Annotated in this window: 45 protein-coding genes and 1 pseudogene; 20 read left to right on the top strand and 26 right to left on the bottom strand. The window is 71.3% G+C overall.

Translation table 11 applies throughout. The features are described 5' to 3' along the window. Window positions 1-58 precede the first annotated feature (58 nt). On the bottom strand, window positions 59-727 hold the full coding sequence (locus ACGF3A_RS41165) for a class I SAM-dependent methyltransferase (protein WP_393736001.1): 669 nt from the start codon (window positions 725-727) through the stop codon (window positions 59-61). Window positions 728-814: 87 nt separating this feature from the next. Here ACGF3A_RS41165 and ACGF3A_RS41160 point away from each other — a divergent pair, with 87 nt between their 5' ends. Continuing rightward, a complete protein-coding gene (locus ACGF3A_RS41160) occupies window positions 815-1717 on the top strand; it encodes an aminoglycoside phosphotransferase family protein (RefSeq protein WP_393735895.1) in 903 nt (300 codons plus the stop codon). 31 nt (window positions 1718-1748) lie between these two features. On the opposite strand, the gene ACGF3A_RS41155 is transcribed toward ACGF3A_RS41160, so the two are convergent. The 12 genes from ACGF3A_RS41155 to ngcE all read right to left on the bottom strand — a co-directional run bounded on the left by ACGF3A_RS41155 (window position 1749) and on the right by ngcE (window position 17351). After that, entirely contained in the window at window positions 1749-3239 is a 1491-nt protein-coding gene (locus ACGF3A_RS41155) for an ArnT family glycosyltransferase (protein WP_393735893.1), read from the bottom strand. Between the two features lie 401 nt (window positions 3240-3640). After that, on the bottom strand, window positions 3641-5569 hold the full coding sequence (gene dxs / locus ACGF3A_RS41150) for a 1-deoxy-D-xylulose-5-phosphate synthase (protein ID WP_393735891.1): 1929 nt from the start codon (window positions 5567-5569) through the stop codon (window positions 3641-3643). A gap of 153 nt (window positions 5570-5722) precedes the next feature. Next, window positions 5723-7030 carry a sugar ABC transporter permease gene (locus ACGF3A_RS41145; RefSeq protein ID WP_393735889.1) on the bottom strand — a complete coding sequence of 436 codons (1308 nt, stop codon included), beginning with the start codon at window positions 7028-7030 and terminating at the stop codon, window positions 5723-5725. Next, entirely contained in the window at window positions 7027-7839 is an 813-nt protein-coding gene (locus tag ACGF3A_RS41140) for an ATP-binding cassette domain-containing protein (RefSeq protein WP_393735887.1), read from the bottom strand. Before ACGF3A_RS41140 ends, ACGF3A_RS41145 begins: the two co-directional genes overlap by 4 nt. A gap of 37 nt (window positions 7840-7876) precedes the next feature. Further along, complete coding sequence (locus ACGF3A_RS41135; protein WP_393735885.1) at window positions 7877-9001, bottom strand: substrate-binding domain-containing protein; 1125 nt, start codon at window positions 8999-9001, stop codon at window positions 7877-7879. 166 nt (window positions 9002-9167) lie between these two features. Next, window positions 9168-10367 (bottom strand): ROK family protein, encoded by a 1200-nt coding sequence (locus ACGF3A_RS41130; protein WP_393735999.1) that lies wholly within the window; start codon window positions 10365-10367, stop codon window positions 9168-9170. 197 nt (window positions 10368-10564) lie between these two features. Next, window positions 10565-11452, bottom strand: coding sequence for a carbohydrate ABC transporter permease (locus tag ACGF3A_RS41125; RefSeq protein WP_393735883.1), 888 nt, complete (start codon window positions 11450-11452; stop codon window positions 10565-10567). After that, window positions 11452-12399: a carbohydrate ABC transporter permease gene (locus ACGF3A_RS41120; protein ID WP_393735996.1), complete on the bottom strand. Its 948-nt coding sequence runs from the start codon at window positions 12397-12399 to the stop codon at window positions 11452-11454. Before ACGF3A_RS41120 ends, ACGF3A_RS41125 begins: the two co-directional genes overlap by 1 nt. A gap of 57 nt (window positions 12400-12456) precedes the next feature. Beyond that, entirely contained in the window at window positions 12457-13674 is a 1218-nt protein-coding gene (locus ACGF3A_RS41115) for an extracellular solute-binding protein (protein WP_393735881.1), read from the bottom strand. Window positions 13675-13901: 227 nt separating this feature from the next. Continuing rightward, window positions 13902-14810, bottom strand: coding sequence for a carbohydrate ABC transporter permease (locus ACGF3A_RS41110; RefSeq protein ID WP_393735879.1), 909 nt, complete (start codon window positions 14808-14810; stop codon window positions 13902-13904). Window positions 14811-14833: 23 nt separating this feature from the next. After that, the gene (locus tag ACGF3A_RS41105; protein WP_393735994.1) at window positions 14834-15754 is read right to left on the bottom strand and encodes a carbohydrate ABC transporter permease; all 921 of its coding nucleotides are present in this window, start codon (window positions 15752-15754) and stop codon (window positions 14834-14836) included. Window positions 15755-15923: 169 nt separating this feature from the next. After that, window positions 15924-17351 (bottom strand): N-acetylglucosamine/diacetylchitobiose ABC transporter substrate-binding protein, encoded by a 1428-nt coding sequence (gene ngcE, locus ACGF3A_RS41100; protein WP_393735877.1) that lies wholly within the window; start codon window positions 17349-17351, stop codon window positions 15924-15926. 385 nt (window positions 17352-17736) lie between these two features. Here ngcE and ACGF3A_RS41095 point away from each other — a divergent pair, with 385 nt between their 5' ends. The 5 genes from ACGF3A_RS41095 to ACGF3A_RS41075 all read left to right on the top strand — a co-directional run bounded on the left by ACGF3A_RS41095 (window position 17737) and on the right by ACGF3A_RS41075 (window position 24188). Beyond that, window positions 17737-21147 (top strand): GH92 family glycosyl hydrolase, encoded by a 3411-nt coding sequence (locus ACGF3A_RS41095; protein WP_393735875.1) that lies wholly within the window; start codon window positions 17737-17739, stop codon window positions 21145-21147. A gap of 134 nt (window positions 21148-21281) precedes the next feature. Further along, window positions 21282-21914: a hypothetical protein gene (locus tag ACGF3A_RS41090; RefSeq protein WP_393735873.1), complete on the top strand. Its 633-nt coding sequence runs from the start codon at window positions 21282-21284 to the stop codon at window positions 21912-21914. A gap of 167 nt (window positions 21915-22081) precedes the next feature. After that, window positions 22082-22432, top strand: coding sequence for a hypothetical protein (locus ACGF3A_RS41085; protein WP_393735871.1), 351 nt, complete (start codon window positions 22082-22084; stop codon window positions 22430-22432). Further along, complete coding sequence (locus ACGF3A_RS41080) at window positions 22401-23000, top strand: hypothetical protein (protein ID WP_393735869.1); 600 nt, start codon at window positions 22401-22403, stop codon at window positions 22998-23000. The genes ACGF3A_RS41085 and ACGF3A_RS41080 overlap by 32 nt, the downstream gene beginning before the upstream one ends. Before the next feature lie 57 nt (window positions 23001-23057). Then, window positions 23058-24188 carry a D-glucuronyl C5-epimerase family protein gene (locus tag ACGF3A_RS41075; RefSeq protein WP_393735867.1) on the top strand — a complete coding sequence of 377 codons (1131 nt, stop codon included), beginning with the start codon at window positions 23058-23060 and terminating at the stop codon, window positions 24186-24188. Between the two features lie 50 nt (window positions 24189-24238). Here the strand turns inward: ACGF3A_RS41075 and ACGF3A_RS41070 are convergent, their stop codons facing one another. Continuing rightward, on the bottom strand, window positions 24239-26602 hold the full coding sequence (locus ACGF3A_RS41070) for an ATP-binding protein (protein ID WP_393735865.1): 2364 nt from the start codon (window positions 26600-26602) through the stop codon (window positions 24239-24241). 242 nt (window positions 26603-26844) lie between these two features. On the opposite strand from ACGF3A_RS41070, the gene ACGF3A_RS41065 reads away from it, so the two are divergent. Further along, window positions 26845-28065 carry a cytochrome P450 gene (locus tag ACGF3A_RS41065; protein WP_393735863.1) on the top strand — a complete coding sequence of 407 codons (1221 nt, stop codon included), beginning with the start codon at window positions 26845-26847 and terminating at the stop codon, window positions 28063-28065. Window positions 28066-28220: 155 nt separating this feature from the next. Here the strand turns inward: ACGF3A_RS41065 and acnA are convergent, their stop codons facing one another. From acnA to ACGF3A_RS41050, 3 genes are all read right to left on the bottom strand, one after another. Beyond that, entirely contained in the window at window positions 28221-30941 is a 2721-nt protein-coding gene (acnA, locus tag ACGF3A_RS41060) for an aconitate hydratase AcnA (protein ID WP_393735861.1), read from the bottom strand. A 189-nt stretch (window positions 30942-31130) separates the two neighbouring features. After that, window positions 31131-31292, bottom strand: a complete 162-nt coding sequence (locus ACGF3A_RS41055) for a hypothetical protein (RefSeq protein ID WP_393735859.1) — start codon at window positions 31290-31292, stop codon at window positions 31131-31133. A 227-nt stretch (window positions 31293-31519) separates the two neighbouring features. Next, window positions 31520-32758, bottom strand: a complete 1239-nt coding sequence (locus ACGF3A_RS41050; RefSeq protein WP_393735857.1) for an MFS transporter — start codon at window positions 32756-32758, stop codon at window positions 31520-31522. Between the two features lie 101 nt (window positions 32759-32859). On the opposite strand from ACGF3A_RS41050, the gene ACGF3A_RS41045 reads away from it, so the two are divergent. After that, window positions 32860-33786, top strand: coding sequence for a LysR family transcriptional regulator (locus tag ACGF3A_RS41045; RefSeq protein WP_393735855.1), 927 nt, complete (start codon window positions 32860-32862; stop codon window positions 33784-33786). Window positions 33787-33793: 7 nt separating this feature from the next. Here the strand turns inward: ACGF3A_RS41045 and ACGF3A_RS41040 are convergent, their stop codons facing one another. Further along, a complete protein-coding gene (locus ACGF3A_RS41040; protein ID WP_393735853.1) occupies window positions 33794-36298 on the bottom strand; it encodes a lanthionine synthetase LanC family protein in 2505 nt (834 codons plus the stop codon). 210 nt (window positions 36299-36508) lie between these two features. Between ACGF3A_RS41040 and ACGF3A_RS41035 the strand changes: the two genes are divergently transcribed. Together ACGF3A_RS41035 and ACGF3A_RS41030 are read left to right on the top strand one after the other, a co-directional pair. Further along, window positions 36509-36697 carry a hypothetical protein gene (locus ACGF3A_RS41035; RefSeq protein WP_393735851.1) on the top strand — a complete coding sequence of 63 codons (189 nt, stop codon included), beginning with the start codon at window positions 36509-36511 and terminating at the stop codon, window positions 36695-36697. Window positions 36698-36826: 129 nt separating this feature from the next. Continuing rightward, the gene (locus ACGF3A_RS41030) at window positions 36827-38356 is read left to right on the top strand and encodes a helix-turn-helix domain-containing protein (protein ID WP_393735849.1); all 1530 of its coding nucleotides are present in this window, start codon (window positions 36827-36829) and stop codon (window positions 38354-38356) included. 171 nt (window positions 38357-38527) lie between these two features. Here the strand turns inward: ACGF3A_RS41030 and ACGF3A_RS41025 are convergent, their stop codons facing one another. Then, on the bottom strand, window positions 38528-39685 hold the full coding sequence (locus tag ACGF3A_RS41025) for a cytochrome P450 (protein WP_393735847.1): 1158 nt from the start codon (window positions 39683-39685) through the stop codon (window positions 38528-38530). Window positions 39686-39853: 168 nt separating this feature from the next. Beyond that, the gene (locus ACGF3A_RS41020) at window positions 39854-40297 is read right to left on the bottom strand and encodes a VOC family protein (RefSeq protein WP_393735845.1); all 444 of its coding nucleotides are present in this window, start codon (window positions 40295-40297) and stop codon (window positions 39854-39856) included. A 90-nt stretch (window positions 40298-40387) separates the two neighbouring features. On the opposite strand from ACGF3A_RS41020, the gene ACGF3A_RS41015 reads away from it, so the two are divergent. Next, a complete protein-coding gene (locus ACGF3A_RS41015) occupies window positions 40388-41398 on the top strand; it encodes an AraC family transcriptional regulator (RefSeq protein ID WP_393735843.1) in 1011 nt (336 codons plus the stop codon). 258 nt (window positions 41399-41656) lie between these two features. Here ACGF3A_RS41015 and ACGF3A_RS41010 read toward each other — a convergent pair whose 3' ends face one another. Further along, the gene (locus ACGF3A_RS41010; protein ID WP_393735841.1) at window positions 41657-44614 is read right to left on the bottom strand and encodes an FAD-binding and (Fe-S)-binding domain-containing protein; all 2958 of its coding nucleotides are present in this window, start codon (window positions 44612-44614) and stop codon (window positions 41657-41659) included. Further along, window positions 44611-45807, bottom strand: coding sequence for a pyridoxal-phosphate-dependent aminotransferase family protein (locus ACGF3A_RS41005; RefSeq protein ID WP_393735839.1), 1197 nt, complete (start codon window positions 45805-45807; stop codon window positions 44611-44613). The genes ACGF3A_RS41010 and ACGF3A_RS41005 overlap by 4 nt, the downstream gene beginning before the upstream one ends. 122 nt (window positions 45808-45929) lie before the next feature. Here ACGF3A_RS41005 and ACGF3A_RS41000 point away from each other — a divergent pair, with 122 nt between their 5' ends. Together ACGF3A_RS41000 and ACGF3A_RS40995 are read left to right on the top strand one after the other, a co-directional pair. Continuing rightward, window positions 45930-46712: an IclR family transcriptional regulator gene (locus ACGF3A_RS41000; RefSeq protein ID WP_393735837.1), complete on the top strand. Its 783-nt coding sequence runs from the start codon at window positions 45930-45932 to the stop codon at window positions 46710-46712. A 105-nt stretch (window positions 46713-46817) separates the two neighbouring features. Then, window positions 46818-48170 carry an SLC13 family permease gene (locus ACGF3A_RS40995; protein WP_393735835.1) on the top strand — a complete coding sequence of 451 codons (1353 nt, stop codon included), beginning with the start codon at window positions 46818-46820 and terminating at the stop codon, window positions 48168-48170. Window positions 48171-48174: 4 nt separating this feature from the next. Here the strand turns inward: ACGF3A_RS40995 and ACGF3A_RS40990 are convergent, their stop codons facing one another. After that, entirely contained in the window at window positions 48175-48588 is a 414-nt protein-coding gene (locus ACGF3A_RS40990) for a MerR family transcriptional regulator (RefSeq protein ID WP_393735833.1), read from the bottom strand. A 62-nt stretch (window positions 48589-48650) separates the two neighbouring features. Here ACGF3A_RS40990 and ACGF3A_RS40985 point away from each other — a divergent pair. Further along, window positions 48651-50021 (top strand): annotated as a pseudogene (locus tag ACGF3A_RS40985) (DHA2 family efflux MFS transporter permease subunit); the annotation flags it as partial. On the opposite strand, the gene ACGF3A_RS40980 reads toward ACGF3A_RS40985, so the two are convergent. After that, entirely contained in the window at window positions 49987-51231 is a 1245-nt protein-coding gene (locus ACGF3A_RS40980; RefSeq protein WP_393735831.1) for an MFS transporter, read from the bottom strand. The pseudogene ACGF3A_RS40985 and the gene ACGF3A_RS40980 overlap by 35 nt on opposite strands. Window positions 51232-51336: 105 nt before the next feature. Here ACGF3A_RS40980 and ACGF3A_RS40975 point away from each other — a divergent pair, with 105 nt between their 5' ends. From ACGF3A_RS40975 to ACGF3A_RS40965, 3 genes are all read left to right on the top strand, one after another. After that, window positions 51337-51912: a CGNR zinc finger domain-containing protein gene (locus ACGF3A_RS40975; RefSeq protein WP_393735829.1), complete on the top strand. Its 576-nt coding sequence runs from the start codon at window positions 51337-51339 to the stop codon at window positions 51910-51912. Between the two features lie 175 nt (window positions 51913-52087). Further along, the gene (locus ACGF3A_RS40970) at window positions 52088-52525 is read left to right on the top strand and encodes a hypothetical protein (protein ID WP_393735827.1); all 438 of its coding nucleotides are present in this window, start codon (window positions 52088-52090) and stop codon (window positions 52523-52525) included. Window positions 52526-52530: 5 nt separating this feature from the next. Next, the gene (locus ACGF3A_RS40965; RefSeq protein WP_393735825.1) at window positions 52531-52977 is read left to right on the top strand and encodes a hypothetical protein; all 447 of its coding nucleotides are present in this window, start codon (window positions 52531-52533) and stop codon (window positions 52975-52977) included. A 34-nt stretch (window positions 52978-53011) separates the two neighbouring features. Here ACGF3A_RS40965 and ACGF3A_RS40960 read toward each other — a convergent pair whose 3' ends face one another. Together ACGF3A_RS40960 and ACGF3A_RS40955 are read right to left on the bottom strand one after the other, a co-directional pair. Then, the gene (locus ACGF3A_RS40960; protein ID WP_393735992.1) at window positions 53012-53407 is read right to left on the bottom strand and encodes a RidA family protein; all 396 of its coding nucleotides are present in this window, start codon (window positions 53405-53407) and stop codon (window positions 53012-53014) included. A gap of 62 nt (window positions 53408-53469) precedes the next feature. Continuing rightward, window positions 53470-54633, bottom strand: coding sequence for an acyl-CoA dehydrogenase family protein (locus ACGF3A_RS40955; RefSeq protein ID WP_393735823.1), 1164 nt, complete (start codon window positions 54631-54633; stop codon window positions 53470-53472). A gap of 143 nt (window positions 54634-54776) precedes the next feature. Between ACGF3A_RS40955 and ACGF3A_RS40950 the strand changes: the two genes are divergently transcribed. From ACGF3A_RS40950 to ACGF3A_RS40940, 3 genes are read left to right on the top strand one after another with little or no spacing between them, the layout of a single operon-like run. Then, window positions 54777-56438 (top strand): AMP-binding protein, encoded by a 1662-nt coding sequence (locus ACGF3A_RS40950; RefSeq protein ID WP_393735821.1) that lies wholly within the window; start codon window positions 54777-54779, stop codon window positions 56436-56438. 5 nt (window positions 56439-56443) lie between these two features. Next, the gene (locus ACGF3A_RS40945; RefSeq protein WP_393735819.1) at window positions 56444-57286 is read left to right on the top strand and encodes a PaaX family transcriptional regulator C-terminal domain-containing protein; all 843 of its coding nucleotides are present in this window, start codon (window positions 56444-56446) and stop codon (window positions 57284-57286) included. A 16-nt stretch (window positions 57287-57302) separates the two neighbouring features. Next, on the top strand, window positions 57303-57500 hold the full coding sequence (locus ACGF3A_RS40940; protein ID WP_393735817.1) for a DUF3099 domain-containing protein: 198 nt from the start codon (window positions 57303-57305) through the stop codon (window positions 57498-57500). Window positions 57501-57671: the final 171 nt, after the last annotated feature.

Here is a 57671-nt window from a genome sequence, read left to right as displayed (position 1 = left end):
ACAACGTTGTCGAGGGGTGTCCAAGGAGAGAGATCAGCTTTTACCCTCTGATGACCCGTCAGCGACGGAAGAGCGCCGCCCAGAGGAAGGGTTCGCCGAAGCGGGGCGACTCCGGCGGCTCGTCCTTCATGCGGCGCAGCTCGATCTCCTCCATGCCGTCGAAGATCCAGCGCAGTTCGTCCGCGGTGTACGCGAGCCCGCCGTGCGGTGCGGGGTCCCGGTAGTGCGCGGCGTCGGGCAGCTCCGAGCCCATGCCGCCCACCGCGAAGCACGCGAGGCCGAAGTGGCCGCCGGGCGCCAGCACCCGGTCGAGCAGGGCGAGATGGCCGACGCGGCGGTGCGGCGGCAGGTGGTGGAAGCAGCCGGAGTCGTACACGAGGTCGTACGGACCCTCGACCGCACCCGGCGCGAACGCGTCCCCGCACCGGAATTGGATCTCGGCCCCGGAGGCGCGCGCCCGCTCCTCCGCCCAGCGGATCGCCTCGGGCGACAGGTCGACCGCGTCGACGCGCCAGCCCCGGGACGCCAGATGGAGCGCGTTACGTCCGGGCCCGCAGCCCAGGTCGAGCGCACGGCCCGGAGTCAGCGTCCCGTCCTCGACGTATCCCGCGAGGCTCTCGTCCGGCTTCGCGGCGAAGAACGGGACGTCGCGGGAGCGGTTCTCGTAGAACCCGTCCCACCAGTGCGCGGCGTTCGTCGGGGCGTACAGGTCGTCGAGCAGGCTCATGACGTCCTCGACCGTACGGATGCTCCGGTTCCGTTCCACCGCTCCCCCTCGCCTCGTGGTCCTCACGTCAGCGCGTAAGGTACCCGGATGTTCGCAGTGCCGGAGGTGTTCGCGCGGGACACCGTCGCGCGCGAGGGAGAGGCCGGGGCCGGCTGGCTGGCGGGGCTGCCGGGGATCGTGGAGGAGCTGCTCGCGCGCTGGGAGTGCGCGGTGGACGGCGAGGTCACGCACGGGGCCGTCGGCGTCGTCGTGCCGGTGCGGCGTACGGGCGGGGACGCCGCCGTGCTCAAGGTCTCCTTCCCGCACCCCGGCAACGTCCACGAGCCCGACGCGTTCGCCGTCTGGGGCGGTCGCGGTGCCGTCCTGCTCCACGCGCGCGACGACGACCGGTTCGCGATGCTCCTCGAACGCGCCCACCCCACGCAGCTCGCCGACTCCGGCGACCCGGACGGCATGGTGACGGTCGCGGGGCGGCTCAGCCGCCGGCTGGCCGTTCCCGCGCCGCCGTCCCTGCCCCGGCTCAGCGACCGCGCTGACGCGTGGGAGGAGGAGCTGCGCGCGGACGCCGCCGCGTTCCCGGACGCCGTGCCGCGCCGGGCGCGGGAGGCCGCGCTCGCGACCGTACGGGAGCTGGGGCGGGACCAGCCGGAGACCCTCGTCCACGGCGATCTGCACGCCCGCAACATTCTGCGTGCCGACCGTGAGCCCTGGCTCGCCGTCGATCCCAAGGGGTACGCGGGCGACCCGGCGTACGACGGCGGCACCCTGCTCAAGTCCCAGGCCCTGCGGTTCCTCGACGCCGACGACCTGGCCGGAGAGCTCCACCACGTCCTGGCCCTCTTCGCCGACGCGGCCGGACTGGACCTCGAACGCACCCGGCGCTGGGCCCAGTTCCACGCGGTCCAGACGGCGTACTGGAGCCACCGCCACGCGCCCCGCCTCGCGGATTTCGCCGCGCACCTCGGCGACGTGCTGCTCCGGACCCCGTGACGTTGGCCGGATCTCGACGGGCGTGCGCCCCCTACCGCTCCTCGCGGAGGTAGATGACCGCGCCGTCCACCGTCGCGACCCGCGTGTAGTGGCGGTCGACATAGCCCCGCAGCGTCGGCATGCGGGGGATGGCGTACGGGGCGTCACGGGAGTCGTCGACGATGAGCGTGGGCCGGGTCTGCCTCAGCTCGCGCAGGAAGTACGGCCACGCCCCGTCCATCGCGTACTGCTCGCCCGTACGGATGCCGTCCCGGCCGCCGCTGAAGTTGGAGAGGAACCCGGCGGTCAGGTACCGGGAGGCCGGTTTGCGGGCGGCGAACCAGTAGCCCTCGGGGTGCATGCTCCACAGCAGCACCCGCTCCTCCGGCACGGTCCGCTCCCCCACCTCCTGGGCGAGCCGCTGGGCGTGGTCCAGCTCGCCCCGCTTGTACGCGAAGCCCCAGCCGATGAAGGCGGCGGCGAACACGGACGTCACGGTCAGCGCCACCGTCGCCTGCCGGGCCCGCAGCTCGCGCAGCGCGGCGGCGGCGAGGAGCGCGAGGGGCGGGATGAGCTGGAGGAAGTAGTGGCCGTAGAACTGGAAGCCGACGGCGACCGCGAGCCCGGAGGCGGCGAGCCAGACCCACTGGTCCGCGACGTCGCGCAGCCGCTCGCGGCGGCGGCGCAGCACGTGCCCGAGCGCGATCAGCAGCGGCAGGGCGGCCGCGCAGAGGATGCTGAGGCTGCCGAGCGCCCGCCCCATGGCGTGCAGCCCGGCCCCGTCCGCCGAGACGTACGCCCCGGAGCCGGTGGCCATCCAGTACGCGAAGCGCGCGGGCCCGAAGGCGAGCGCGACGCCCAGCACCGGCAGCGCGGTCCCGGCCGTCAGCCGGATCAGCGGGAGCCAGCCCGCGCGGGTGCGCCACAGCAGGAAGAGCACCGGCAGCAGTACGGCGCCGCCGGTCTGCTTCGTCAGGATGGCGGCCGCGACGGCGAGCCCGGCCCGGCCCCACCGGGCGCGGTCGGCGCACCACATCGCGGCGACCGTCCAGGGCAGCATGAAGACCTCGAACGTCGCCGCCTGAGTGTCCTCGGGGTTGATCCCGATGGAGAGCAGGACGTAGACGACCCCCGCCATCCAGCCCGCGCGGTCGCCCCAGCGGCGGCGCGCGAGCGAGGCGGCGAAGACCGCGCCGACGGCCACGGCGACGATCGCGGCCACTCGCAGGGGCCAGAGCGAGTCGTCGCCGAAGAGCGCGAAGGCGCCCTGGTAGAGCCAGGGCATGAAGGGCGGCTTGCGGTCGACGACGTCGTGGTAGAGCGTGCCGCCGTCGGCGAGCTGCCGGGCCTGGGTGGCGAGGAAGCCCTCGTCCGGGTTCCACAGCGGCCGGGCGAAGGAGGGGATGCGGGTGAGGGCGCTCAGCGCGACGAGCAGTGGCGCCAGCCACAGCCAGTACCTGCGGTCCGCCCCCGCCAGACCTTGCCGAGCCGCTGTGGCGCCGACCGGTCCGGCGATACGGGTACGGACTGAGGGCAGCGGCATGCCCCTAACCTAACGGTCCGTGCCCCTTTGCCCTCCGGGGGGCCGCACGTTCAGGACAAGCCCTTGCCCTCACCACGCGGCTCCGCCGCGTGGGCGCGACCGGTCCAAGACTTTTGGGCTTGCTCGTTAAGGGGCGCGGGGAACTGCGCGCCCAGCCACTACGCGGCCGCACCCCGCGAAGCACAGCCCGGGGCACCCCGGGCGCGGCCCTTGCACGCGGGACACCCGGCGAAGTGGGCTGCGCTTGCCAACCCTGCGCCTTGCGCAGACTTCCCAAGCGCAGTGGGGTCGAGGGAGAAGCGCAGACGCCCCAAGCTCCGCAGGAGGCGGAGGGAGAAGCGCGGGTGCCCCGCCAGACGCGCGGGGCACCCTCTGCTCGGCCCCCGCAGAGGGGGCACCCTCTAGTCGTGGGCGACTTGTTCGGTTACGGCTCCCTCGGTGGAACCGTCGAGCTTGGCGACGAGCCCCGTGACCTGACGGGCGATGTCCGGCGCGGTAAGGCCGATCTCGGCCATGATCTCCTTGCGGGAGGCGTGGTCGAGGAAGCGCTCGGGGATGCCGAAGTCACGCAGCGGCACGTCCACGCCCGCGTCCCGCAGGGCCTGCGCGACGGCGGAGCCGACGCCGCCCGCGCGGCTGTTGTCCTCGACGGTGACGACGACCCGGTGCTGCTCGGCCAGCGGGGCCAGCGACTCGTCGACCGGCTTGACCCAGCGCGGGTCGACGACCGTGGCCGAGATGCCCTGCTTGTCGAGGAGGTCGGCGATCTCCAGGCACATGGGCGCCAGCGCCCCGACGGAGACGATCAGCACGTCCGGCACGCGCACCCCGGCGTCGGGGCGGGGGCGGCGCAGCACGTCCATGCCGCCGACCTTGCCGACGGCCGGTACGGCGGGGCCGACGGCGCCCTTGGAGTAGCGCACGACGGTCGGCGCGTCGTCGACCTCGACGGCCTCGCGGAGCTGGGCCCGTACCTGGTCGGCGTCGCGCGGCGCGGCGAGGCGGAGCCCCGGCACGCACTGGAGGATCGACATGTCCCACATGCCGTTGTGCGAGGCCCCGTCGGAGCCCGTGACCCCGGCGCGGTCCAGCACGAAGGTGACGCCGCACTTGTGCAGGGCCACGTCCATGAGGAGCTGGTCGAAGGCACGGTTCAGGAACGTCGCGTAGACGGCGAAGACGGGGTGCACCCCGCCCGTGGCGAGGCCCGCCGCGGAGACCGCGCCGTGCTGCTCGGCGATCCCCACGTCGTAGACCCGGTCGGGGAACTCCTGCGCGAAGGCGTGCAGCCCGACGGGCCGCATCATCGCCGCGGTGATCGCGACGATGTCGTCCCGCTCGCGGCCGAGCTTGACCATCTCCTCGCCGAAGACGGAAGTCCAGTCGGCGCCGCCGGACTTGACCGGGAGGCCGGTGTCCGGGTGGATGACGGGGACGGCGTGGAACTGGTCGGCCTCGTCCTGCCGCGCGGGCTGGTAGCCGCGGCCCTTCTCGGTGAGGCAGTGGACGAGGACCGGGCCGCCGAAGCGCTTGGCGCGCTGCAGGGCCGATTCGACGGCCGCGATGTCGTGGCCGTCGATCGGGCCCACGTACTTCAGGCCGAGGTCCTCGAACATGCCCTGCGGCGCGATGAAGTCCTTGAGGCCCTTCTTCGCGCCGTGCAGCGTCTCGTAGAGCGGCTTGCCGACGACGGGGGTGCGGTTGAGCACCTCCTTGCCACGGGCGAGGAAGCGCTCGTAGCCGTCGGTGGTGCGCAGGGTCGCCAGGTGGTTGGCGAGGCCGCCGATCGTCGGCTCGTACGAGCGTTCGTTGTCGTTGACGACGATGACGAGGGGGCGGTCCTTGGCCGCGGCGATGTTGTTCAGCGCCTCCCAGGCCATACCGCCCGTGAGCGCGCCGTCACCGATGACGGCCACGACGTGGTCGTCCTTGCCGCGGACCTCGTTGGCCTTGGCCAGGCCGTCGGCCCAGCCGAGGACCGTGGAGGCGTGGGAGTTCTCGATGATGTCGTGGTCGGACTCGGCGCGCGAGGGGTAGCCGGAGAGGCCACCCTTCGCGCGCAGCGCCGAGAAGTCCTTGCGGCCGGTGAGCAGCTTGTGCACGTACGCCTGGTGCCCGGTGTCCCAGAGCACCTTGTCCCTGGGGGACTCGAAGACTCGGTGCAGGGCGATGGTCAGCTCGACCACACCCAGGTTGGGGCCGAGGTGTCCGCCGGTCTTGGAGACCGCCCCGACGAGGAAGGAGCGGATCTCCTCCGCCAGCGTCTCAAGCTGCTCCGGGCCGAGCCGGTCCAGATCGCGCGGTCCCCTGATGCGGGTCAGCAACGCCACCCGTACCTCCTTGCTTCGAGCGTGATCGAGCAGTGCCGATTCCGTCGAGTCTAATGTTCCGCTCGCGGAGGCATTCATCGGCTGGTGCTATCTCAGTCACACGAATGGCCCCTTGCCACAGGTGTACGACGTGTGTGAGATACGTCGCCCGGCCTACGCCCTGCCCGCCGTCTTCTGGGTCCTGCGCGAGACCGAGTCGATGACGACCGCCGCCAGCAGCACCGCGCCGGTGATCATGTCACGGATGGCGGAGCCGGTGCCCAGCAGCGCCATGCCGGAGTTGATCGACTGGATCACGAGCGCGCCCAGCAGCGCGGACCAGGTCTTGCCGCGCCCGCCGAAGAGGCTCGTACCGCCGATGACGGCGGCGGCGATGCAGTTCATCAGCAGGCTGCCCGCGCCGGACGACTGGTTGGCGGCGTTGATCTGCGAGGCGTAGAACATGCCGCCGACCGCCGCCATCGTCCCCGCGATGGAGAAGACGGTGATACGGATCATGGGCACGTTGATCCCGGCCCGGCCCGCGGCCTCGCTGCTGCCGCCGACCGCGAAGACCTTCCGCCCGTACGTGGTGCGGCGCAGCACGAAGTCCGTGAGGACCACGATGCCGAGGAAGATCACCACGGCGAGCGGCAGGCCCTTGTAGGAGTTGAAGACCATGGCCGCCGCGTACGCCGGGACCGCCAGCGCGACCGTGCGCAGCACGATCTCGCTGATCGGGCGGCTGGGGACCTGGGCCGCCTTGCGGCGCCGCGCGTCCAGCAGGGAGAAGCCGAGGAAGGCGAGGACGCCGACCGTGGCCAGGCCCATCGAGGCGGCCTTGTCCTCGAAGTAGTAGTTGGTGAGCTTGGCGACGATGCCGTCGTCGTCCAGGTTGATGGTGCCGCTGGGGCCCAGGATCTGGAGCATCAGGCCGTTCCAGCCGAGCAGCCCGGCCAGGGTGACCACGAAGGCGGGGACGCCTATCTTCGCGAAGAAGAAGCCGTGCAGGGCGCCCGCCGCCATGCCCGTGAGGATCGCGAGGAGGAGCGCGAGTCCCTCGTCCATCCCCTTGTTGATGTTGAGTACGGCGAGGACGGCGGCCGACATGCCGCTGACGGAGCCGACCGACAGGTCGATCTCGCCGAGGATCAGCACGAAGACGATGCCGACCGCGATCAGCCCCGTACCGGTGCTGAGGATGAACAGGTCGCTGAGGTTGTTCGCGCTGAGGAACGCCGAGTCCTGGACCTGGAAGACGATCGCGATGATGATCAGGCCGACGACGACGGGCATCGAGCCCAGCTCGCCGGTGCGGAGCCTGCGGGCGAACTCGCCCAGGTACCCCTTGAACCCCTGCTGGCGCACCAGCAGCCGGGGGTCGACGACGGTGACGGCACCGCTGGCCTTCGCCGGGGCCTCCGTGCCTTCCGCGCCTTCCGCGCCCTCGGTGGCCGTGGTGGCCTCTTCGCCGGTGGTCACTTCTCCACCTCCGGGTTCGCGTCGTTCGCGTCCTCGATCCGGGACGTACGACGGGTGACAGCGTTGTCGGTCGCTCCGGTGATGGCGGAGACGATCTCTTCCTGGGAGGTGGCGGCCACCTCGAACGTGCCGTTGTTCCGGCCCAGCCGGAGCACCGCCACACGGTCGCTGACGGCCTTGACCTCGGCCATGTTGTGGCTGATGAGGATCACCCCGAGGCCGCGCTCGCGCAGCCGCTCCACCAGGTCCAGGACCTGCGCGGTCTGCTCCACGCCGAGCGCGGCGGTCGGCTCGTCGAGGATGACGACCTTGGGCTCGCCGAGCAGCGAGCGGGCGATGGCCACGGTCTGCCGCTGCCCTCCGGAGAGGGCGGCGACGGGGATACGGACGCTGGGGATCCGGATCGACAGCGTCGAGAGGAGCTCCAGCGCGCGGCGCTCCATCTCGACCTCGTCGAGGATGGTGCCCCGGCGCAGCTCGGCCCCGAGGAAGAGGTTCCCGACGACGTCCAGGTTGTCGCAGAGCGCCAGGTCCTGGTAGACGGTGGCGATCCCGAGCGACTGGGCGTCGTGCGGGCGGTGGATCTGGGCCGGTTTGCCATCCCACTCGATGGTGCCCTCGTCGGCCGGGCCGACCCCGGCGATGGCCTTGACGAGGGTGGACTTGCCGGCGCCGTTGTCGCCGACGAGCGCGACGACCTCACCGGGATGGATCTCCAGCTCGACGTCCGTGAGTGCCTGGACGGCGCCGAACCGCTTGGAGATCCCGCGCAACGCCAGCACGGGCGACGCGGTGGACACGTGAATCAACTCCCCTGTTCCAGCAGTACCGTGGCCTGCTGCCCGGCTACTTCTTCAGACCCGCGTCTTCGCAGGACGACTTGAACTTGCCGGTGCAGATCTCGTCGTACGTGAAGAAGCCCGCCTTGCCGACGTACTTCTTGACGTCGTCCTTGGTCAGCGGCAGCGGCGTGACGATCTTCGAGGGCACGCCCTTCTCGGACTCGCTGTCCGTCTTCGACGTGCCGACCTTGCCGGCGTCCTCGCCGCGCGCCAGGGCCACGGCGAACTCGGCGGCGGCCGAGGTCTCGGGGACGTACGGCTTGTAGACGCTCATGTACTGCTCGCCCGACAGCAGCCGCTGGACGGCGTTGAGTTCGGCGTCCTGGCCGGTGACCGGGGGCATGTCGCCCTTGGCGAAGCCCGCGCCCTTGAGCGCGGTGATGATGCCGCCCGCCATGCCGTCGTTGGCGGAGTAGACGCCGTCGACCTTCTTCTTGCCGAGCGCGGAGAGGGCGCCCTTCATGTTCTCGTTGGCGTTCTCCGGCTTCCACTCCTTGGTGTCGTACTCCTTGCCGACCTTGACCTTGCCGTCGAGTACGGAGTGGGCGCCTTCCTTGTACATCTTGGCGTTCGGGTCGGTGACCGAGCCGTTCATCATGACGACCTGCGGCTTGCCCTTGACGCCCTTCTCCTCCAGCGCCTTCAGCAGCGACTTGCCCTGGATCTTGCCGACGCGCGGATTGTCGACGGAGGTGTACGCCTTGATCGGGCCCTCGGCGAGGCGGTCGTAGGCGACGACGGGGATGTCACGGTCGTCGGCCTTCTTCACCGAGCTGGAGATCGACTTGGCGTCGACGGCGTCCACGATGAGCGCGTCGACCTTCTTCGCGATCATGGTGTCGGCCTGCTGCTGCTGGAGGTTGGCGTCCTGCTTGGCGTTGGAGTAGAGGATCTTGGTGTCGTCCCCCGCCAGCTCCTTGATCTTCTTCTCCATCAGCGGCTTGTCGAAGCGCTCGTAGCGCGCCGTCTGATTCTCGGGGAGCAGCAGGCCGATGGTCAGCTTGCCCTTCTTCCCCTTGCTGCCGCCGTCCTTGTCGTCGGCCTGGTCGGCACTGCCGCAGGCCGCCGTGGCGACGGCGATGGAGAGGGCTACGGAACCGAGGGCGACGCGGCGCATCGTTGCGTGCATGAGCTACCTCCCTGACGGGGCCGCGTCGATGCGGCCGAGGTAGCCGGAAGTCAACTCGCCGGTACGGGCACGGTCAATAAGTAAATCATTAACGAGATGGCAACGATGCCATTCGTTACGTGCGTGAACGCGTCACGCCTCCCCCGGGGGGCCTCCCCGGGGGCCGCTACGCCGGGACCGAGGCGTGCACGGCGGCGGCCGCGTCCAGCAGGGTCGCGTCGCCCATCTCGCTCAGTACGAGCGCGAGCGCGCCCAACACCTCCGCGCGGCTCCCCAGTTCGCCCGGGACCACCTTGAGCTGGCGGGCCGCACTCGGGATCGCGTACCGCGCGACGGAGTCCCGTACGGGGTCGAGCACCAGGTCACGGGCCTCGGCGAGGGGCCCGCCGAGCACGACCCTGGAGGGGTTCAGCAGATTGCACAGGCTGGCCACGCCGCTGCCGATGTGGCGGCCGATGTCGGCGACCACCCGGCGGCACCCGGGGTCGCCCTGACCTGCCAGCTCGACCACGCGGGCCATGGTCAGCTCCGTGCCGTGGCTGGAGTGGAGCAGCGGCAGCACGTACCGCGCGGCGGTGAAGGTCTCCAGGCAGCCGCGGTTGCCGCAGCGGCAGACCGGGCCCGACTCGTCGAGGGTGATGTGGCCGATCTCCCCGGCGGTGCCGCCCGGGCCCCGGTAGATCTGCCCGTCGATCACCAGTCCGGCGCCGACGCCGCTGGCCACCTTGATGTACGCGAGGTCGGCGGCGCCCCGGCCCGCGCCCCAGACCTGCTCGCCGAGGGCGCCGAGGTTGGCGTCGTTGTCGACGTAGACGGGGACGCCGAGGCGGCGGGCCATCTCGTCGCGCGGATTGGTGCCCGCCCAGCCCGGGAGGATCGCGGTGGAGCCGAGGACGCCCGTGCCGATGTCGATGGGTCCCGGGACGCCGAGGCCGACGCCGATGACCTTGGCGGGGCTGATGCCGCTCTTGGCGATGAGGCGGTGCGCGAGCTGCTCGGCGCGGTCGAAGCCCTCGGCCGAGGAGGCGTCGACGTCGATGGGCTCGGCGGCCTCCTCCAGCACCGTGTGCGCGAGGTTGCCGACGGCTACGCGCAGGTGGGAGTGGCCGAAATCGATGCCGACCACGGTCCCGGCGTCGGCGCTCAGCGAGACCGCGCGGGCCCGGCGCCCGCCGGAGGAGGTCGGGGTGACCTCGACGGTGCCGCCGTCCTTCAGCTCCCGGACGATGTTGGAGACCGTGGCGGCGGACAGCCCCGTCGTACGGGCGATCTCCGCCTGGGTGAGCGAGCCCGCCATCCGCACGGCCCGGACGACCCGTTCAAGGTTGGCCCGGTGCAGCGAGGACTGCGACCCCGGAGTCTCCACCACTGTTCACTCCCCGTGCGCTTGTCTCCAACATATGAACTCTAAGCACAGCCCCAGCCGTTCCCCGCGTCAAGTCCTTGAGCACGAGTGGGCATGGTGGGCGCTCATATGTGTGGCAATTGTACGGAGCGTGAGCGCATGCCGACGCGGGGGTCCCGGCACCCGGTGCCAGGACCCCCGACCGCTGCCTCGCGGTGCTACTTCACCGATCCGGCGGTCAGGCCGGAGACCACATGGCGCTCGATGAAGGCGAAGAGGATGACCACCGGCACGATGGCCACCACCGAGGCGGCGAAGAGGTAGTTCCACTCCACCGTGTAGTTGCCGATGAAGTTGTTGATCCCCACGGTCAGCGGCTGCTTCTCCGGCTCCGTGGAGAGCGTCAGGCCCATCACGAACTCGTTCCACGAGGTGATGAACGTGAAGATCACCGCGGTCACGACGCCCGGCAGCGCCAGCGGCAGGGTCACCTTGACCATGGCCCCGAACCGGCTCGTGCCGTCGACCATGGCCGCCTCCTCCAGCTCGGCCGGGATCGAGGAGATGTAGGCCGAGAGGATCCAGACGGCGAAGGCGAGGTTGAACGCCGCGTTGCACACGATCAGCGTCCAGACCGAGTTCAACAGATCGAGCTGGTAGAACTCCCGGTACAGGCCCACCACCAGCGCCGTCGGCTGGAACATCTGGGTGACCAGCACCAGCAGCAGGAACCACTTCCGGCCCCGGAAGCGCACCCGCGCCGTGTAGTACGCGGCGGGCAGCGAGACCAGCAGCACCAGCAGCGTGGCGCCGCCCGCGACCAGCAGCGTCACCTGGAGGTTGTCCCCGAGCGAGGACTCCTTCCAGACGTCGATGAAGTTCGACCACTCCAGGTCGGAGGGGAAGTACGTCCGGTCGCGCAGCTCCTTCGCGGGCCGCAGCGCGGTGAGGACCATCTCCAGGTACGGCGCCAGGAAGAGCGCCGCCAGCAGCCAGGCGACGGCGGCGATGACGAGCGTACGGGGCCTGAAACGGCCCGGCCGCTTCGGCGGCGCCACCTTCCGGGGGCTGCGGGGAGCCGTCGTCTTCTGCACGGCGGTCGTCATCAGTCCTCCTCGTTCCACCGGCTGACCTTCAGGAAGATCAGCACCAGCACGACGACCATCGCGAAGTTGACCACGGACATCGCCGACGACTCGGCGATGTCCGTCTCCTTGAGCTTGTACATGAACACCGTGGTCGTGGCGGTGTCGCTGCCCGGTCCGCCCTGCGTCATCGCCCAGATGATCGGGAACGAGTTGAAGACGTTGATCAGGTTGATGACCACGCCGACGAGGAACGCGGGCCGCAGCAGCGGGAGGGTGATGCCGCGGTACGTCTGCCAGGGCCCGGAACCGTCGATGCGCGCCGCCTCGTAGACGTCGTGCGGGATGGTCTGGAGCCCTGCCAGCAGGGTGTAGGTGGTGAACGGCAGCGAGACGAAGACCGCGACGAACATCATCCACGGCCAGGCCGTGCCCGGCTCACCGAGCCAGTCCTTCGACTTGTCGATGAGTCCGAGGTCGATCATCACCGTGTTGAGGACGCCCGCCGTCTGGTTGAGCATCCACTTGAAGCCGATGGCGGTCATCAGCACGGACGCCGCCCAGGGCGCGATGAGCGCCCAGCGGGTCACGCTGCGGCCCGGGAAGCGCTGGTTGAAGAGCTGCGCCAGGGCCAGCGAGAGCAGCATCGTCGCGGTGACGACCACGACGGTCCACAGGACCGTCCAGAAGAGCACATGACCGAAGTCGGTCTCCTCGAAGAGCTTCTTGAACTTGTCGGTGCCCGCGGATCCGCGGACCTTGCCCGCGATGCTGATGTTCAGGAACGAGGTGCGGACCAGCTCGACGATCGGCCAGACGACGACGGCGAGGATCAGCAGGATGACGGGAGCGATCCAGGGAAGCGGGCCCAGCCGGCCGAGACTGCCGCGAGAGGTGCGGCGTCCCGGTCGGGTGGGGAGCCCGCCCCGCCCCCGGCTCCCGCGGGCCGGGGACGGCGGGGCCTTCATGGACACAGATTCTCCTTGCGGTGCGAGAGAACAGCAGGAACGGGAGGGACGGAAGGGCTACTTGTTCGCCGCCGCTTCCTCCGCCTTCTTCTGCAGGTCGCCCAGCACCTTCTTCGGGTCCTCCTGCGCCGCCTTGCCGCCGGTCTTCTTCATCTCGGCGGAGACGACGTCCCACGAGGGGTCACCCAGCGGGTAGAACTTCGCGTTCGGCAGCTCCTTGAAGAAGGGCTCCAGGTCCTTGTGCTTCCCGCTGCTCTGCATCTGCTCCATGGCGTCCTGCGTCACGGGCGGGAAGTTGTACATCTCGTCGAACTTCAGCATCTTCTTCGAGTAGGTGAAGTCCAGGAACTTCTTCACCCCCTCCTTCTCCGCGCCGCCGTCCTTGAACGCCATCATCCAGTCGGCGACACCGAGGGTGCTCTTCAGCGGGCCGTCCTTGCCGGGGATCGGCACGACGCCGTAGTCGACCTTGCCTTCCTTGGCCATCGTGATGAGGCTCGGGTGGCCGTTGAGCATGCCGACCTTGCCGGCGGCGAAGTCGGCGAACGCCGTCTTGCGGTCGGTGGAGGCGGGGTTGGAGTAGGTGAGCCCCGGCTTCACCAGGTTCTTCTGGAGCCACTCGAAGGTCTCGACGTTCTTCGGGCTGTCCAGCGTGTACTTGCCTCCGGCGTCGGTGTACCCGCCGCCGTTGCCCATCTCCCAGATCATGGTCTCGCCCTGGGTCTCCTCGGGGCCCAGCGGCAGCGCGTACGGGGTGTCGGCGGCCTTCTTGTCCTTGATCTTCTTCGCCGCCGCGGCCAGCTCGTCCCAGGTCTTGGGCGGCGTCTTCACGCCCGCCTTGTCGAGGATCTTCTTGTTGTAGAAGAGCACGCGGCTGGAGGAGACCCACGGGATGCCGTACTGCGTGCCCTCGACCTCGCCGGCCTTGGCGAAGGACTGGATGAGGTTCTTCCGGGTCTTCGAGGAGGTGACCTCGTCCACCTTGTAGAGCAGGTCGTCGGCGACCTTGTCGGCGTAACCGCCGGTCTGCAGCAGGTCAGGCTCGTTCCCGGCCTGGATCATGTTCTTGACCTGCTTGTCGATCTCGTTCCAGTTGATCACCTGGACGTCGACCTTGTAGCCCTTGTTGGCCTTCTCGAAATCCTTGGCCACGTCCTTCCAGTAGACCTTGGACGCGTTGGAGGCCTTGTCGCCGTAGTCGGCGGCGACGAGCTTGATGGTCTTGGAGTCGCCGCCTCCGCTGTCGCTGCCGCAGGCCGTGGCTCCCAGTGCCATGACGAGCGTTACGGCCCCGGCCGCCACTGCTCTTCTGTTCATATTGCTCAACCCTTCGACATCGGCGTCGACTTGCCCCGGTGGTCCACGTGGCGCTGTGGCGCCGAGACTACTCACGGCGCTTTCCGGCGCAATAGGTCTAGTCCACTTTCGTGGCCAAGCCGAAATCTTTGCGCAGGGTCCCTGCGTAAAGGCGCCGCCGACGCGCAACGCAGGTGTTCAGACCCCTACTTGAGCGCCCCGGCCGTCAGGCCCGCCTGGACCTGGCGCTGGAAGACCGCGTAGACGACGAGGACCGGCAGCATCGCGATGGTCAGGCCCGCGAACAGGGCGCCCCAGTCGCCCCGGTAGCCCTGCGAGACGGCCAGCGCGGCGAGCCCCTGGGGCAGGACGTAGTTGTCCTCGTTGTCGTTGTTCAGCAGCAGCGGCAGCAAGTACTGGTTCCACTGGCCCAGGAAGTTGAAGATCCCGATGGACACCAGTCCGGGCTTCGCCATGGGCAGCATGATCTGGAAGAACGTTCGCGTGTGCGAGGCCCCGTCGACCATCGCCGCCTCCTGCACCCCGGTCGGCAGGGTGCGGAAGAACGAGGTGAGGAAGAACGTGGTGAAGGGCAGCGAATACGCGATATAGGCGATGATCAGCCCCGGCCTGGTGTCCAGCAGCCCGAGATTGTCCATGATCGTGAAGAGCGGTACGAGCGCCAGGATCACCGGGAACATCATCCCGCCCGCGAAGAGCAGGAAGATGAATCTGTTACCCGGAAAGGTGAAGCGCGCGATCACATAGGCGGCCATCGAACCGAGCAGCATGGTGCCCGTGAGCGAACCCATGAGAATGAGCAGCGAGTTGACCGCGTAGCGGCCGATCTTCGCCTCGGTCCAGGCGTTGCTGAAATTCTCCCAGTGCAGCGCCGAGGGCAGGCCCAGCGGATCGCTGAGGATGTCGGCCGACGGGCGGAACGCCGTCACCGCCACCCAGACCAGCGGACCCGCCGCCAGAATCACCCATACGACGAGGAAGGAGTGGGAGAAGACGTTGAGGATGCCCCCCTCCTTCTTCTCCTTCTTCGCCGTCCTCCCCGGCCGGGAGTCCTGCACAGGGGCCTCGGGGGCGTCGGTCGGAACGGTAGTCATGATGCTGTGGCTCCCCGCGGTCTTCAGTATTCGATCCGGTCGCGGTTCCCGACCCGCATGATGATCAGGGAGAACACCACGCTGACGACGAGAAGGACGACGCCGATGGAGGTGGCGTAACCGAACTGGCCCTCGCGGAACCTCTCGTAGAGGAAGACCGGCGTGACCTTCAGCGCGTGCTCCGGGACCATGACCAGGACGATGGCGAACGAGTCCAGGGCCTGGATGCCCATGTAGATCCAGCCGGTGCGCACGGTGTCCCAGATCAGCGGGAGCGTGACCTTGAAGAACGTCTTCGTCCGCCCCGCGCCGTCCAGCAGCGCCGCCTCGTAGATGTCGCGGGGGATGGCCCCCATCGCGGCCGAGAAGAGCACCACGTAGAAGCCGACGAAGGACCAGCACAGCACGGTGAGCGTGGCGAAGAGCGCGAGGTTGTACTCCCCGCCCAGCCACGCCTGTTCCAGGTCGCCCAGGCCGATCGCACCGAGCGTGCCGTTCAGCAGGCCGCTGCGGGTGGAGAACACCCGCATCCACACCACCGCGATGATCGCGATGGAGAGCACCTGCGGGAAGAAATAGACGATCTTGTAGAACGTCGAGCCGAAGACCCCCGAGACGGCCTGGCCCTTCCGGTGCCGTCCCCCCGCCATGATCATGTAGGCGAAGAACATCCCCAGCGCGAGGGTGACCACCGGAGCGACGACCAGCAGCGAGAGGCTCGTCTTGGCCGAGTCCCAGAACCGGTCGTCGTTCCACATCTTCTGGTAGTTGTCCAGGCCGACGAAGTTCGCGGCCGTTCCGCCGTCCCAGTCCGTCAGCGAGTAGTAGATCGCCTGGACGAACGGGGAGATGACGAATATCGCGTAGAACAGCAGCGGCAGCGCCAGGAAGCCGATGATGAACCGGTACTTGTCGAGCGTCCGGTAGCGCCGGTCCAGCTTCACGCGGTCCGGGGTGAACCGGGGCGGCAGCAGCACGGCCGCGAGGAACAGCAGCCGGCCGGCGGGCGCCTGCCCGCCGACCCCTGCCTGGTCTTTCGTGATGGACGGCCGCGAGTCCGCCCCAGCTTCAGTCTTCACGCAGCTCTCGATTCCCCGGGGTTCGCGCCTACGCCTAGGACCGCTTGACCCGCTCCACGTCGGGGTCCTTCGCGATGCGTGCCGCCGCCTTGTCCATCGTGTCCAGGGCCTGCTTGACGGACATGTCACCCAGCATGAACTTGCCCATCACATTGTTGAAGTCCTGGTCGAACATCTCCCGGTACCACTCCTTCCAGAAGCAGATGACGACGTTCTTGCCCGCCGCCTTGATCGCCTTCTGGGAGCTGGCCACGCCGGGCGGCAGATCCATGCCGTCGATCGCGCCCTTGACCACGGGGATGGAGGAGACCTCCTTGAAGAGGTTCTGCGAGGCCTTCTTGCTGAACATCATCCGCAGCCACTCCATGCCACCCTGGAGGTTCTGGGCCTTGGCCGGGACCATGAAGGGCTCACCGGGCGGCGCGTAGAGCGTGCCGAACGGCATCTTGTCGCTCTTGTCGAGCGAGGGGGTGGCGCCCACCGCCATGCCGAAGCCCTTCGGCGTGGTGTCCTTCGCCTCGTTCTCCACCCAGGAGCCGTCCGGGACGAAGACCGCCTTGCCCTTGGTCCAGGCGGTCTGCATCTCGATGTGGGCCTCCTTGCCGTCGAAGCCCGTCAGGACGTACTTCTTGGCAACGAGCTCCTCGAAGGCCTCGAAGACCGATTTGACGGCGTCGTGCTTCCAGGCGCCCGGCTCCAGGTAGTCCATGGCCTCGATGACCTCGCGCCCGCCGGCCTGCGCGAACATCCCGAACATGCTGAAGAGCATGTACCTGGGGTGGCCGCCCGGGTAGGTCCAGCCGTGAATTCCCTTCGACTTCGCCTTCTTGCAGACGGCGAGCATCTCGTCCCAGGTCTTCGGGTATTCGGTCTCCAGCGTCTCGGAGAGCATCTTCTCCGAGTACCAGTTGCCGTAAATCGTCGAGGCGATGTTGAGCTGATAGCAGCCGTCGGTGCCGAAGGCGCCCATTTCCACGACGCCGGGCACGAAGGTGTCCCGTACCTTTGTGTCCGGGTCGTCCCAGGACGGCGCGTCCAGCAGCTCGGTGAGGTCGGCGGCCTGCTTGTTCTTGATGAGCTTGCCGGCGTTCATGTTGTCGGCGCCCGAATTGTTCACGACGTCCGGCGGGTCGCCCTTCACCAGTTTCGGCTGCACCTGGGTGGCGATCTTCTCCGTGGCCTTCTGGTCCGGCTTCGCCTTGGGATACTTGTCGTGGTACATGTCCGTGACGAACTGGGCGTACTTGTCGCCGTATCCGCCGTTGAAGATGTAGACCTGAAGGGCCGCGTCCTCCTTGACCCCGAGCGGGTTCTTCTTGGACTTCTTGCCCTTTTCGGCCTTGTCCCCGTCGTCACCGCCGGTCGCGCACGAACTCAGTGCGCCCACGGCGGGCACGGCGATCAGGCCGGCCGCGGCGGCCCTCTTCATCACATCACGACGGTTGACGCTGTTGGATCCCATGCTCAAGTCCTCGCCTTCTCCAGGACTCAGGCGGTGTACCGGTCTCCCCGTCAACTCGCCACCGGCGAAGGGCCCCGACACCGCGGGTCAGTGTGAAGCTGGGGTCTTGCGGACTTACGGGTCTTGCGTGCGGTCATGCGGTCGTGCAGGTCGCGCTGGGTTCGGACAGGTATAGTCCACTCTTCGCCAGCGGGGCAAGATCGAGTACGTTCCGGCCTTCCATCTTTCCCGAGTTGAGACCTCATCGGCTTACCACGCCGTCATTCCCTCGGACCCTCGCGAACGCGAATCACTCCAACACCCTTGACACCAGGGGAATCAGGTACATTACTGGGCTCTGAAATCTCGGATTGACAACGTTGTCGGTCATCTTGAGAGGGTTCGTGTGCGACACAGATATCTGACCGGATCCCTGACCGGAGTGCTCACCGGCGCGCTCGCGGTCTCCGCTCTGCTCGCCGCGACATTGCAGACACCGGCCGTCGCGGCCCCCGACCCCGGCTCGGGGCCGCGAGGGAGCGAGTTCTCCTCCTCGTTCGAGGAGGACGACCCGCCGCCGGACTGGCGCGACACCGTCGAGACGGGGCCCGACGACAAGCCCCGTACCGGCGGCGTCACGCCCGAGGACCCGCCCTCGCCCGGCGCGAAGGGCATGACCACCCGGGTGGACACCGGCCCCGCCGACTCCCCCACCGCCAAGAAGGACGCCGGGTTCACCGGCAAGCACGCCCTGCGCTACGCGGGCACGCACTCCGGCTCCGGCCGGGGATACGCGTACAACAAGGTGTTCGACACGGATGTGACCGTCACCCGTGACACCGTCCTGTCCTACCGCCTCTTCCCGGAGATGGCGGGCGACGACCGCTCGTACGGCGCGACGAACGCCGCCGTCGACCTCGCCTTCACCGACGGCACCTACCTCAGCGACCTGCGCGCGGAGGACCAGCACGGCGTGCGCCTGGCGCCGCGCGCCCAGGGAGCCTCCAAGACGCTGTACGTCAATCAGTGGAACAACAAGGAGGCGCGGATCGGCGCCGTCGCCGAGGGCAAGACGGTGGACCGCGTGCTGGTGGCGTACGACGCGGAGAAGGGAAGCGGGGCCTTCCGCGGCTGGGTGGATGACATCGCGCTGAAGCCCGAGAAGGCGGAGCCCGCGACACCCAAGGCCCACCTCTCCGACCACGTCGTCACCAACCGCGGCACGCTCTCCAGCGGCGACTTCTCGCGCGGCAACAACTTCCCCGCTACGGCCGTCCCGAACGGGTTCAACTTCTGGACGCCGGTGACCAACGCGGGCTCCCAGGACTGGCTCTACGAGTACGCGCGGAAGAACAACGCGGACAACCTGCCGACCCTCCAGGCGTTCAGCGCCAGCCATGAGCCGAGCCCCTGGATGGGCGACCGCCAGACGTTCCAGGTGATGCCGTCCACGGCGAAGGGCACCCCGGACGCCTCCCGCAAGGCCCGCGAGCTGCCCTTCAAGCACGCGAACGAGACGACGAAGCCGCACCACTACGGCGTGACGTTCGAGAACGGGCTGCGCACCGACATCGCGCCCTCCGACCACGCGGCGATGATGCGCTTCCGCTTCCCCGACAAGGACGCGGCGAGCCTCATCTTCGACAACGTGAACAATGACGGCGGCCTCACGCTCGACCGCGAGAACGGCACCGTGACCGGCTTCTCGGACGTCAAGTCCGGCCTCTCCACGGGCGCCACACGGATGTTCGTCTACGCCAAGTTCGACACGGAGGCCACGGACGGCGGAAAGCTGGAGGGCGGCGGCGGCAAGGACGTCACCGGCTTCCTGCGCTTCAAGCCGGGCGACGACCGTACGGTCACGATGCGCATCGCCACATCCCTGATCAGCGTCGGCCAGGCGAAGGACAACCTGGAGCAGGAGATCCCAGCGAAGTCGACCTTCGACGGCGTACGCGACCGGGCCCAGTCCGAGTGGGACGACATCCTCAAGCGGATCGAGGTCGAGGGCGCGAGCGAGGACCAGCTCACCACGCTCTACTCCAACCTCTACCGGCTCTACCTCTACCCCAACTCCGGCTTCGAGAAGGTGGGTTCGCGGTCGCGCTACGCGAGCCCGTTCTCCAAGGCCGAGAAGCCCGACACCCCGACCGAGACCGGCTCGAAGATCGTCGACGGCGAGGTCTACGTCAACAACGGCTTCTGGGACACGTACCGCACGACCTGGCCCGCGTACTCCTTCCTCACCCCGAAGCGGGCGGGAAAGATGGTCGACGGCTTCGTGCAGCAGTACAAGGACGGCGGCTGGATCTCCCGCTGGTCCTCGCCGGGGTACGCGGACCTGATGACCGGCACGTCCTCGGACGTGGCGTTCGCGGACGCGTACGCGAAGGGCGTCGACTTCGACGCGAAGGCGGCGTACGAGGCGGCACTGAAGAACGCGACGGTCGCCCCGCCGGACCCCGGCGTCGGCCGCAAGGGCATGGACACCTCCCCCTTCCTCGGCTACACGAGCACCGGCACGAAGGAGGGCATGTCCTGGGCGCTGGAGGGCTATCTCAACGACTTCGGCATAGCGAAGATGGGCAAGGCCCTTTACGCGAAAACCGGCGAGAAGCGCTACAAGGAGGAATCGGAGTACTTCCGCGGGCGCGCCCAGAACTACGTCCATCTCTACGACAAGCGCGTCGGCTTCTTCCAGGGCCGCAATCCGAACGGCAGCTGGCGCCTCTCCCCCGACGCGTACGACCCGAGGGTCTGGGGCCACGACTACACGGAGACGAACGGCTGGAACTTCGCCTTCACCGCGCCCCAGGACACCAAGGGCCTGGCCAATCTCTACGGCGGCAGGGGCGCGCTGGCGAAGAAGCTGGACGCCTATTTCGCCACCCCCGAGACGGGCGAGGAGAAGTACGCGGGCAGCTACGAGCAGGTCATCCACGAGATGCGGGAGGCGCGGGACGTCCGTATGGGAATGTACGGACACAGCAATCAGCCCGCGCATCACATCGCGTACACCTATGACGCGGCGGGCAAGCCCTGGAAGACCCAGGAAAAGGTCCGCGAGGCCCTCTCCCGGCTCTACCTGGGCAGCGAGATCGGCCAGGGGTACGCGGGCGACGAGGACAACGGCGAGATGTCGGCCTGGTACGTCTTCAGTGCCCTCGGCTTCTACCCGCTCGTGATGGGCCAGCCGGAGTACGCGGTGGGCTCCCCGCTCTTCACCAAGGCCACGGTCCACCTGGAGAACGGCAGGGACCTGGTGATCAAGGCCCCGAAGAACAACGCGAAGAACGTCTACGTCCAGGGCGTGAGCCTGAACGGCAAGCCCTGGTCCTCCACGGCCCTCCCCCACAAGCTCCTGGCAAAGGGCGGCACCCTGGAATTCGACATGGGCTCCCGCCCCTCGAAATGGGGCACGGGCGAGAAGAACGCCCCGACGTCCCTCACGAAGACCGACAAGGTCCCCTCTCCCTCCGAGGACGTGACGGAACCGGGCGATTCCCCCCTCCTGGACAACACCTCGGACACCGCAGCGGAACTGACGGACACCCCACTCAAGGTGAGGAAGGGCAAGAAGCCCACCTCCTACACCCTGACCTCGTCAAAGGCGGACGAGGCGCCGAAGTCCTGGACGCTGGAGGGCTCCACCGACGGAAAGACCTGGCACGAGGTCGACTCCCGCGAGAACGAAACCTTCCGCTGGGACAAACAGACCCGAGCCTTCACCCTCCCGAAGTCCACCCCCTATGACCAGTACCGCCTGGTCCCCGACACCGACGCCCGAAAACTCGCGGAGGTAGAACTCCTCGACTGACCACCCCCCACAAACCGCCCCTTCCCGCGAACCCCCCATCGGGAAGGGGCGGTTCTGGTGTCTCACCGTGACGAGTCCACTACACTCACTTCCGTTCCGGGCACGACCATGGCGAGACGCTGAGGAGGGGGCCCGTGACCATGCGGAACGGCGGTCGGGTGAATAGCCGCCGAAGCATCCGCCCTCTGACGCTTCTGGTCTGCGTGTCGGTCCTCGGGCTCACCGGGTGCGGTGATGATGCGCCCGAGCGGGAGTACGCGATACCCCAGGAACTGTGCGGCGTGCCCGTGAAGGCCAAATTGCTTGGGCCGCTCTTGCCTGGTGGCAAGAAGACGCTTGAGAAGGAACATATGGGGACCGAAGACACCGGGGGGCTGTCGTGCGACCTCGTCGTGGACGAGCATTCGGCGATCGGCGTGTTCAGCACGTGGGAGTCCACGACGCCAGAGCCCACGGACGCGGGTGGGACAGGTTCTCTGCGGAACCCCTCGCCCCCCGAGAGCCCCGCCACGCTGCGCGGTGGCTCGTACATCGTGGGTGATCGGATCGCGAAAGCTGCGGTGCCGTGCGTGAACCCCAAGGTACGAATGCCGCTGCCCACTCCCGAGGGCGAAAAGTCGCGGTCCGGCCCCGCGAAGGGATTCACGTTCGCAGTACAGCTCTTCAACGGCCCGGAGGACACCGAAGAGAGCAAGAAGGCACTGCGGCGCCTCATGGGCCCCTTTTCCAAGGCGTTGGTGAAGAAGCTCCCCTGTCGGGGTGCTTGAGGGGGGTTCCCGCGTGGCGTACCCCGGTGGGGGTGAGGGCAAGGCCCGCTGCCTGTATCCGCCTCAGCCTGGTCACCAGAACGAGGAGATCTCCGAGAAGCGCCGGAAGGACCTTGAGGAGACGGCTGAACACATCGCCTCCCTCGTCTCGCGCGCGATTCGGCGAGTTGGCCAAGACGCTGATCGGGGCTCCGATCGGAGCAGTGGCGGAACGGGCGCCCATTGCTGGAGAACTCATGAACGGCGTATCGGAAGGCGTGATCGACTCAATTGTCGAAAGCCACCAGAAGAACAGCGTCGACAGCGATGCCGATCGGGCAAGCAGCGTATCGTTCGATGCCCGTGAGGAGAATCAGAAGTGGGCCCAGCGGTCACTGAAGGATGCAGGCTTCCCCCCGAATGTGAACCGGACCGACTACATCAGGGATATCGCTATGCAGTCGGGCTCGGGTTACGGCCACGGCGAGACGCTGAGGAGGGAAGCGCGTGACAATATGGAACGGCGATTGGGTAAATAGCCACCGAGGCATCCGCCCCCTTGCGCTTCTGGTCTGCGCGTCGGTCCTTGGGCTCACCGGGTGCGGTGAAGACGCGCCCGATCGGGAGTACGCGATACCGGAGAAGTTGTGCGGTGTACCGGTGAAGGCCAAGTTGCTCGAGCCCTTCCTGCCCGATGGCAAGGAGACGAGCCAGAAGGAGCAAAGGAACGCAGATGACGTCGAGGGGTTGTCGTGTGACCTTCTCGTGGACGGGAAGACGGCGATCGCCTTGGAGAGCGAGTGGCACGCCAAGAAGCCTTCTCTGAGGGATGTCAACGGGTCCTCGCTCATCACAGATCCCTCACCGCCCGAGCGCCCCGCCGCGCTGCGGGGTGGCTCGTACGTTGTCGGGGACCGGGTCGCGGCGGCCGCAGTGCCGTGTCACAGCACCGAAGCGCGGCGGACAGACCCCGCGGAGGGGTTCACGTTCTCCGTGGAGTTGTTCGATGGGCCGGGGAGTGACAAGGAGAGCAAGAAGGCGCTGCAGCGCTTCATGGGTCCCTTTTCCGAGGCGCTGGTGAAGAAGCTCCCCTGTCGGGGTGCTTGAGAGGGGTTCCCGCGTGGCGTGCGCACCCCCCGCGTAGAGGGTGCGCAGGATGCGGGGATGGGTTCTGGTGAGCGGCGGTCCGGGGTGGACCGGAAGACGTTTCTGCTTCTCGGGGTCGGGGCGCTGGGTGGGGTCGGCGCCGGGGTGCCGGAGGGGGCGGGGGACGTGCCCGGGCCCCTGCCCGAGCTGCTGGCGGAGGGGCGGGTGTCGGCGCCCGACGGGGAGATGCCCGGCGGGGATCCGGGGGTCGCGCCCGTGGTGGTGCCGGGGCGGTTGCCGTTCCGGTTCCGGACGAGTGGGTACCGGGCCCTGCCGCGGCTGGCGGAGGGGCGACGGCCATGGCGGGACCGGCCGGTGCCGTGGGCGCGGGTGACGCCGGACGACGAGCACACATACCTCGACCGGCAGGGCGTCATCATGTACCGGCCGCACCGCAAGGCACGCGGGTACGACCAGCCGGTGACGCAGCTCCAGTTCGGGCTGGGGTGCCTCACCAGCTATCGGCGGGAGCGGGACCCGGCCCGGAAGAAGGTTTTCCTGCGGCGGGCCAAGGCGCAGGCCGAGCGGCTGATCGCGAAGAAGACCGTGACCCGGGGCGCCTGGTACTTCACGTTTCCCTTCAACTTCACGCACCGTACGCACAAGGGCATCAGCTACCGCGCGCCCTGGTACTCCGGCATGGCGCAGGGCGAGGCGCTCAGCCTCTTCGTACAGCTCGCGGAGGTGGACGGGGTGACGCTGGAGGAGCAGTTGCGCTACCAGACGGCGGCGGACGGCGCGTTCGCCTCGCTGCTGCGCGCGGACGACGACTGGCCCTGGGTCGTCAACCGGGACGAGGACGGCCACCTGTGGATCCAGCTCTATCCGATGGACCCGCCCGAGACCTCCGACCACACCTTCAACGGGATGCTCTTCGCCGCCCTCGGCCTCTGGGACTACGCCCGCGCCACCGGGCACCCGCTGGCGCGGCAGCTCTACGACGGCGCGCTCACCACCGCCGCGCACTTCTTCCCGGAGCTGCGGAACCCGGGCGGCTGGGCGTACTACTGCCGGTCGCACGGGATCCCGACGCCGACGTACCACGTGCACGTCGTACGGCTGTACCGGCAGCTCGCGTGGCAGACCGGCAGCCGCCGCTTCGCCCGGATGGCCCGGCTGCTCGCCGGGGACATCCCCAAGAAGACCTGAATGTTCTGAAAGACCTCAGAGACCTGCAAGGCCTGGAAGGCCTGACCCCCTCAGGCCCTCGTCCCCTCCGACGGTTCCGATGGGCCCGGCGGCTCCTCGTCGTGCATCGCCGCTATCTGCGAGCGCGCGGAGAAGCCGAGCTTGGCGAGGATGTGTTCGACGTGGGAGTCGACGGTGCGCTTGGAGACCACCAGCTTCTCCGCGATCTCCCTGTTCGTGAGGCCCTGTGCGACCAGCGCGGCGACCTGGCGTTCGCGGGGCGTGAGCCCCTCGGCCGGGCCGCGGCGCTGGGGCGGGACCTCGGGCGCCGCGCCGTTCTCGGTGAGGGCGAGCCGGACGGCCGCGTCCATCGTGAGCGCGGTGCCCTCGCTGAACGCCTCGTGGTAGGCCCCGGCACCGAGCGTCTCGCGGGCCAGGTCGGCGGCGTGCTGGTGCAGCTCGTGGAGGATGGGGATGCCGAAGCGCGGCTCCTTGGACGCGCGCCGCCACAGCCCGTCGGCCGCGCCCTGGAGCGCCGCGACGCGCTCGAAGTGACGCAGTTCGGCGGCGTGCCAGGCGAAGCCCTCCAGGAAGTGGGCGATGCCCATCACGTCGCGCAGCGCGTCCTTGATGCGGATGCCCTCGCGCGCTGTCTCGACGGAGTGCTGGTGGTCGCCCTTGAGCCAGAGGCCGACGCTCTTGACCCACAGGGCCCACCCGCGCGACCAGCCCTCGGCCGGGTTCCCCTCGATCCGCCGCAGGGAGTCGTCGCAGAGGCTGACGCCCTCACCCGTCGCCCCGGTCATGATGTGGAAGAAGCCGACGAAGAAGCCGCTCATCATCAGCGCCGTCTCGTCGCCCGCCTCACCCATACGGCGGCGCGCGTCGTCGAAGCCGTCCGCGACGCCGTCGGTCAGCCCCCGGAAGTAGCGGGTGTGGTGGCGGAACGCGAGGGTCCAGGCGAGGCCCGCGTCGTCGCCGAGGCGCCGCGCGAGGGCCTCGGCCTCGTCCAGCAGCGGCCAGTTGTCGCCCCGTTCGCCCTGGAGGTCCATGTACCAGCTGCTCAGCCAGAGCGCCTTGACGCGCTCGGGGCAGGGCTGGGCGCAGGTGTCCAGGGTGCGCCGCAGCCAGTAGCGGCCCTCGGTGAGCAGCCCGGCGCAGTGCCAGTAGCCCCACAGGCGGGTGGCCATCCTCAGGCCCTCGCAGGCGAGCGCGGGCGTGGCGACGCAGTGCTCCAGGGCCGCCCGCATGTTGGCCTGGTCGTGCGCGATACGGCGCATCCACGCGGTCTGGCCGTCGGTGAGCCACTCGGCGTCGAAGCGCCCGCACTCATCGAGGAAGTACGCCACGTGCCGCTTCCGTACGTGCTGCTCCGCCACGTGGCCCGCCTCGGCGAGCTTCTCCTGGCCGAACTCGCGGATCGTGTCGAGCATCCGGTAACGGTCGCCCTCCTCGGTCTCCACCTTGAGCACGACGGACTTCTCCACCAGGCCGATGAGCGCGTCCAGCACCTCCCACTCCGCGAGGTCCTCCTCGTCGGAGCAGACGGCCTCGGCGGCCTCCAGCCGGAACTCGCCCGCGAAGACGGAAAGCCGCGCCCACAGGGAGCGCTCCTCCGGCGTGGACAGCTCGTGGCTCCACTCGATGGTCGTCCGCAGCGTCTGGTGGCGCGCCACGGTGGTGCGGCGCCCGCCGGTCAGCAGCCGGAAGCGGTGGTCGAGGCGGCCGAGCATCGCCTCCACGGAGAGGGTGCGCAGCCGGGAGACGGCCAGCTCGATGGCGAGGGGGATGCCGTCGAGGCGGCGGCACAGCGAGAGCACGTCGGCGCGGTTGTCGTCGGTGACCTCGAAGCCGGGCGCGGCGGCGGAGGCGCGGTCGGTGAAGAGCCGCAGCGCGTCGCAGTCCTCGCCGGCGCCCTTGCCCTTGACCGCGCCGGGCTCGCCGGGTCCCGCCGGTACGGAGAGGGGCGGTACGGGCAGGATCTGCTCGCCGGGCACGTCCAGCGGCTGTCTGCTGGTGGCGATGATGTGCAGGTCGGGGGCGCTGCGCAGCAGCTGGTCGCAGAGCATGGCGCAGGCGTCGACCAGGTGCTCGCAGGTGTCGAGGACGAGGAGCATGCGCTTGTCGGCCAGATAGGCGGCGAGCACGTCGGCGGCGGGCAGCGCGGACTGCTCGGGGAGGTGCAGCGCGGAGGCCACTGTGTTGGCCAGCAGTTCGGGGTCGGAGAGCGCGGAGAGAGGGACCAGGCTGACGCCGTTGTCGAACCGGTCCCGCATCCGGTGCGCGGCCCGGACGGCCGTCCGGGTCTTGCCGACGCCGCCGGGCCCCGTGAGGGTCACCAGTCGCGTGGTGTCCAGCACCGTCGCGATACGTGCGAGCTCCACCGTGCGTCCGATGAACGAGGTGGTCTCGGCGGGCAGTTCAGGAAGAGTCATCCGTGACGATCCCGTCGTGTGTGGTCGGGTTCGGGGAGGTCCCGACACGGTAGACCTGACTGATCCGAAGCCGTACGACTTCGGCCGACCGCCAGCCGATCGGGAGGCGGCTGTGGATAATGCGGGGCGCGCCCGCTCCGTGGCTGCCCGTGACGGCGGCCGAAAAGATCCTGCTGCGCGCCGTACCGGCCGGGCTAGCGTGGAAGGCTGTCTCTGCCGTCCCCCGCGCACGGGAGTCCCGTATGCCGAACACGGACGTCGCCGAACTCACCGACCTCGACCCCCACTTCGTCCGTGACCCCTATCCGGCGTACGCGGCGCTCCGGGCGCGCGGCCCCGTGCATCTGGTGCGGACACCGGAAGGTGACGAGCTGTACCTCGTCGTGGGGTACGAGGCCGCCCGTGCCGCGTACACCGACCCCCGGCTGAGCCGGGACTGGCGGCGGTACCAGCATCTGCTGGAGGGCGAGCTGCCGATCTTCGCCGCGACGCCCGGTCACGAGCACATGCTCCAGCGGGACCCGCCGGACCACAACCGCCTGCGGCGCCTGGTCGCCCGGGAGTTCACGCCCCGCCGCATCGCCGCGCTCGCGCCGTACGTACGGGAGGTCACCGACGGGCTGCTGGACGCGATGGCCGACGGCGCGGTCGGAGGGGAGCGCGGGGCCGATCTGATCGACGCGCTCGCGTTCCCGCTGCCGATGACGGTGATCTGCGAGCTGCTCGGCGTGCCGGACCTGGACCGCCGGCTCTTCCGCGGCTGGTCCAACGAGGTGGTCGCGCCGACCTCGCAGGTCAAGGAGCTCGCGGCGTACGAGGCGATGATCCCGTACCTCGTCTCGCTGGTCCAGGACAAGCACAAGGTCCCGGGCCCGGACCTGCTGAGCGCGCTCATCACCACCGTCGACGAGAACGGGGACAGACTCGACGAGGACGAGCTCCTCAGCATGGCCTTCCTGCTGCTGGTCGCCGGACACGAGACGACGGTCAACCTGATCGGCAACGGCATGCGGGCGCTCTTCGCGCACCCGGAACAGCTCGCGGCGCTCCGCGCCGACCTCGACGGGCTGCTGGACGGGGCCGTGGAGGAGATGCTGCGCTACGACGGCCCGGTGGAGGGCTCCACGCCGCGGCTCGCCATCGAGCCGCTGGACCTGGGCGGCGGGACGGTGATCCCGGCGGGGTCCGAGGTCGTCATCGTGATGGCCGACGCGGACCGGGACCCGGCGCGGTTCCCGGAGCCGGACCGGTTCGACATCCGGCGGGACGCCCGCGGACACATCGCCTTCGGGCACGGCATCCACTACTGCCTGGGCGCTCCACTGGCCCGCCTGGAGGGCCGCACGGCGGTCCGCCGCCTGCTGGAGCGCTTCCCCCGGTTGGAGCAGGAGCCGGACGAGACACCGGGCTGGCTCCCGGGCCTGCTGATGCGCGGAACGAGGAGATTACCCGTGCGCTGGTGAGACCTCAGGGGCGCGGGGAACTGCGCGCCCGGCCACGGCGCGAGGGACAGCCCGCGACGCGACGGCGAGGGGCAGTCCTGGCCCGGAAGACCCCGATGGGCCGCACCCCCGGCAAGGGGTGCGGCCCATCGGCCCCGGTCAGACCGCGGAAGCGGTCAGTCGCGGATGAGCGAACGCAGCACGTACTGCAGGATGCCGCCGTTGCGGTAGTAGTCCGCCTCGCCGGGGGTGTCGATGCGGACCTTCGCGTCGAACTCCACACCCGAGTCGGTCGTCACCTTGACCGTCTCCGGGATGCCGCCGTCGTTCAGCGCGGTGACGCCGGTGAAGGAGAAGGTCTCCTCGCCGGTGAGGCCCAGGGACTCGGCCGTGGCGCCCTCGGGGAACTGGAGGGGGAGGACGCCCATGCCGATGAGGTTCGAGCGGTGGATGCGCTCGTACGACTCGGCGATCACGGCGCGGACGCCGAGCAGGCGGGTGCCCTTGGCCGCCCAGTCGCGGGACGAGCCGGAGCCGTACTCCTTGCCCGCGAGGACGACGAGCGGGATGCCCTGCGCCTGGTAGTTCTGCGAGGCGTCGTAGATGAAGGAGACCGGGCCGCCCTCGACGGTGAAGTCGCGGGTGTAGCCGCCCTCCGTGCCCGGCGCGATCTGGTTGCGCAGGCGGATGTTGGCGAAGGTGCCGCGGATCATCACCTCGTGGTTGCCGCGGCGCGAGCCGTACGAGTTGAAGTCGCGGCGCGTGACGCCGTGCTCCGTCAGGTACTTGCCCGCCGGGGTGTCGGCCTTGATCGCACCGGCCGGGGAGATGTGGTCGGTGGTGACCGAGTCGCCCAGCTTGGCCAGCACGCGGGCGCCGGTGATGTCGGTGACGGCCGACGGCTCCATGCCCATGCCCTCGAAGTACGGGGGCTTGCGGACGTACGTCGACTCGCCGTCCCACTCGAAGGTGTTGCCGGTGGGGATCGGCAGGGCCTGCCACTGGGCGTCGCCCGCGAAGACGTCCTCGTAGGACTTGTTGAACATGTCCTCGCCGATGGAGTTGGCGACGACGTCGTTCACCTCGGCCTCGCTCGGCCAGATGTCGGCCAGGTAGACCGGCTTGCCGTCCTGGTCGATGCCGAGCGCGTCGCGGGTGATGTCCACCTTCATGGACCCGGCGATGGCGTAGGCGACGACCAGCGGCGGGGACGCCAGGTAGTTCATCTTGACGTCGGGGTTGATCCGGCCCTCGAAGTTGCGGTTGCCGGAGAGGACCGAGGTCACGGCCAGGTCGTTGTCGTTGACGGCCTGGGAGACCTCGTCCGGCAGCGGGCCCGAGTTGCCGATGCAGGTCGTGCAGCCGTAGCCGACGAGGTTGAAGCCGACCTTGTCCAGGTACGGCGTCAGGTTGGCCTTGTCGAAGTAGTCGGTGACGACCTTCGAGCCCGGGGCGAGGGTGGTCTTGACCCACGGCTTGCGGGTCAGGCCCTTCTCCACGGCCTTCTTCGCGACGAGCGCGGCGGCGACCATGACGTACGGGTTCGAGGTGTTGGTGCAGGAGGTGATGGCCGCGACCGTCACCGCGCCGTGGTCCAGCTCGTACGTCGAGCCGTCGGGGGCGGTCACCTGCACGGGCTTGCTGGGCACGCCGTTGGAGACGGCCGGGGCGTCGGAGGCAGGGAAGGACTCCTTGCCCGCCTCGTCGAGGTCCGCGTCGGTGACGTAGTTCCGTACGTCCACGCCGAACTGCGACTTGGCCTCGGAGAGCGCGATGCGGTCCTGGGGGCGCTTCGGGCCCGCGATGGACGGCACGACGGTGGAGAGGTCCAGCTCCAGCTTCTCGGAGAACTCCGGCTCGGCGGCCGGGTCCAGCCAGAGGCCCTGCTCCTTGGCGTACGCCTCCACGAGCGCGACCTGCTGGTCGCTGCGGCCGGTCAGGCGCAGGTAGTTCAGCGTCTCGTCGTCGATCGGGAAGATCGCGGCGGTGGAGCCGAACTCCGGCGACATGTTGCCGATGGTGGCGCGGTTGGCGAGCGAGGTGGCGGCGACGCCCTCGCCGTAGAACTCCACGAACTTGCCGACGACGCCGTGCTTGCGCAGCATCTCGGTGATCGTGAGCACCAGGTCGGTGGCGGTGGTGCCCGCCTTCAGCTCACCGGTCAGCTTGAAGCCGACGACGCGCGGGATGAGCATCGAGACCGGCTGGCCGAGCATCGCGGCCTCGGCCTCGATGCCGCCGACGCCCCAGCCCAGCACGCCCAGGCCGTTGACCATGGTGGTGTGCGAGTCGGTGCCGACCAGGGTGTCGGGGTAGGCCTGCCCGTTACGCACCATGACGGTGCGGGCCAGCTTCTCGATGTTGACCTGGTGGACGATGCCGGTGCCGGGCGGGACGACCTTGAACTCGTCGAACGCGGTCTGGCCCCAGCGCAGGAACTGGTACCGCTCGCGGTTGCGGCCGTACTCCAGCTCCACGTTCTCCTTGAACGCGTCGCTGGTGCCGAACTTGTCCGCGATGACCGAGTGGTCGATGACCAGCTCGGCGGGGGCCAGCGGGTTGATGCGGTCCGCGTCGCCGCCCAGCTCCTTCACGGCCTCGCGCATGGTGGCGAGGTCGACCACGCACGGCACGCCGGTGAAGTCCTGCATGATCACGCGGGCGGGCGTGAACTGGATCTCCTGGCTCGGCTGGGCATTCGGGTCCCAGCCGCCCAGCGCCCTGATGTGGTCGGCGGTGATGTTCGCGCCGTCCTCCGTGCGGAGGAGGTTCTCCAGAAGGACCTTCAGGCTGTAGGGAAGGCGCGCGGAGCCCTCGACCTTGTCCAGCTTGAAGATCTCGTACGACTCGTCGCCCACGCTCAGCGTGGCGCGGGCGTCGAAGCTGTTCGCCGACACGACAGTCTCCTTCAGTGCCTTGTGTGCATCAGCCGCTGATCCGCTATGGTGAGCCCAGCCAAGTTAGGTAAGCCTTACTTGACCAGCGGACAGCGGTCGCGGCGCATGTCGTCGCCAGTTATCTCGATGTCGAGATAACTCTAGTACACGTCCGCAGGACGGTCATGCCCTGCCCCGAGGTCACGCCCCTCAGTGTGCGCCGCGCCCGTCCGGACGGCAGCGCGAGGCACCCTTCGCGACGTCACCGCTCAGCACTCCCCGCTGGTACGGGTGCCCCTCCGCGCGCTTCTGGAACTGCCCGCCCGCCGCTCCCGTGGCCCGTACGGCGCGGCTGCGCGGACAGCGGGCCACGTCTTCGTCTCCCGGGGCGTCCACCCCGACGCCGTGCCCGCGGGCATCGGCCCGCCCGTGCTCCTCACGAGGGAAGAGAGGCCAACCCGGGCTACGGTCCCGTCGGCTAGCGCCCCGAAGGGGCGCGGGGAACTGCGCGACCGGCCACAGACACAGCCGCAGGCTGCGCGCGACGTCCCGGGGCAGCCCGTGATCAGCCGCCCCCGGAGCGGGCAGAGCGACGTCGCTCAGCGGCGTACGCCCCGGCGGCGGTTCAGGAGGGTGAGGGCGAGGCCGCACAGGACGGCCAGCACCGCACCGGCGGTCAGCTGGGTGGTGACCGTGAACGTGCCCGAGAGGAGGGTGACCGCGTAGGGGGCGAACATGCCGAGGTAGGCCAGGGTCCAGACCAGGGAGACGACCCGGGCCAGCCGGGCGGGCGGGGCGAGGGCCGCGGCCTCGGTGAGGGCGTGGGTGAGCGTCAGCCCGTACCCCGCGCCGAGCACGGCCGCCGCCACGAGGGCGAGGCCCGGGCGGGCGCCGGAGACGGCGGGCACGGCCAGCAGCAGGCCCAGCGCGATCACCGCGAGCCCCGTGGCGCCGGTCGCCACGTGGTGCCGCGCGTTCAGGTGCCGGGCCAGCGGCTGGACGGCGATTCCGGCCCCGGGGACGACGGCGGTGGCGACCCCGGCGTAGACGGTCTCCCAGCCGTGGAGGCCCCCGTCCACGAGGCCGGGGAGGGTGACGAAGCCGAGGGTGGGCGCCGCGAAGATCCACGGCGCGAGCGGCAGGATCGCCCGCCGGAAGCGCCGCCGGTCGATGCCGGGGGCTTCCACGGCGGCGGCCGGAGCCGGCGTCCCGGTCTCCGGTCGCGTCTCCGGAGCCGTACGGGCCGCCAGCCACGCGGCGAGCGCGAGCAGCACGTGCGGGACGTACGCGAGGACCCTCGGGTACGGCGCCCACTGGGCGATCAGCGAGGCGGCGAGGCCGCCCGAGGCGAAGCCCGCGGAGACGAAGAGCCCGGAGCGCTTGGCGGCCGTCCCGGGGTGTGCCGGGGTCTCGTACGGCGGCACGGAGAGCTCCTTGACCCACGCGCTGCCCGCCGCCAGCAGCGCGCCCGCACCGACGCCGGTGAGGAACCGGCCCGGGGCGAGCCAGCCGGGCGCGGCCGAGCCCGCCATCAGCAGGAGCGTGGAGAGCAGGTTGACGGCGAGGGCCGTGAGGGCGAGAGGGCGGCGCCCGTACCGGTCGGCGAGCGGGCCGCCGAGCAGCAGGCCGGGGACGAGGCCGAGCACGTAGAGCGCGAAGAGGCCGGTGACGGCGGACTCGGACATGCCGAGCCCGGAGCGGTAGGAGCCGAGGAGCGCGGAGAACTGGTTGGCGCTCCAGCCGGAGGCCGTCATCATCCAGGCCACGCGCAGCCCGTACCGCCGGGACCCGGTCACGGTGGCGGAGGGGGCGGGGGAAGGCGGAGCTGTCGTACGCATGACGGCCAGTTCTACGGGCGCGGGCGGCGGGCGCGCCGCACACGTTCACGACTCGTGAACGCCCGTGGGGGCCGTGCCCGCCTGCAACGTACGCTGGCGGTATGGATCTCCGTCTGCTGTCGTCCTTCCTGGCGGTGGTGGAGGAGGGCCACTTCCGGAGGGCCGCGCTGCGGCTCCACCTCTCCCCCGCCGCCGTCACGCAGCACGTGGCGCGGCTGGAGAGCGAGCTGGGCACCCCGCTGCTGCACCGGGGCCCGCCCGTCGCCCCCACCCGCGCCGGGCACCGGCTGACGGGGCACGCGCGGACGCTGCTCGCGGCGGCGGACGCGGCCCGCGAGGACCTCACGGGGCTGGCGTCCGGACGTACCTCCTCGCACCGGCCGCTGCGGGTCGGCATCATGGGCCACGGCTCGGCGGAGCTGACCCCGGCCGCCGTCAACGCGTTCCGCCGCGCGCGCCCCGACGTCCCGGTCGAGCTGCGGCAGCTCGACTTCACCGAGCACTCCTCAGCTCTGGTCGAGGACCGCGTCGACGTCGCGTTCGTCCGCCCGGCGCCGGACGACGAGCGGGTGACCGCCGACGTGCTGACGACGGAGCAGCGGATCATCGTCGTCCCGGAGTCCTCGTCGTACGCGGCGGCGCGGGACGAGGGCCTGAGCGTCACCGACATCGCGGGCCTGCCCTTCTTCCGCGTGCCGGAGCACACGCCGCGCCCCTTCACCGAGTACCTGTACTTCGGCGAGGACGCCCTGCGGCGCAGCGAGGACTACGCGCTCACGCCGCAGGAGGTGCTGACGGGCGTGGTCGCGGGGCGCGCAGCGGGCTCCGGACTCAAGTCCTTCGCCCGCTACTACGCCTGGCCCGGCGCGGTCTTCGTGCCGGTGCTGGACGCGCCGTGGGAGAGCAGCTACCTGGCCGTACGAGCGGCGGGTGGCCGGGACTCTCACCCGGAGATCGCGGTGTTCCGCGCGCTGACGCTGGCTCTGGCGCGCGAACTGGGCCCGCGGATCTCCGGGACGGCGATCTGACGCGCCGCTAGCCGACGGTGCTGGTCAGGCGGCGCAGGAAGGCAACCACGCCCGTGTACCCCTGGCCCCAGGACATCGGCGTCTCGTTGCCGTCGGGGGCGAAGAACGCGGGGTCGGCGTCCGGCCCGTGGCTGCGCCGGATCAGCTGGCGGCCCGCCTCGCGCGCCGCCTCGGCGTAGACGTCCTCGCCGCTCCACTCGGCAAGGTCCAGCATGACCTCGCCGACGCCGCACAGGCCGCAGCACTGCGTCACGTTCTCCAGCCACGGGATCCAGCCCGCGCACACCCCGGCGATACGGTGCGCGGCAGCCGTGAACTCCGGTTCGTCCAGCACGGCGCCCGCGCGCCACAGCGCCCGCGCGGCCCCTGCCAGCCCCTTGCACCAGGTGGCGCTCAGCGGAACGGCCGTCGGCAGCGCCGACCGCTCGGCCAGCGGTACGGAGCGCTCCCGCAGCTCCTCGGCGCGGGTACGGGCCCCGGCGCGCAGTTCCTCGTCACCGGTGCGCTCGGCGAGGAGGACGAGGAAGTCCACGACTCCGGCGAGGCCGTGCGCGTAGCCGAAGGTGGTGTCCATCGCGGCCGTCTCCGGCATCGCGGAGTCGTCGGTCCCGACGAGGGTGACGAGCGTGTCGCGGGCGAGGATGCCCGCTGCCTCCTCGCGCGCGGCGGCCAGGTGCGCCGGGTCGCCGTCCAGCTCGTGCAGCAGGAGCTTGCCGTAGCCGATCCCCGCGTGCCCGGCGAAGATGTCGTCGCCCGGGTCGCGTCCGGCGAGGACGGGCGACGGCGGTACGGGGGACGGGGCGTCGAGCCCGGCGGCGGTCATCCGCGCGAGGAAGAGGTCGATGCCGCCCGTTCCGACGTACAGCCCGCGCGGCTGCGGGACACGGCGGGCCACGTCGACCGCGTGCGCGGCGAGCCTGCCGACGAGTGCGGGGACGCCGTCGCGGTCGAGGTGGTGGAGGAGCTCCAGGCCGACGCCCGCGCTCCCGGAGTAGAGGCCGCCCTCGACGCGCGCCGCCGTGTCCTCCTCGTCGGGGTCGAGCAGGGCGGCGTCGAGGCCGTCGAGCAGCGTGCCGAGGGTGTGCTCCAGCAGCTCGGGCGCGGACGGGGGCCCGGAGAGGGCGGGCCGGGGGGACGGGACGGGAGGGGCGACGGCCGCGCGGTCCGCGCCCTCCGTCCAGGTGGCGTCCGCGAGCGCGTCGAGGGCGGCTCCTGCCGCGTCCTTCTCCTCGGAGAGCAGCGCGTCGACCAGGTCCACGAACGTCTTCCCCGGTCCCGCGCCGTAGAGCGTGTGGAGGGTGTCGACGGCGCGGTGGCGCGCGAGCCCCGGTGTGGTGATGCCCCCGATCGGGGTCATGCCGTGGGCCGCGAGGCCGAGGACCATGCCGAGCGCGAACAGGTCGTCCTCGGGGCGCGGCGGTTCGTTGTCCGCGTCCGCCTGGCGGAGCGGCGCGAAGCCGGGGGTGTAGCCGGGCAGATGGACGCCGTCGAGCGCGGAGATGCCGAAGTCGATCAGGCGCACCCGGCCGTCCTCGATGACGACGTTCTTGGCGGTGAGGTCCCGCTGCACCACGCCCCGGCGGTGCACCTCGCGGACGACCCCGGCGAGTTCGGCGGCGAAGCCGACGAACTCCTCCGAGGGTGCGGCCCCGGAGGAGAGATAGGTGCCGTGCACGGCGAGGTGGGCGGGGAGATGGTCGGGGCCCGCGTCGGTGGTGGCGAGGTACTCGTCGCTGCCGTGCGAGAAGTGGTCGAGCAGCTGGGGCACTCCCTCGACGCCCTCCAGGGCGGCCAGCACCCGGCGTTCGTTGCGCACCCGCATCCGGGCGTCGATGCCCCGCGCGTCCTCCCCTACGTACGCGCGGGCCTGCTTGACGACGGCCGTACGCCCGGTACGCAGGTCGGTCGCGCGGTAGACGTCCCCCTGCGGCTTGCGCAGGATGCCGTGGACGACGCGGAAGCGGTCTCCGAGGAGGGTGCCGTCGGCGGGGTGGGCCTCATCGGCGTCGGCGTCGGCGTGGGCGTCCACGGCGTCCACGAAGGGGTCGGCCACCCAGTCCGGCGCCCGGTACTCCAGGCCCGCGGGGCCGTCGAACAGCTCGCCGTCGGGGCCGGCGATCCGGATGGCCAGGACGTTCCGCTCGTCGAAGTACCACTGCGGCCGGAAGGGGCCGTACCGGTAGTAGACGGGGGCGCCGGGGGCTATGCGGCGGTCACTGAGCACGCGCGGGCCCTCGTGGCCCCGGGTCAGTCCGGCCAGGGTGAGGCCGAATTCCCGGACCCGTCCGGGCGCGGGGTAGACGGTGACGGCCTTGCCGACCGCCGCCGGGGACTGGACGCCGCCGTTGAGCTTCGCGAGCGTGCCCTGGGAGCGGGCCAGTTTGAACGGACAGCCCTCCGCCAGCAGTGCGGGCAGCAGCCGCTCGGCCAGTTCGGGGAAGGTCGCGGCCCGCGAGGATATGTGGAGCTTCCAGCCGTGTTCGGGCAGCGGATCCACCGTGGGCGGGTTCACGAACAGCCAGGTACGGCCGGTGCTGAGCCGGATCCCCGCCCTACGGCCGGACTCCCCGATGGCCCCCACTGCCCGTCGGACAGTCTCCTCGATCTCAGCTGTCGACACATGAACTCCCGTTATTTGAGGGGTTGTTGGTGTACACGTGGCCCCTGGCAAATGCTACGGTCAAAGTGTCCAGTGTGGTGTATCGCAAACAAAGGAGTTCGCGTGAACACTCTGCTTGAGCTGTCGCCCCGCATGGCCGGTGCTCGCACCATCGAGCCCTCCGTCGCGTTCGATGAGACGGTCCAGGCGCTGACGGCGGCCAACATGTGCGGGGAGACCTGCGGCTGCGACAACGCGGGCAGCTACGGCTGTGCGCGCACGGGGACCGGGACCACCTGGCCTGTGGCCTGACCCGGAGCCACCCGAGGGCGGACCCTTCACGGGGTTCGCCCGCTCCACCTCGGGGCCACGGCACGTCCGACACGGCCGAAACGGACCCCCGAGTTCACCCCTATCTCACATCTGAGATAACGTCGTCTCATGACCGACGACTACCTCGCACGCATCGGGCAGCTCATCCGCGACGCGCGCCAGCACAGGGGCATGACCCAGTCGCAGCTCGCGGACGCGCTCGGCACCAGCCAGAGCGCCGTCAACCGCATTGAGCGGGGCAACCAGAACATCAGCCTTGAGATGATCGCCCGTATCTCGGAGGCGCTGGACAGCGAGATCGTCTCGCTGGGGTATTCGGGCCCGATGCATCTGCGGGTCGTCGGCGGCCGTCGGCTCTCCGGCAGCATCGACGTGAAGACGAGCAAGAACGCCTGCGTCGCGCTGCTCTGCGCCTCGCTGCTCAACTCGGGGCGTACGGTGCTGCGGCGCGTGGCCCGTATCGAGGAGGTCTTCCGGCTGCTGGAGGTGCTCACCTCGGTGGGCGTCCGCGCCCGGTGGATCAACGACGGCGCGGACCTGGAGATCGTGCCCCCGGCCGAGCTGCACATGGCCGACATCGACGAGGAGGCCGCGCGCCGCACCCGGAGCATCATCATGTTCCTCGGCCCGCTGCTGCACCGCATGGACCGCTTCCGCATTCCGTACGCGGGCGGCTGCGACCTCGGTACGCGCACCGTCGGGCCGCACATGAGCGCGCTGCGCCACTTCGGCCTGGAGATCACCGCGACGGAGGGGCTGTACCACGCGGAGGTCGACAGCGCCGTCTCGCCGACCCGGCCCATCGTCCTGACCGAGCGCGGGGACACGGTCACCGAGAACGCGCTGCTGGCCGCCGCGCGGCACGACGGCGTGACGGTCATCCGTAACGCCTCGTCGAACTACATGGTCCAGGACCTCTGCTTCTTCCTGGAGGAGCTGGGCGTCCGCGTCGAGGGCGTCGGCACCACGACGCTCACGGTGCACGGCATCCCGGTCATCGACACGGACGTGGACTACTCCCCCTCCGAGGACCCGGTCGAGGCGATGAGCCTGGTGGCCGCCGCCGTGGTGACGGAGTCGACGCTGACGGTCCGGCGCGTGCCCGTGGAGTTCATGGAGATCGAGCTGGCCGTCCTGGAGGAGATGGGCCTCGACTTCGACCGCAGCGAGGAGTACGCGGCGGACAACGGCCGCACCCGCCTCACCGACCTGACGGTGCGGCCCTCCAAGCTGGAGGCGCCCATCGACAAGATCCACCCGATGCCGTTCCCCGGCCTGAACATCGACAACGTCCCCTTCTTCGCGGCCATCGCGGCCGTCGCGCAGGGCAAGACCCTCATCCACGACTGGGTCTACGACAACCGGGCGATCTACCTCACGGACCTCAACCGGCTGGGCGGCCGTCTCCAGCTCCTCGACCCCCACCGCGTCCTGGTCGAGGGCCCCACCCGCTGGCGCGCCGCGGAGATGATGTGCCCGCCCGCGCTGCGCCCGGCCGTCGTCGTCCTCCTGGCCATGCTCGCGGCCGAGGGCACCTCGGTCCTCCGCAACGTCTACGTCATCAACCGCGGCTACGAGGACCTGGCCGAACGCCTCAACGAGGTCGGCGCCCAGATCGAGACGTTCCGAGACATCTGAGGACCTCTGAGGACCGCGGTCCGACCTGAGGGGCCCGGGGCCCCGGACCCCTCAGGCGAAGGCCCGGCGCCGGCGGCGTCCGGGCCGGCGGTGCCCTGACCGTCAGTACCAGTACCAGCGTCGGGCTGGCTTGTTGGTGAAGACGCGTCGCATCGTCGCGGCCATGACTGATCACCTCCCTCCCGTGTCGTGTGCGGACGGGTGGTCTGTGGTGCGGTGCAGGACGAACGGTCGCGGGACGTTGCCCTCGGACATGGCGGCACGGGTGTCCCCGCCGGTGACGGCCAGGTGTGCGTGGCCGGTGAGGGCGGTCAGCGACTCGGTGAGCAGCGTGTGTGCCACCGCCGCGCCGGCGCAGCTGAAGGGCCCCGTTCCGAAGGGGACGTAGGGGCCGTGGCCGCCGCTTCCGGCCCAGCGTTCGGGCCGGAAGGCGTAGGGGGAATCCCAGTGGCGCGCGTCGTGGTGCAGCAAGTACGGGCAGACGGAGAGCAGTTCACCGGCCGGGAAGGCGGTGCCCCCGAGCTCCACGGTGTGCGGGAGGGTGCGCCCGAGCATCCACGGCACCGGACGGTGCCTCAGCGCCTCGCGCACGACGTGATCGACCGGCCAGGGCCACGGCGCGGCGCCCCTCAGGTGCAGGCAGGCCAGCAGCACCGACCAGGCCAGCGCGGCGCTGACGGGGGCCATGATCGCCCGGAACATCATCAGCTGCAGCTCGGCCACCGCCCGGTCGGACATCTCGGCTTCCGGGCACGTCGCGAGCACCGCGTCCAGCATGTCCCGCGGTTCTCCGGCGGGCTGTCGGCGGCGGCGGTGCGCCTCCTCGGCCAGAGCGGTCACCAGCCGGGCCCGCACCAGCTCCGCCCGGGCCCGGCGCCCCACATGCGGGGAGCGCACCGCCACGCCCTGGTGAGCGGCCTGCCGCAGCAGCTCACGGGCGGCGCCCGGGGTGCCGGGGTGCAGCAGTACGTCCGCCAGGCAGCGGTGGACCAGCCGCGTACCGGCGTCCGGCCACCGGCTGGCCGTCCCCAGCGCGGCCACCGCCTCGGGCAACGCGGCACGGTAGCGCGGCACGTCGGCCCGGAGAAGACCGCGCACCGCACGGCCCAGCTCCACCTGCGCGCCGCGGGCGGGCAGCAGTTCGCCGAAGAAGACCGACCCGCCCGTGTGGTACTCCGGATCCCGCAGCAGTGTCTGCGCCAGCTCGGTGTCGCGGACGCACCAGCCGCCCCAGGGAAGCCGCATCACCCCCTCCGCGCTGTCGCGGCTCAGCTCCTCGACGCAGGCGAGGGGGTCCTGCCGCAGGCGGATCCGGTACCCGAGCCTCATCGCCCCACCTCCAGCTGGTTGGTCTCAAATGAGTACTTCCACACCGCTGTTGAGGTATTTCCGCAATGACCCGATCGTGTAAGCGCACGCCGGTACCTCGGACGGGCCGCTACCGACCCTCACGACACGGGGCCGCGCGCGGCCGCGCCCGGCGCACACCTCTTCCCTTCAGTCGAGGCAGAACTCGTTGCCCTCGACGTCCTGCATCACGAGGCACGACTCGTCGTTCTCGTCGGCGAGCAGCAGGCGTACGCGTACCGCGCCCAGGGGGACGAGGCGTGCACATTCGGCCTCCAGCGCCGCCAGCCGCTCCTCGCCCACGAGCCCCGTGCCGACCCGCACGTCGAGGTGCACCCGGTTCTTGACGGTCTTGCCCTCGGGAACGCGCTGGAAGAAGAGGCGCGGGCCAGCGCCCGAGGGGTCCTGGCAGACGAACGACGCGTCCCGGTCCTCGGGGGCCAGCGAGTCGTTGTACGCGTCCCAGGTGGCGAACCCGTCCGGCGGCGGCGGGACGACGTATCCCAGCACCTCGCACCAGAAACGGGCGACGCGCTCGGGCGACGCGCAGTCGAAGGTGATCTGTACCTGCCTGACCTGCCTGATCGGTGACATCGGCGCACCCTAGCAAGGGTGTTGGCAGGCGCCCCGTTCCCGGCCAGGCTGGGAAGGAGACGCTGACGCGGGCATCCGGGGGGGGGCGCCATGCGCGGGGACACGAGACCGCCGGGGCTGCTCTTCCAGGGCAGCGACGTCGAGGAACTGCACGACCTGGTGAGCCGCCGCTTCGCGCCGCACCGGATGTCGGTGCGCGGCGGCCACCCCATGGACGGGCGGTTCCGCTGCCTGCACCAGGGGGAGCTGGGGCTGTACGAACTGGGGTACGGCGCGGAGGTGGACGTCGTCCCCGGCGAGCTGCCCGAGTTCTACAACGTCCACATCCCGCTGCGCGGCGGCGGGACGATCACCACGGACGGGGTGACGCAGCCGTCCGCGCTCTGCCTCGTCTGCCCCGGGCAGCGGCTGGCGATGCTGTGGGACGGGGAGTGCCTCAATCAGGTGCTCAACATCCCCAAGTCCTGCCTCGACCGGGCGCTGACCGCCCGGCTCGGGGACGAGCCCTCGGCGCCGCTCGCGTTCACCCCGGTCCTCGATCCGCGGACGCGGCCGGTCGCGACGTGGCTGCGGCTGGTGCGGGAGTTCGCCGAGTTCGCGTCGTCGGAGCTGGCGGACCGCAGCCCGCTGGGGACGGCGCACTGGGAACTGGTGCTGGTGCACGGCCTGCTGGACGCCCAGCCGCACCGGCTGAGCGAGGCGGTGGTCGGCCGGGGGCCCGCGGTCCTGCCCTGCGCGGTGCGCCGTGCCACCGTGTTCTGCGCCGAGCACGCCCACGAGCCGATCGGCGTCGCCGACATGGCCCGCGCGGCCCGGGTGAGCATCCGCAGCCTGCGTACGGGGTTCCGTACGCATCTGGGGACGACGCCCCTCGGCCATCTGCGGCGCGTCCGGCTCGACCTGGTCCACCGCGAACTGCTCGCCCTCGCCGACGGGCACGGCACGGGGACGGTCACGGATGTGGCGCTGCGCTGGGGCTTCACCCACCTCGGCCGCTTCGCGGGGCTCTACCGCCAGGTCTACGGCGAGAGCCCGTCGGCGACGCTGCGGCGCGGCCGGGACTGTCCGGAAAGGGCCGCGCCCCAGGCCGCCGACGGATAGCAGCGCGGGGCCGGGCGGCGGGACCCTGAGAGTGCGCCGCCCGCGCGGACATCGCCCGGGGGGGGGATCCGCGAGAAGCGGGCGGCGCCCCTCCGTCTCCCGCGCCGTCGGCCGCCGCCGACCGCGCGCGGCCGTCCCCAGGAGACCCCGATGCGCCTTCTGTACGCCCTGCTCTGCGACCACCCCGCCCTCTTCCTGGCCGCCGTCGCCGTCTACTCCCTCTGCAGGCCGTCGTCCAAGTGATCCGTCAGAAGGGGCCTAGCCCCGCGGCTCCTCCAGTGCGGCGCGCACCAGTTCCAGGGGGTGCCAGGCTCGGCGGCTCGTGCCGTGGGCGATCTGCTGGCGGCAGGAGACGCCGGACGCGACGATCACCGTGTCCGTGGGTTCGGCCTCCACCGCGGGGAAGAGGCGGTCCTGGCCGACCGTCATGGACAGCTCGTAGTGCTCGGACTCGAAGCCGAAGGAGCCCGCCATGCCGCAGCAGCCCGCGTCGGCCTCCTCGACGCGCGCGCCGGGGATGCGGCGCAGGAGGGCCGTCGTCGCGGCCGTTCCGACCTCGGCCTTCTGGTGGCAGTGGCCGTGGTAGAGGAGGCGGCGGCCCGCGGGCCAGGCGTCGTCGCGGAGGCGGAGGCGCCCGTCGTCGACCGCCTCCGTCAGCAGTTCCTCGACCTGGCGGACGCGGTCCGCCAGGTCCTGGGCCGCGGGGTCGCCGGGGCGCAGCGCCAGGTGCTCGTCCCGGAGCGTCATCAGGCAGGAGGGCTCGCAGCCCACGACGGGTGAACCCGGCTCCGTGCCCTCGGTCAGCAGCCGGGCCAGGTGGACGGCCTTGGCCTTCGCCTCGTCGACCAGGCCCTTGGAGAGGCTGGAGCGCCCGCAGCAGCCCCGGCTCTCCAGCCGTACGCGCCACCCCGCACGCTCCAGCAGCTCGATCGCGGCGCGGCCGACGGCCGGTTCGGTGTACGTGGTGAAGGAGTCGGCGAGAAAGGTGAGCGTGCCCTGCTGCCCCCCGCCGGACGGCGCACCGGCGGCCCGGGTCGTACGGCGGCGGTGCCAGCTCGTGAGGTCGCGGCGCGCGAAGACGGGCAGGGGGCGCTCGTGGGCGATGCCGAGCCACCGTTCCATGAGGCGGCGCAGCGGGGGCAGGCGGCCCGGGAGGTTGGAGAGCGGCGCCGTGGCGGAGCCCAGCCGGTTGAGGGCGCGGATGGCGCCGAACACCCGGCTGCGGACGGGGACTCCGTGCAGATCGTGGTGGTGCGAGAGGGCCTCGCTCTTGAGAGTCGCCATGTCGACACCGAGGGGACACTCGCTCTTGCACGCCTTGCACATCAGGCAGGCGTCGAGGATCTCGTGCAGTCGCCCGTCGCCCAGCGCCCGCTTCGGGTCGGGCTCGGAGAGGGCCTTGACCAGGGCGCCCGCGCGCCCGCGCGTGGAGTCCTCCTCGTCCTTCGTGGCCATGTACGAGGGGCACATCACGCCGCTGCCGCTCTTGCGGCACAGCCCGATGTTCATGCAGCGGTCGGCGGCGCCGCGCATGCCGCCGGTGACCTCGAAGGAGAGCCGGGTGCGCAGCGGGCCCGGCTCGGGGAGGGCGGCGTCGCGCAGGTTCTCCGTCATCGACGGGGCGTCCACGATCTTGCCGGGGTTCATCAGGCCCTCGGGGTCGAAGACGCGCTTGACCTCGCGCATCGCCGCGTAGAGCCGGTCGCCGAAGATCTGCCGGTTGAACTCGCTGCGGGCGAGCCCGTCGCCGTGCTCGCTGGAGTTGACGCCGCCGTACGCGACGACGAGGTCCTTGATCTCCTCGGCGACGGCGCGCATCGTCCGCTCCTGCGCGGGGTCCGCGAGGTCGACGAAGGGGCGGATGTGGAGGCAGCCGACCGAGCAGTGCCCGTAGAACCCGGCGTCGAGCCCGTGCCGGTCGAGGACGGCGCGGAAGTCGCGGGTGTAGTCGGCCAGCCGGGACGGGTCGACCGCGGTGTCCTCGACGAACGCGAGGGGGCGGCGGGTGCCCTCGCTGGCGGCCATCAGCAGCCCGAGCCCCGCCTTGCGGACCTTGAGCAGCGAGGACTGCTGGGCGGGGGTGACGGCCCGGAGCGTGTGGTAGCCGTGGCCGTGGCGCTTCCACAGCGCGGTCAGCCGGTCGAGGGACGCGTGCAGTTCGCGCTCGTCGGCGCCGGTGAAGCTGACGAAGAGCAGGGCCTCGGGGTCGCCGTCGAGGAGCGTGCCGAGCGTGGCGTACTCGATCCGCTTCCGCGAGAGGTCGAGGATCGTCCGGTCCATCAGCTCGACGGCCGCCGGGTCGCAGGCGAGCGCGTCCTCGGTCGCCTCGATCGCCGCCTGGGTGGAGGTGAAGTGGCCGACGGCGATGACCGTACGGCGCGGCTTGGGCACGAGGTCCACGAGGGCGCGGGTGGTGAGGACGAGGGTGCCCTCGGAGCCGACGACGAACTTCGCGAGGTCGAAGGGCTCACCGTCGCGGGCGAGCCGGTCGAGCCGGTCCAGCCGGTAGCCGCAGGCGCGGCGCCAGAAGGCGGGGAAGTCCTCGGCGATGGCGTCTGCGTTCTCCCGTACGAGGCGCGGCAGTTCGCGGTACAGCGCGCCCTCGCGGGTACGGGCGCGGGCGCGGCGGGCGCGTTCGCCCGCGTCGACGGGGGCGAGGTGGGCGGTGCTCGCGTCGGAGAGGACGACGTCGAGGGCGCGTACGTGGTCGATGGTCATGCCGTGCCGCAGGGAGCCGCTGCCCGCCGAGTTGTTGCCGATCATCCCGCCGAGCGTGGCCCGGTTGCTGGTGGAGGTGTCGGGGCCGAACATCAGCCCGTGCGGGGCCGCGGCGCGGTTGAGCTGGTCCTGCACGACGCCGGGCTCGACGAGGGCCGTACGGGCGCCGGGGTCCAGCTCCACGATGCGGCGCATGTGCCGGGAGAGGTCCAGCACGAGCCCGGCGCCGACGGTCTGGCCCGCGAGGCTGGTGCCCGCGCCCCGGGGCACGAGCGGCACGCCGTGCTCGGCGGCGAGGGCGACGGCGGCCTGGACGTCCCCGGCGTGCCGGGGGAAGACGACGCCGGCCGGGGTGATCGCGTACATGCTGGCGTCGCGCGAGAAGAGGTGGCGGGTGTGGTCGTCGAAGCGGACCTCGCCGTCGAGGTCGCGGCGCAACCGCGCTTCGAGGGCGGGGAGTTCGCGGGAGAGGGCCTTCTCCGGGCCGGTGGTCGTCACGCGTCCCCGCCCTCCTCACGCAGCACGTCCAGCGCCGCTTCGAGCCCGCCCGCCGCGACCGGTACGCCCGCGAGCTGGAGTCCCATCTGCACACCGGCGAGGGTCCCGGCGAGCGTGAGGTCGCCCAAGTGGCCCAGGTGGCCGATCCGGAAGACGCGCCCCGCGAGCTTCCCGAGCCCGGCGCCGAGCGACATGTCGAACCGTTCGAGGATCACCTCGCGCACCTTGTCCGCGTCGTGCCCGTGCGGCATCAGTACGGCCGTGAGCGAGCCGGAGTGCTCGCGCTCGTCGGCGCAGAGGACCTCCAGCCCCCAGGCCCGTACGGCGGCGCGGGTGGCGCGGGCGTGCCGGGCGTGCCGGGCGAAGACGGCGGGCAGCCCCTCGTCGGCGAGCATGCGCAGGGCCACGTCGAGCCCGTAGAGCAGGTTGGTCGCGGGGGTGTACGGGAACGCGCCCTGCCGGTTGGCCGCCAGTATCGGCGCCCAGTCCCAGTACGCGCGGGGCAGCGCGGCCGTACGGGAGGCGGTCAGCGCCTTCTCGCTGACGGCGTTGAAGCCGAGGCCCGGCGGCAGCATCAGCCCCTTCTGCGAACCGGCCACGGTGACGTCGACGCCCCAGTCGTCGTGGCGGTACTCGATCGAGCCGAGCGAGGAGATGGTGTCGACGAGGAGGAGCGCGGGGTGGCCCGCGTCGTCCAGGGCACGGCGGAGTTCCGGGATGCGGCTGGTCACGCCGGTCGAGGTCTCGTTGTGGACGGCGCAGACGGCCTTGATCGCGTGCCCTCCGTCGGCGACCGCGTCCGCGTCCGCGGCGAGGCGCGCGGCGAGCGCGTCGGGGTCGGCGCCGTGCCGCCAGTCGCCGGGGACGATCTCGACGTCGAGGCCGAGTCGTTCGGCCATGGCGTGCCAGAGGGCCGCGAAGTGCCCGGTCTCGAAGAAGAGCACGCGGTCGCCGGGGCTGAGCGTGTTGACGAGCGCGGCCTCCCAGGCGCCGGTGCCGGAGGAGGGCAGGACGACGACGGGCCCCTCGGTGCCGAACACCGGGCCGAGCGCGGCGAGGAGACGGTGCGTCAGCGCGGCGAACTCGGGGCCGCGGTGGTCGGTCGTGGGCGCCGCGAGGGCGCGGAGTACCTCGTCGGGGACGTTGGTGGGGCCGGGGATCTGGAGGAAATGGCGGCCGGTGTGCAGGGTCACGCGAGCCAACCCCCTTGCACTCTGTGCCGTGTGACGGCACGCTGTCTCGTACAGTGGCACGGCGGAGCCTAGGGACGGCCCGCCGGGGCGTCAATGGACCTACGGCGGCCAGGAGTTCGCGGATGCAGAACGTGCTCAACACGCTGCGGGTGCTCGACGAGGTCGCCGCCCGCCAGCCGGTCGGCGTATCGGACCTGGCCAGGGCGCTGGAGCTGCCCAAGAGCACCGTGCAACGCGCGCTGCTCACGCTGCGCGAGGCGGGCTGGCTGCGGCAGACGGAGGGCGACGGCGGCGGCGCCGGGCGCTGGGTGCTCACGACGAAGCCGCTGCTCCTCGGCCGCCACGCGACGGGCGAACTGGGGCTGCGCGACGTGGCGGTGCCGGTGATGGAGGATCTCCGCCGCCGCTGCGACGAGACCGTTCACCTGGCCGTTCCGGAGGGCGGCAAGGTGGTGCTGATCGAGCGGCTGGAGACCTCGCAGCCGGTGCGGATCATCCTGCCGCTGGGCAAGAACCTCCCGCTGCACGCCTCGGCGAACGGCAAGGCCGTGCTCGCCGCGAGCACCCCCGAGGAGATCGAGCGGCACCTGACCGAGGAGCTGCCGCGCTTCACGGAGACGACCGTGACCGACACCGCCGCGCTGCGCGAGGAGCTGGCCGCGATCCGGGAGCGGGGCTACGCGACGAACGACGGCGAGTGGCGCACGGATGTCTCGGCCACCGCCTCGGCCGTTCTCGGCCCCTCGGGACAGCCCGTCGCGAGCCTCAGCATCAACATCCCCAGCAGCCGCCTGACCAGCGCTTCCCGTGCGGAGCACGCGGAGTTGGTGCGCGAGGCGGCCGACCGCGTGGGCACCGCGCTCGGCGGTGGACCCGACAGAGGACTCTCACGCCGCACCCCTTGACGGGTGTGACGTGGGTCTCAATACTTCCCTGCTCGAAAGACGTATTCCGCAGGGCGGAATGCGCGATGCCCGCTGCCCACGGCCTAGCTAAGGCGGGGAAGCCTTGTGTCAGATCACGTCATCGCCATCATCGGACTCGCTCTCGTATTCGCCGTCTCCACCACTCTCTCCGTGCACATGGGGGTATTGGCGTTCGTCGCCGCCTTCGTGGTCGGCACGGCGTTCGCCGGACAGTCGGCGGACCAGATCTTCGCGGGATTCCCGGGGGATCTCTTCGTCGTACTCGTCGGCGTCACCTTCCTTTTCGCCATCGCCCGTGACAACGGCACCGTGGACTGGCTCGTCCATGTCTGCATGAAGGCCGTCGGCGGCCGTACGGCGCTGATGCCCTGGGTGATGTTCCTGGTCACAGCCCTGCTCGCCGGGGTCGGCGCGGTGACGCCCGCCGCCGTCGGCATCATCGCGCCCATCGGGCTGAGCGTCGCCAAGAGGTACGGGATCAATCCGTTCCTCATGGGCGTCTTCATCGCCAACGGCGGCAGCGCGGGCGGGTTCTCCCCCATCGGCGTATTCGGCACCATCACGAATGGCGTCGTCGAAAGGAACGACATTCCGGGAAGCCCGGGAACGGTTTTCCTCGTCTCGCTCGCCTTCAATCTCGCCCTCAACGCGGTCGCGTTCCTGCTCTTCGGCGGACGACGGCTGATCGGCCACCGCGTACGCACGGAGCCGGAGCCGGACCCCGAACCGTCCGGCGGCGGGGGCGTCCCCGCGCCGTCCGCACGCCCCTCGCCGGGCGGTGGCGCCGTCACCGTCGTCGAGCCCGAGGAGGACCGGCTCACGGCCGCCACCGGACCCGTACGGCTCGACCTCGCGCGCTCCCTCACCCTGCTCGGCATCCTCGGACTGGTCGTCGGCGCGCTCTTCTTCGACCTCGACGTCGGCCTGTTGGCGCTCAGCGTGGCCGCCGTCCTGTCGTTCGTCTCGCCCGCCGCCGCCGAGGGCGCGGCGGACAAGTGCGCGTGGGGCACCGTGCTGCTGGTCTGCGGGATCGTGACCTACGTGAGCCTGATGGAGCACCTCGGCACCATCGACTGGCTCGGCGACCGGGTGGCCTCGATCGACGCGCCGCTCCTCGCGGCGCTGCTGATCTGCCTGATCGGGGCCGTGGTCACCGTCTTCGCCTCCACCACCGGCATCCTCGGCGCCCTGATCCCCCTCGCCGTCCCGCTGCTGGCGGACGGCGACGTGAGCGCGATCGGCCTCGTCGCGGCGCTCGCGGTCAGCTCCTCGATCGTGGACGCCTCGCCCTTCTCGACCAGCGGCGCGCTGGTGACCGCCAACACCCCCGCCGACCAGCGGGAGTTCGTCTTCCGCCGCCTGATGGTCTGGGGCTTCACCCTCGTCCCGCTCATCCCCCTGGTGAGCTGGGGCCTCCTGGTCGTCCCGGGCTGGTGACCACTCAGCGCGGAGGCAGCCGGGCGTCGATCTCCGCGCCCAGGTACGGGCACTGCTCGACGGGGTGGTCGCTGGGGCAGTCGAGCAGATGGACCAGGTACGCGCGGGCGCTGCGCAGCCCCTCCAGCTGCGCGTCGCAGCGCGCGACCCGGCCGCGTACGACCGCGCGCCAGTCCTGGTCGTCCGTGCCGCCCTCCAGGAGCGCGGCGATCTCCGGCAGGCTCATCCGCGCGGTGTCCTGAAGGAGCTGGATCAGCGCCACGCGGCGGATGTCCGCGTCGCCGTACACCCGGCGGCCGGACCTCCGCGCGGGCGCGAGCAGCCCGGACTTCTCCCACCAGTGCAGCGTCGAGACGGCGACGCCGAAGCGCGCCGCGACCTCGCCGACCCCCCGGCCCGTACTGCTTTCCGTTGACATCAAGCCGACTTTAGGTCGCAGGGTGTGCCTCCCGAAAGTCGTTTTCAACAAGGGATGGCTCCATGGCCCACGTGCCCCCTGTCTCCTCGGCTCCCGGATGGCGGCTGCCGTTCGGCCTCATGCTCGGCTCGTTCCTCGTCCTGCTCGACGTCTCGATCGTGACCGTCGCCCTGCCCGGCATCGGCGCGGACCTGGGGGCCGGGGCCTCCGGGCTGCAGTGGGTCGTGGACGCGTACACGCTCGCGCTGTCCGCGCTGCTGCTCTCCGCTGGCGTGCTCAGCGACCGTTACGGGCGCAAGCGCGGCTATCTCGCGGGCGTCGCGCTCTTCACGGTGGCGTCGCTGCTCTGCGGGGTCGCGCCCGGCGCCGGGACGCTGATCACGGCCCGGGCCCTCCAGGGGGCGGGCGCCGCGCTGGTGTTCACCGGCACGCTCTCGCATCTCGTACGGGCCTACCCCGACCCCCGCGCACGCGCCCGGATGCTCGGGATCAACGGCTCGGTCGGCGGCTCCGCGATCGTCGTCGGACCGCTGCTGGGCGGGCTGCTCGTGGACACCGTCGGCTGGAGCGGCATCTTCCTGATCAACCTGCCGGTGGGCCTCATGGCGTTCTGGCTCGGGGCGCGCGAACTGCCCGAGAGCGCCGACCCCGGGCACGGCTCGTTCGACCCGTGGGGGCAGGTGCTGGCGCTCGTGCTGCTGGGCACGCTGACGTTCGGCCTGATCGGGACCCGCGAGCACGACTGGACCTCGCCGGTGACGGCGGGCCCGCTGGCGGTGGCGGCCGTGACGCTGGCGCTGTTCGTACGGGCCGAACTGCGGGGCGCGCGGCCGATGCTGCCGGTGACGCTCTTCCGGGACCGCCGGTTCACGGTGCCGAACGTCTGCTCATTCGTGCTGGGCTTCGGCACCAGCGCGGTCTTCTTCCTGCTGTCGCTCTACCTGCAGCAGGTGCGGGGCCGTTCGGCGACGGGCGCGGGGCTGCTCTTCCTGCCACTGACCCTCGCGCTGTGCGCGGTCGCACCGTTCGCCACCCGGCTGTGCGGCCGGTACGGGCCGTACCGGGTGATGGCCGTCGGCTACCTCGTCTCGGGCGCCGGGCTGGCGGGGCTGGTGCTGCTGGACACGGACTCGGGCACGGCCACGCTGACCGCCGTCTCGGTGGTGCTCGGCGCCGGGATGGGCGCCTCGATCGGACCGACCCAGCTCGCGGGCGTCCAGGCCCTGTCCGTACGGCGCTCGGGCTTCGCGGCGGCCTGCGTGAGCACGACGCGCCAGGTCGGCACCGCGCTGGGCGTGGCGGTGCTCGGGCTGATGGTCGTCGCGCACGACGGCCACGCGCCGGGCACGCCCGGGTTCGGGCGGGACTTCGTCGACGGTCTCCACACCGCCGGGCTGCTCACGGGGACGGCGACGGTGCTCGCCGCCGCCCTCGCCGCGTGGCTGTCCCGTACGGCCCCCGCCCCGGCCGCCCCCGCCGCCCCGGCCGCTCCAGCAGCGGCAACAGCCCCGCCGCCGCGAGCTGGAGCGCCGCGATCCCGAGCAGGAGAAGGCTCGGGTCGAGGCCCGCGCACACGCCGGTGAGCGCGGCGCCCGCCGAGGCGGCCGTGACCTTGAGTCCGGCGCCGAGCGTGAAGACCGGCGTACGGGCGCCGGGCGGCGCGTGGTCGGCGCGGATCCGGAGCGTGGTGGTGAGCAGCGGCCCGTCGCCCACCCCCGCGAGCGCGAAGAGCGCCACCGCACCGGCGAACGAGGGCACCAGCGCGGCCCCCGCCAGCGCCAGCCCCGTGGCCAGCAGGCTGAGCGCGGCGAGGCGGGAGGGCGCGAGCGGCGGCTCCCAGCGGGCCAGGGCGAGCGCCCCGCCGAGGGCGCCGACGGCGAACGCGGTCATCAGGACGCCGCCCCCGTCGGCGTCGCCCCGGTGGTCCGCGAGCAGCACGGCGGAGACGGCGAGCCCGCCGAGGCCGAGGTGCGCGACGGTCGTGGCCCCGGTGACGGCCCGCAGCGGCGCCACCCGCCACAGCGCCGCCACCCCCGCCCGCAGCACCCCGCGCCCGCCGGAGCCGTCGGCGGCCTCGCCCTGGGGCCCCACCCGCTCCGTACCGGCGCCCAGCGTCGTGGCGAGGGGCGCCGCGCAGGCCGCGGACGCCGCCATCAGGCCCGTGGCGGCGCCGGGCGAGGCGAGGGTCGCGGTCAGGCCGACGGCGGCGGGGCCGACGACCGAGGCCGTCGTGTAGGTCGCCGCGTCCAGCGCGTACGCCCGGTTCCGCACGGCGCCCTCCGGCGCGAGCCCGGCGACCAGGCTGGAGAGGCCGCCGGTGACGACGGGCCCGCAGCAGCCGCCCACCAGCGCGAGCAGGAGCGGTACGGGTGCCGCCGTACGTCCGACGGTGAGGGCGAGCCCGGCGATGGCGGCGGCGAACAGCGCGAGCGCGAGCCCGTGGAAGAGCGGCGGGCGGCGGGCCCGCGCGGCGAGCGCCCCGGCCAGCGGCGCGGCCACGGCGTGCGGCGCCATCCAGGCGGTGAGGACGAACGCGCCCGCCGCCGCGCTGTCGGTGCGGTCGAGGGCGAGCAGGGTGACGGCGACCGCCATGCCCTCGTCGGCCAGGCGCGCGAGAAACGCGGTGACCAGGTACGTCCGCATGCGAGGTCTCCCCCCTCCTTCGAGGCGTAACGGTTTCGGTGTAACGGCTTATACTCGTAAGGCGTTACAGACGTTACAGGGAGAGCACCGGGGAGGACAGAGCACATGGACGGACACACGAAAGGCTTCAGGCCGGGCCCCCGGCTGATCGACCTGGCCAACGCGCTGGACGAGGACCCCGCGCTCCCGCGCGACGCGCTCGCCGCGCTGCTCGTGGCGCACGGCGAGGCGCCCGGGGACGTGACGGAGGACGAGTTCGGCGAGCGGGACGCGGAGGCGCTGCGCGCCGCCGTCGCGCGGCTGCGCGCGCGGGTGCTGGCCGAGCCGGACACCGACCGCGCGGCCCGCGCGCTCAACGCGCTGCTGGCGGAGTGCGGCGCCCGCCCCCGGCTCTCCCGGCACGACGGGCACGCCTGGCATCTGCACGTGGACCGGGCCGACGACGTGAGCTGGGCCGACTGGTTCACGGCCGCCAGCGCGCACGCCCTGGCCCAACTCCTCAGCGAGCGCGGCCGGTCGGCCTGGGGCGTGTGCGCGGCCGAGGGCTGCGCGCGGGTCTTTTTGGACGACGGCCCGGGGACCCGGCGCCGCCACTGCTCGCCCGCCTGTGCCTCCCGCGCCCGCGTCGCGGCCCACCGGCGCCGCGTGCGCGCACCGGAGGACGGCGGTCCGCACCCGTGACCGACGGCGTAACGACGGCGTCCGTTTGTTCATGGATCAATAAAACCGCAGGTCAACTTATCCACGGGCCAGGCGACTTATCCCGCGATCAGTTTCCCGGTTCCGTGGAGATCGTCCGCATGCGTATGGCAGGCTTCCGCTGCCCCCTGCCACCGCCCGAAGAGGCTTCGTACCCATGCGTCCACGTACCGCAGCGGCAGCCGTCGCCGCACTAGCCGTCACTCTCGGCGGCTGTTCCCTCGGCCCTCTCGGCGAGGACGACGAGCCGAAGGCGACGAAGACGTTCCTGGAGCCGATGAAGCAGGAGTCCGCGGGCCGCACGGTGGTCTACGAGGTACGCGGTCCCGGCACGGCCAGCGTGCGCTTCGAGGACAGCGCCCCGGGGAAGGGCGCGGCCACCACGCTGCGCGACTCCGGCGCCGTCACGCTGCCCTGGAAGAAGACGGTGAAGGTCCCCAAGGGCACCGAGAGGGTCACGCTCACCGCGACGTCCCCCGCCGACCACTCGACGACGCCCCTCGCGTGCTCGGTCCTCGTGGACGGCGAGCTGGCGGGCTCGGACTCCGTGGACTCCTCGCAGGCGAGCTGCACGACCGACCTCCCGGAAAGGTGACCCAGGTGATCCCCCGCCTCCTCCGTCTCCCCCGCCCCGCGCGCGCCACCCGCTCCACGCGCGCCGCCGCGGCGGCCTCGGCGCTCGTCCTGGTCTCGGTCCCGCTCCTCAGCGGCTGCTCCGACGGCGGCAAGCACAAGGTCACGTACGAGGCGACGGGCTCCCAGCTCTTCGAGGTCGAGTACGACACCCCCGACGACCACGGCCGTTCCAAGAACGTCCGCAAGGTGGTCCGCCTGTCGTCCGACGGGACGCGGAAGTGGACGCGGACCATAGAGGTCGAGGACCCGGGCGCGTTCCGGATCAGCGCCGCGGGGTCCGGGCGGTACGCGAGCGTCTCCCGGGTCGCCTGCGCGGTCTCGGTCGACGGCGAGCTGAAGCAGAAGACCGTCTCCAAGACCGCGGGCGAGACCGTGTGGTGCAACGCGGACGGCTCGGACCGTACGGGCTGAGCCGCCCCCCCTGCGACAGCCCCTACGGCGGCACCTACGGCAGCACCGCGAGGCCGTCCAGCTCGATCCACGCGGCCTCGTCCCAGAGCCGGACGACGCCGATGACGGCCATCGCGGGATAGTCGCGGCCGACCAACTCGCGCCAGATCCGCCCGAGTTCGGGCGCGTGCCGCCGGTAGGCGGGGACGTCGGTGGTGTAGACGGTCACACGGGTGAGGTCGGCCGGAGTGCCGCCCGAGGCGGCCAGCGCGACCAGCAGGTTGGAGAGCGCCGCCTCGAACTGGCCGGGGAAGGTGTGCGCCGCGATCTTCCCGTCGCCGTCCAGCGCGGTCTGGCCCGCGAGGAAGACGAGCCGCGAGCCGGTCGCGGTGACGGCGTGCGAGAAGCCGGTCGGCGGCGACAGCTCGGGCGGGTTGACCCGGTCCAGCACCCGGTCGGCGGGGGCCACCCGGTCGGCGGGGACGTCGGAGGCGGGCCGGTCGGCGGGATCGGTCACCTGTAGAGCTCCTTCGCGATGAGGGTGCGCTGCACCTCGCTGGCGCCCTCGTAGATACGGGGGGCGCGGACCTCACGGTAGAGGTGTTCGAGCAGGTGGCCCTGGCGCAGGGCCACGGCTCCGTGGATCTGGACGGCGGCGTCGACGACGTACTGCGCGGTCTCGGTCGCCATGAGCTTGGCCATCGCCGCGCTCCGGGCGATGCCCTCGTCCTCCCGGTCGTACGCCGCCGCTGCCGCGTAGACGAGCAGCCGGGCCGCCTCCGTGCGGGTCGCCATCTCGGCCAACTGGTGCGAGACGGACTGGAGATCGCGCAGCACCCCGCCGAACGCGCGCCGCTCGGCGGCGTGCGCGAGCGAGGCGTCCAGCGCGGCCTGCGCCATGCCGACGGCGAACGCGCCGACGCTGGGCCGGAAGAGGTTGAGCGTGCGCATCGCGACGCCGAAGCCGCGCCCCGGCTCGCCGAGGAGGTCCTCGCGGGTGACGGGGACGCCGTCGAAGGTGAGCGTGCCGATGGGGTGCGGGGAGAGCATCGCGAGCGGCTCGCCGCGCAGCCCGGGACGGTCGGCGGGGACGAGGAACGCGCTGATGCCGCGCGCGCCGGGGGCCTCCCCCGTGCGGGCGAAGACGGAGTAGAAGTCGGCGTCGGGCGCGTTGGAGATCCAGGTCTTGGTGCCGGTCAGCCGCCAGGCGCCGCCGCTCTCGGCCGCACCGGGCTCGGGGTCGGCACGGAGCGTGAGCGCCGCGGCGTCGCTGCCCGCCTCGGGCTCGCTCAGCGCGAAGGCGGCGACGGCCCGCCCGGAGGCGGCCTCGCGCAGCCAGCGGCGGCGCTGCGCCTCGGTGCCCGCCTGGGCCACGGGCCCGGTGCCCAGGCCCTGGAGGGCGAGCGCGGTCTCGGCCTCGGGGCAGGAGTACGCCAGGGACTCGCGCAGCAGGCACAGCTCCAGGGCCCGTCCTGTGCCGCCCTTGCGTGCGGCGCCGGAGGCGGAGGCGGTGACCGCGCGGGCGAGCAGTCCCAGCTCGCCCAGCTCGGCGAGCAGGGCGTGGTTCACCCGTCCGGGCTCACCGCCCTCGGCGAGGGGCCGCAGCCGCTCAGCGGCCAGCTTCCGCAGCTGGTCGCACCACTCTCGCTGCTCGGGTTCCAGTGCGAACACGGACATGGCGGCTCCCTCCGTTCCCTCCGTCACGCTGCCCTCTGTATATCGCGGTATCTTGACTGTCGTCACCATCGCGTTACGCTCGACGGCATATTCGGCGCCCGGATCCACCGCCTTTCCCAAGGCCGCGAGGGGGCAGATCGACCATGCAGCTCAGCCCGTCCGCACATGTCGACACCTTCGCGCGCGACCATCTGCCGCCGCCCGACCAGTGGCCCGACCTCCTCCTGGACGACCTGGAGCCCCGCTACCCCGACCGTCTCAACTGCGGCGCCGAGCTGCTCGACGGGACCATCGCCCGTCTGGGCCCCGACCGCCCCGCCTTCCACACGGCGGACGGCGCCGAGCCCTGGTCGTACGGGACGCTCCAGCGCACCGTCGACCGGATCGCGCACGTGCTCACCGGCGAGATGGGCCTCGTGCCGGGCAACCGCGTGCTGCTGCGCGGCCCCACCACGCCCGCGCTCGCCGCGTGCTGGCTGGCGGTGATGAAGGCGGGCGGCGTCGCCGTGACCGTGCTGGCCGCGCAGCGCGCCCATGAGCTGAGCACCATCTGCCGCCTCGCCCGCGTGACCCACGCCCTGTGCGACGCGGACTCCGCAGACGAGCTGACGAAGGCCGCCGTGCCAGGGCTGAACGTGGCGCTCTTCGGCCGCGAGGACCCCGACGACCTGCTGACGAGGGCCGCACGCCAGCCGGACTCCTTCACCGCCGTATCGACCGCCGCCGACGACGTGGCGCTGATCGCCTACACCTCCGGCACCACCGGCAGACCGAAGGGGTGCGTGCACTTCCACCGCGACGTGCTCGCCATCGCGGACACGTTCTCCGCGCGGGTGCTGCGCCCGCGCCCCGACGACGTGTTCACCGGAAGCCCCCCGCTGGGCTTCACGTTCGGCCTCGGCGGGCTCGTGATCTTCCCGCTGCGCGCCGGGGCCTCGGCCCTGCTCGACCAGTGGAGCGGCGCCGAGCAGATGCTCAAGGTGATCGAACGGCACCGAATATCCGTCCTGTTCACCGCCCCGACCGCCTACCGCGGCATGCTCGCGAAGCTGGCGGCGCCGGACGACGGGACGGGCGAATCCGCGGTCAGCGTCGACGCGCTCGCCTCGCTGCGCCGCTGCGTCTCCGCGGGCGAACACCTGCCCGCCGCCACCTGGCACGCCTGGCACGAGCGCACGGGCCTGCGCATCATCGACGGCATCGGCGCCACCGAGATGCTCCACATCTTCATCTCCGCCTCGGACGACGAGATCAGGCCAGGGCATACGGGCGTCCCCGTGCCCGGCTTCGAGGCACGCGTGGTGGCGGCCGACGGCACGACGCCCGTCCCCGACGGCGAACCCGGCCTCCTCGCCGTCCGCGGCCCGGTCGGCTGCCGCTACCTCGACGACGAACGGCAGCTGGAGTACGTACGCGAGGGCTGGAACCTCACCGGGGACACCTATGTCCGAGAGCCGGACGGCTACTTCCGCTACATGGCCCGCGCGGACGACATGATCATCACGTCCGGCTACAACGTCGCGGGCCCCGAGGTCGAGGAGGCGCTCCTGCGCCATCCCGACGTCGCCGAGGCCGCCGTCGTCGGCCGCACGGACGAGAAGCGGGGCCAGGTCGTGGTGGCCCACGTGGTGCTCACGCCCGGCACACCCCCTGGGAGTGACATGGCCGAAACGCTACGCCAGTTCACCACTTCGGAGCTCACTCCCTACAAGTGCCCGCGCGAGATCATCTTTGCTGAATCGCTTCCGCGCACCCCCACGGGCAAACTCCAGCGCTACCGGCTGCGCGCGCCCGATCTAGAGTGACGGGCGTGGCAGAGCACTCGTCCCCCTCGCCGCCCACGGCGGCCCCCCGGCCCTCCCCCGGCTCCCTCATCCTGACCTTCTACGGCGCCTACGGGCGCGGCTTCTCCCGCGACGGCAGCGTGCCCGTCGCGACGCTGATCCGGCTGCTCGGGACGGTCGGCGTCGACCCGCCCTCCGTCCGCTCGGCCGTCTCCCGGCTCAAGCGGAGGGGCCTGCTCACCGCCGAGCGGCCCGGCAGCAAATCCGCCGGGTACGCCCCCTCTCCCGCCGCGCGCCAGCTCCTCGACGACGGCGACCGCCGCATCTACGCCCGCCCCAGGCCCGACGGCAACTGGCTGCTCGCGGTCTTCTCCGTGCCCGAAAGCGAACGCCAGCGGCGGCACGTGCTGCGCTCCCGCCTCGCCCGCCTCGGCTTCGGCAACGCGGCACCCGGCATCTGGATCGCGCCCTCCCACCTGGAGGAGGAGACCCGCCACACCCTCGCCCGCCTCGAACTCACCCCGTACGTCGACCTGTTCCGCGGCAGCCACGCGGGCTTCGAGCCGACGGCCGAGGCGGTGGCCCGCTGGTGGGACCTGGCCGCGATCGCCGCCCAGCACCGCGCGTTCCTCGCCGCGCACGAACCCGTGCTGCGCACCTGGTCGCGCCGGCGCCGGGTGCCGCCGGAGGCGGCGTACCGCGACTACCTCCCCGCCCTCGACGCCTGGCGCCGCCTCCCGTACGCCGACCCCGGCCTGCCGTCCCCTCTACTGCCGGAGGACTGGCCCGGCGAACGCTCCGCGAAGGTCTTCTTCGCCCTCCACGGCAAGCTGCGCGACGCGGGAGCCGAGTTCGCCGCTGCCGTGTGAGGCGTACCGTTGAAGTGTGCTTGCGCGGAGGCGTCGCCGCTATTTCGTGCTGATGACCGTGTGTCTGGTGCTGTTCATCAGTGCGTGGGCCTTCGTGCGGCTGTGGTCCGTGCCGGTCGCTGTCGCGATGTGTGTGGTGGCCATGGCGATCCCGCCCTGCGCCGCGATCGTCGCGAATCGCCGCGAGCGGGATGACCGCTGGTGGGACGAGTAGAGACTGCCCCTAACTGTGCATCGCGATCTGCGGGTGATCCCCGGCTGGCCGCGCAGTTCCCCGCGCCCCTGAGGCCTCAGGGGCGCGGGGGCCGGCGCGGCCCGCCCCCGCGCCCCCGCAGCCCGGGGGCCACCCCCGGGGGGCGCCCCAGCGGAGCCCGACACTGGCCAG

It is taken from the genome of Streptomyces sp. NPDC048172 (assembly GCF_043202595.1).
In the GTDB taxonomy this organism is placed as follows: Bacteria; Actinomycetota; Actinomycetes; order Streptomycetales; family Streptomycetaceae; genus Streptomyces.
This window is presented reverse-complemented; position numbering and strand designations above follow the sequence as displayed.

What these genes read in the sequence shown, in the direction of transcription:
- ACGF3A_RS41065 (WP_393735863.1), top strand. Translation starts at nt 26,845, where the DNA reads ATGCCGAACACGGACGTCGCCGAACTCACCGACCTCGACCCCCACTTC.
- ngcE (WP_393735877.1), bottom strand. Translation starts at nt 17,351, where the DNA reads ATGGGATCCAACAGCGTCAACCGTCGTGATGTGATGAAGAGGGCCGCC.
- ACGF3A_RS41070 (WP_393735865.1), bottom strand. Translation starts at nt 26,602, where the DNA reads ATGACTCTTCCTGAACTGCCCGCCGAGACCACCTCGTTCATCGGACGC.
- ACGF3A_RS41165 (WP_393736001.1), bottom strand. Translation starts at nt 727, where the DNA reads ATGAGCCTGCTCGACGACCTGTACGCCCCGACGAACGCCGCGCACTGG.
- ACGF3A_RS41075 (WP_393735867.1), top strand. Translation starts at nt 23,058, where the DNA reads ATGGGTTCTGGTGAGCGGCGGTCCGGGGTGGACCGGAAGACGTTTCTG.
- ACGF3A_RS40975 (WP_393735829.1), top strand. Translation starts at nt 51,337, where the DNA reads ATGGACGGACACACGAAAGGCTTCAGGCCGGGCCCCCGGCTGATCGAC.
- ACGF3A_RS41120 (WP_393735996.1), bottom strand. Translation starts at nt 12,399, where the DNA reads ATGAAGGCCCCGCCGTCCCCGGCCCGCGGGAGCCGGGGGCGGGGCGGG.
- ACGF3A_RS40970 (WP_393735827.1), top strand. Translation starts at nt 52,088, where the DNA reads ATGCGTCCACGTACCGCAGCGGCAGCCGTCGCCGCACTAGCCGTCACT.
- ACGF3A_RS40955 (WP_393735823.1), bottom strand. Translation starts at nt 54,633, where the DNA reads ATGTCCGTGTTCGCACTGGAACCCGAGCAGCGAGAGTGGTGCGACCAG.
- ACGF3A_RS41110 (WP_393735879.1), bottom strand. Translation starts at nt 14,810, where the DNA reads ATGACTACCGTTCCGACCGACGCCCCCGAGGCCCCTGTGCAGGACTCC.
- ACGF3A_RS41030 (WP_393735849.1), top strand. Translation starts at nt 36,827, where the DNA reads ATGACCGACGACTACCTCGCACGCATCGGGCAGCTCATCCGCGACGCG.
- ACGF3A_RS40990 (WP_393735833.1), bottom strand. Translation starts at nt 48,588, where the DNA reads ATGTCAACGGAAAGCAGTACGGGCCGGGGGGTCGGCGAGGTCGCGGCG.
- ACGF3A_RS41045 (WP_393735855.1), top strand. Translation starts at nt 32,860, where the DNA reads ATGGATCTCCGTCTGCTGTCGTCCTTCCTGGCGGTGGTGGAGGAGGGC.
- ACGF3A_RS40980 (WP_393735831.1), bottom strand. Translation starts at nt 51,231, where the DNA reads ATGCGGACGTACCTGGTCACCGCGTTTCTCGCGCGCCTGGCCGACGAG.
- ACGF3A_RS41160 (WP_393735895.1), top strand. Translation starts at nt 815, where the DNA reads ATGTTCGCAGTGCCGGAGGTGTTCGCGCGGGACACCGTCGCGCGCGAG.
- ACGF3A_RS41125 (WP_393735883.1), bottom strand. Translation starts at nt 11,452, where the DNA reads ATGACGACCGCCGTGCAGAAGACGACGGCTCCCCGCAGCCCCCGGAAG.
- ACGF3A_RS41135 (WP_393735885.1), bottom strand. Translation starts at nt 9,001, where the DNA reads ATGCACGCAACGATGCGCCGCGTCGCCCTCGGTTCCGTAGCCCTCTCC.
- ACGF3A_RS41000 (WP_393735837.1), top strand. Translation starts at nt 45,930, where the DNA reads ATGCAGAACGTGCTCAACACGCTGCGGGTGCTCGACGAGGTCGCCGCC.
- ACGF3A_RS41025 (WP_393735847.1), bottom strand. Translation starts at nt 39,685, where the DNA reads ATGAGGCTCGGGTACCGGATCCGCCTGCGGCAGGACCCCCTCGCCTGC.
- ACGF3A_RS40950 (WP_393735821.1), top strand. Translation starts at nt 54,777, where the DNA reads ATGCAGCTCAGCCCGTCCGCACATGTCGACACCTTCGCGCGCGACCAT.
- ACGF3A_RS41015 (WP_393735843.1), top strand. Translation starts at nt 40,388, where the DNA reads ATGCGCGGGGACACGAGACCGCCGGGGCTGCTCTTCCAGGGCAGCGAC.
- ACGF3A_RS41115 (WP_393735881.1), bottom strand. Translation starts at nt 13,674, where the DNA reads ATGGCACTGGGAGCCACGGCCTGCGGCAGCGACAGCGGAGGCGGCGAC.
- ACGF3A_RS41050 (WP_393735857.1), bottom strand. Translation starts at nt 32,758, where the DNA reads ATGCGTACGACAGCTCCGCCTTCCCCCGCCCCCTCCGCCACCGTGACC.
- ACGF3A_RS41155 (WP_393735893.1), bottom strand. Translation starts at nt 3,239, where the DNA reads ATGCCGCTGCCCTCAGTCCGTACCCGTATCGCCGGACCGGTCGGCGCC.
- ACGF3A_RS41020 (WP_393735845.1), bottom strand. Translation starts at nt 40,297, where the DNA reads ATGTCACCGATCAGGCAGGTCAGGCAGGTACAGATCACCTTCGACTGC.